General features: G+C 67.5%; 54 protein-coding genes, 1 tRNA gene and 1 pseudogene (2 of these 56 running past the window's edge). 29 read left to right on the forward strand and 27 right to left on the reverse strand.

What is annotated here, in order from left to right:
- Together FPH17_RS05705 and FPH17_RS05710 are read left to right on the forward strand one after the other, a co-directional pair.
- Positions 1-775, forward strand: the 3' portion of a protein-coding gene (locus FPH17_RS05705) for a M13 family metallopeptidase (protein WP_154879070.1). 1,073 nt of this gene lie to the left of the window's left edge; the window shows 775 of its 1,848 coding nt (coding positions 1,074-1,848); the start codon falls outside the window, past its left edge; the stop codon is at positions 773-775.
- Complete coding sequence (locus FPH17_RS05710; RefSeq protein ID WP_154879072.1) at positions 739-1,470, forward strand: alpha/beta hydrolase; 732 nt, start codon at positions 739-741, stop codon at positions 1,468-1,470. Before FPH17_RS05705 ends, FPH17_RS05710 begins: the two co-directional genes overlap by 37 nt.
- On the opposite strand, the gene FPH17_RS05715 is transcribed toward FPH17_RS05710, so the two are convergent.
- Genes FPH17_RS05715 through FPH17_RS05730 form a run of 4 tightly spaced genes read right to left on the reverse strand, consistent with a single transcriptional unit; the run spans position 1,459 to position 3,521 of the window.
- On the reverse strand, positions 1,459-2,184 hold the full coding sequence (locus tag FPH17_RS05715; RefSeq protein WP_154879074.1) for a VOC family protein: 726 nt from the start codon (positions 2,182-2,184) through the stop codon (positions 1,459-1,461). The two genes, FPH17_RS05710 and FPH17_RS05715, sit on opposite strands and share 12 nt — an antisense overlap.
- Positions 2,185-2,208: 24 nt before the next feature.
- Complete coding sequence (locus FPH17_RS05720; protein ID WP_203085445.1) at positions 2,209-2,493, reverse strand: RNA-binding S4 domain-containing protein; 285 nt, start codon at positions 2,491-2,493, stop codon at positions 2,209-2,211.
- 1 nt (position 2,494) lies between these two features.
- A complete protein-coding gene (locus tag FPH17_RS05725) occupies positions 2,495-2,788 on the reverse strand; it encodes a heavy metal-binding domain-containing protein (protein ID WP_095275276.1) in 294 nt (97 codons plus the stop codon).
- Between the two features lie 19 nt (positions 2,789-2,807).
- Positions 2,808-3,521, reverse strand: coding sequence for an SDR family oxidoreductase (locus FPH17_RS05730; RefSeq protein WP_154879077.1), 714 nt, complete (start codon positions 3,519-3,521; stop codon positions 2,808-2,810).
- Positions 3,522-3,783: 262 nt separating this feature from the next.
- On the opposite strand from FPH17_RS05730, the gene FPH17_RS05735 reads away from it, so the two are divergent.
- The 3 genes from FPH17_RS05735 to FPH17_RS05745 all read left to right on the forward strand — a co-directional run bounded on the left by FPH17_RS05735 (position 3,784) and on the right by FPH17_RS05745 (position 7,012).
- Complete coding sequence (locus FPH17_RS05735) at positions 3,784-4,179, forward strand: sugar O-acetyltransferase (RefSeq protein WP_244288068.1); 396 nt, start codon at positions 3,784-3,786, stop codon at positions 4,177-4,179.
- Between the two features lie 117 nt (positions 4,180-4,296).
- Entirely contained in the window at positions 4,297-5,643 is a 1,347-nt protein-coding gene (locus FPH17_RS05740) for an HNH endonuclease signature motif containing protein (RefSeq protein WP_167496781.1), read from the forward strand.
- Positions 5,644-5,728: 85 nt separating this feature from the next.
- Entirely contained in the window at positions 5,729-7,012 is a 1,284-nt protein-coding gene (locus FPH17_RS05745) for an esterase-like activity of phytase family protein (protein ID WP_154879083.1), read from the forward strand.
- Here the strand turns inward: FPH17_RS05745 and thpR are convergent.
- The gene (gene thpR, locus FPH17_RS05750; protein ID WP_095275281.1) at positions 7,000-7,542 is read right to left on the reverse strand and encodes an RNA 2',3'-cyclic phosphodiesterase; all 543 of its coding nucleotides are present in this window, start codon (positions 7,540-7,542) and stop codon (positions 7,000-7,002) included. The two genes, FPH17_RS05745 and thpR, sit on opposite strands and share 13 nt — an antisense overlap.
- Before the next feature lie 25 nt (positions 7,543-7,567).
- Between thpR and FPH17_RS05755 the strand changes: the two genes are divergently transcribed.
- Together FPH17_RS05755 and FPH17_RS05760 are read left to right on the forward strand one after the other, a co-directional pair.
- Positions 7,568-9,739 carry an ATP-dependent RNA helicase gene (locus FPH17_RS05755; RefSeq protein WP_154879085.1) on the forward strand — a complete coding sequence of 724 codons (2,172 nt, stop codon included), beginning with the start codon at positions 7,568-7,570 and terminating at the stop codon, positions 9,737-9,739.
- 34 nt (positions 9,740-9,773) lie between these two features.
- On the forward strand, positions 9,774-11,237 hold the full coding sequence (locus tag FPH17_RS05760; protein WP_154879087.1) for a basic amino acid/polyamine antiporter: 1,464 nt from the start codon (positions 9,774-9,776) through the stop codon (positions 11,235-11,237).
- Here the strand turns inward: FPH17_RS05760 and FPH17_RS05765 are convergent.
- The 3 genes and pseudogenes from FPH17_RS05765 to FPH17_RS12225 form a co-directional block, all read right to left on the reverse strand.
- Positions 11,230-11,832, reverse strand: coding sequence for a TetR/AcrR family transcriptional regulator (locus FPH17_RS05765; protein ID WP_095538004.1), 603 nt, complete (start codon positions 11,830-11,832; stop codon positions 11,230-11,232). The two genes, FPH17_RS05760 and FPH17_RS05765, sit on opposite strands and share 8 nt — an antisense overlap.
- A 22-nt stretch (positions 11,833-11,854) precedes the next feature.
- Positions 11,855-12,154 (reverse strand): annotated as a pseudogene (locus FPH17_RS12220) (TSUP family transporter); the annotation flags it as partial.
- Complete coding sequence (locus FPH17_RS12225; protein ID WP_425277694.1) at positions 12,079-12,456, reverse strand: hypothetical protein; 378 nt, start codon at positions 12,454-12,456, stop codon at positions 12,079-12,081. The gene FPH17_RS12225 and the pseudogene FPH17_RS12220, both read right to left, overlap by 76 nt.
- A gap of 99 nt (positions 12,457-12,555) precedes the next feature.
- Here FPH17_RS12225 and FPH17_RS05775 point away from each other — a divergent pair, with 99 nt between their 5' ends.
- A complete protein-coding gene (locus tag FPH17_RS05775; RefSeq protein WP_154879088.1) occupies positions 12,556-13,569 on the forward strand; it encodes an AbrB family protein in 1,014 nt (337 codons plus the stop codon).
- Here FPH17_RS05775 and FPH17_RS05780 read toward each other — a convergent pair.
- The gene (locus FPH17_RS05780; RefSeq protein ID WP_238397039.1) at positions 13,566-15,269 is read right to left on the reverse strand and encodes a DUF885 domain-containing protein; all 1,704 of its coding nucleotides are present in this window, start codon (positions 15,267-15,269) and stop codon (positions 13,566-13,568) included. The two genes, FPH17_RS05775 and FPH17_RS05780, sit on opposite strands and share 4 nt — an antisense overlap.
- Before the next feature lie 169 nt (positions 15,270-15,438).
- Between FPH17_RS05780 and FPH17_RS05785 the strand changes: the two genes are divergently transcribed.
- On the forward strand, positions 15,439-16,509 hold the full coding sequence (locus FPH17_RS05785) for an ROK family transcriptional regulator (RefSeq protein ID WP_095546904.1): 1,071 nt from the start codon (positions 15,439-15,441) through the stop codon (positions 16,507-16,509).
- Here the strand turns inward: FPH17_RS05785 and FPH17_RS05790 are convergent.
- The gene (locus tag FPH17_RS05790) at positions 16,465-16,995 is read right to left on the reverse strand and encodes a gamma carbonic anhydrase family protein (RefSeq protein WP_154879092.1); all 531 of its coding nucleotides are present in this window, start codon (positions 16,993-16,995) and stop codon (positions 16,465-16,467) included. The genes FPH17_RS05785 and FPH17_RS05790 overlap by 45 nt on opposite strands.
- Positions 16,996-17,159: 164 nt before the next feature.
- On the opposite strand from FPH17_RS05790, the gene FPH17_RS05795 reads away from it, so the two are divergent.
- Positions 17,160-18,446, forward strand: a complete 1,287-nt coding sequence (locus tag FPH17_RS05795; protein WP_095546906.1) for a dicarboxylate/amino acid:cation symporter — start codon at positions 17,160-17,162, stop codon at positions 18,444-18,446.
- Positions 18,447-18,449: 3 nt separating this feature from the next.
- Here the strand turns inward: FPH17_RS05795 and FPH17_RS05800 are convergent, their stop codons facing one another.
- Genes FPH17_RS05800 through amn form a run of 3 tightly spaced genes read right to left on the reverse strand, consistent with a single transcriptional unit; the run spans position 18,450 to position 21,741 of the window.
- Complete coding sequence (locus FPH17_RS05800; RefSeq protein ID WP_154879094.1) at positions 18,450-19,361, reverse strand: CAP domain-containing protein; 912 nt, start codon at positions 19,359-19,361, stop codon at positions 18,450-18,452.
- A gap of 56 nt (positions 19,362-19,417) precedes the next feature.
- Complete coding sequence (locus tag FPH17_RS05805; RefSeq protein ID WP_154879156.1) at positions 19,418-20,323, reverse strand: Sir2 family NAD-dependent protein deacetylase; 906 nt, start codon at positions 20,321-20,323, stop codon at positions 19,418-19,420.
- Positions 20,324-20,349: 26 nt separating this feature from the next.
- Positions 20,350-21,741 carry an AMP nucleosidase gene (gene amn, locus FPH17_RS05810; protein ID WP_154879096.1) on the reverse strand — a complete coding sequence of 464 codons (1,392 nt, stop codon included), beginning with the start codon at positions 21,739-21,741 and terminating at the stop codon, positions 20,350-20,352.
- Between the two features lie 20 nt (positions 21,742-21,761).
- On the opposite strand from amn, the gene FPH17_RS05815 reads away from it, so the two are divergent.
- Positions 21,762-22,754 (forward strand): App1 family protein phosphatidate phosphatase, encoded by a 993-nt coding sequence (locus FPH17_RS05815; protein WP_095546909.1) that lies wholly within the window; start codon positions 21,762-21,764, stop codon positions 22,752-22,754.
- On the forward strand, positions 22,751-23,587 hold the full coding sequence (locus tag FPH17_RS05820; RefSeq protein WP_095548070.1) for a serine hydrolase: 837 nt from the start codon (positions 22,751-22,753) through the stop codon (positions 23,585-23,587). The genes FPH17_RS05815 and FPH17_RS05820 overlap by 4 nt, the downstream gene beginning before the upstream one ends.
- Here the strand turns inward: FPH17_RS05820 and FPH17_RS05825 are convergent.
- A complete protein-coding gene (locus tag FPH17_RS05825; protein WP_095546911.1) occupies positions 23,568-24,161 on the reverse strand; it encodes a TetR/AcrR family transcriptional regulator in 594 nt (197 codons plus the stop codon). The two genes, FPH17_RS05820 and FPH17_RS05825, sit on opposite strands and share 20 nt — an antisense overlap.
- 22 nt (positions 24,162-24,183) lie before the next feature.
- Positions 24,184-24,768 (reverse strand): TetR/AcrR family transcriptional regulator, encoded by a 585-nt coding sequence (locus tag FPH17_RS05830; RefSeq protein WP_154879097.1) that lies wholly within the window; start codon positions 24,766-24,768, stop codon positions 24,184-24,186.
- Positions 24,769-24,996: 228 nt separating this feature from the next.
- On the opposite strand from FPH17_RS05830, the gene FPH17_RS05835 reads away from it, so the two are divergent.
- Both FPH17_RS05835 and FPH17_RS05840 read left to right on the forward strand, forming a co-directional pair.
- Positions 24,997-26,319, forward strand: coding sequence for a M20/M25/M40 family metallo-hydrolase (locus tag FPH17_RS05835; RefSeq protein WP_154879099.1), 1,323 nt, complete (start codon positions 24,997-24,999; stop codon positions 26,317-26,319).
- Positions 26,320-26,369: 50 nt separating this feature from the next.
- Positions 26,370-26,912 (forward strand): hypothetical protein, encoded by a 543-nt coding sequence (locus tag FPH17_RS05840; RefSeq protein WP_095538042.1) that lies wholly within the window; start codon positions 26,370-26,372, stop codon positions 26,910-26,912.
- Here the strand turns inward: FPH17_RS05840 and FPH17_RS05845 are convergent.
- On the reverse strand, positions 26,909-28,084 hold the full coding sequence (locus FPH17_RS05845) for an alpha-amylase family protein (RefSeq protein WP_154879101.1): 1,176 nt from the start codon (positions 28,082-28,084) through the stop codon (positions 26,909-26,911). The genes FPH17_RS05840 and FPH17_RS05845 overlap by 4 nt on opposite strands.
- 87 nt (positions 28,085-28,171) lie before the next feature.
- Here FPH17_RS05845 and FPH17_RS05850 point away from each other — a divergent pair, with 87 nt between their 5' ends.
- The gene (locus FPH17_RS05850) at positions 28,172-28,765 is read left to right on the forward strand and encodes a TetR/AcrR family transcriptional regulator (RefSeq protein ID WP_154879103.1); all 594 of its coding nucleotides are present in this window, start codon (positions 28,172-28,174) and stop codon (positions 28,763-28,765) included.
- Between the two features lie 4 nt (positions 28,766-28,769).
- On the opposite strand, the gene FPH17_RS05855 is transcribed toward FPH17_RS05850, so the two are convergent.
- Entirely contained in the window at positions 28,770-30,437 is a 1,668-nt protein-coding gene (locus tag FPH17_RS05855) for a glutaminase (protein WP_154879105.1), read from the reverse strand.
- A gap of 128 nt (positions 30,438-30,565) precedes the next feature.
- On the opposite strand from FPH17_RS05855, the gene FPH17_RS05860 reads away from it, so the two are divergent.
- From FPH17_RS05860 to FPH17_RS05870, 3 genes are read left to right on the forward strand one after another with little or no spacing between them, the layout of a single operon-like run.
- Positions 30,566-30,778 (forward strand): helix-turn-helix transcriptional regulator, encoded by a 213-nt coding sequence (locus tag FPH17_RS05860; RefSeq protein ID WP_070762846.1) that lies wholly within the window; start codon positions 30,566-30,568, stop codon positions 30,776-30,778.
- Positions 30,779-30,782: 4 nt separating this feature from the next.
- Positions 30,783-31,265: a hypothetical protein gene (locus FPH17_RS05865; protein WP_154879107.1), complete on the forward strand. Its 483-nt coding sequence runs from the start codon at positions 30,783-30,785 to the stop codon at positions 31,263-31,265.
- A 52-nt stretch (positions 31,266-31,317) separates the two neighbouring features.
- Entirely contained in the window at positions 31,318-32,490 is a 1,173-nt protein-coding gene (locus FPH17_RS05870) for a globin domain-containing protein (protein WP_154879109.1), read from the forward strand.
- Here the strand turns inward: FPH17_RS05870 and FPH17_RS05875 are convergent, their stop codons facing one another.
- Positions 32,491-33,171 (reverse strand): helix-turn-helix transcriptional regulator, encoded by a 681-nt coding sequence (locus tag FPH17_RS05875; protein WP_095535842.1) that lies wholly within the window; start codon positions 33,169-33,171, stop codon positions 32,491-32,493.
- A gap of 96 nt (positions 33,172-33,267) precedes the next feature.
- Here FPH17_RS05875 and FPH17_RS05880 point away from each other — a divergent pair, with 96 nt between their 5' ends.
- Positions 33,268-34,323 carry a hypothetical protein gene (locus FPH17_RS05880; protein WP_154879111.1) on the forward strand — a complete coding sequence of 352 codons (1,056 nt, stop codon included), beginning with the start codon at positions 33,268-33,270 and terminating at the stop codon, positions 34,321-34,323.
- A complete protein-coding gene (locus FPH17_RS05885; protein ID WP_154879113.1) occupies positions 34,320-35,519 on the forward strand; it encodes a multicopper oxidase domain-containing protein in 1,200 nt (399 codons plus the stop codon). Before FPH17_RS05880 ends, FPH17_RS05885 begins: the two co-directional genes overlap by 4 nt.
- Here FPH17_RS05885 and FPH17_RS05890 read toward each other — a convergent pair.
- From FPH17_RS05890 to FPH17_RS05915, 6 genes are all read right to left on the reverse strand, one after another.
- Entirely contained in the window at positions 35,458-36,537 is a 1,080-nt protein-coding gene (locus FPH17_RS05890) for an HNH endonuclease signature motif containing protein (protein ID WP_154879115.1), read from the reverse strand. The genes FPH17_RS05885 and FPH17_RS05890 overlap by 62 nt on opposite strands.
- Before the next feature lie 115 nt (positions 36,538-36,652).
- Entirely contained in the window at positions 36,653-37,957 is a 1,305-nt protein-coding gene (locus FPH17_RS05895) for a copper oxidase (RefSeq protein ID WP_154879117.1), read from the reverse strand.
- Between the two features lie 37 nt (positions 37,958-37,994).
- Positions 37,995-38,525, reverse strand: coding sequence for a TetR/AcrR family transcriptional regulator (locus FPH17_RS05900; protein WP_154879118.1), 531 nt, complete (start codon positions 38,523-38,525; stop codon positions 37,995-37,997).
- Positions 38,515-39,900 (reverse strand): MFS transporter, encoded by a 1,386-nt coding sequence (locus FPH17_RS05905; RefSeq protein ID WP_154879158.1) that lies wholly within the window; start codon positions 39,898-39,900, stop codon positions 38,515-38,517. The genes FPH17_RS05900 and FPH17_RS05905 overlap by 11 nt, the downstream gene beginning before the upstream one ends.
- Before the next feature lie 89 nt (positions 39,901-39,989).
- Entirely contained in the window at positions 39,990-40,991 is a 1,002-nt protein-coding gene (locus FPH17_RS05910) for a S66 family peptidase (RefSeq protein WP_154879120.1), read from the reverse strand.
- 90 nt (positions 40,992-41,081) lie between these two features.
- Positions 41,082-41,166: transfer RNA gene (locus FPH17_RS05915), tRNA-Leu, on the reverse strand.
- 171 nt (positions 41,167-41,337) lie between these two features.
- On the opposite strand from FPH17_RS05915, the gene FPH17_RS05920 reads away from it, so the two are divergent.
- The 9 genes from FPH17_RS05920 to FPH17_RS05960 all read left to right on the forward strand — a co-directional run bounded on the left by FPH17_RS05920 (position 41,338) and on the right by FPH17_RS05960 (position 52,756).
- Positions 41,338-42,246 (forward strand): FHA domain-containing protein, encoded by a 909-nt coding sequence (locus tag FPH17_RS05920; protein WP_154879122.1) that lies wholly within the window; start codon positions 41,338-41,340, stop codon positions 42,244-42,246.
- A gap of 25 nt (positions 42,247-42,271) precedes the next feature.
- On the forward strand, positions 42,272-42,721 hold the full coding sequence (locus tag FPH17_RS05925) for an FHA domain-containing protein FhaB/FipA (RefSeq protein WP_095275311.1): 450 nt from the start codon (positions 42,272-42,274) through the stop codon (positions 42,719-42,721).
- The gene (locus FPH17_RS05930) at positions 42,718-44,088 is read left to right on the forward strand and encodes a PP2C family protein-serine/threonine phosphatase (RefSeq protein WP_154879124.1); all 1,371 of its coding nucleotides are present in this window, start codon (positions 42,718-42,720) and stop codon (positions 44,086-44,088) included. Before FPH17_RS05925 ends, FPH17_RS05930 begins: the two co-directional genes overlap by 4 nt.
- A gap of 1 nt (position 44,089) precedes the next feature.
- The gene (locus tag FPH17_RS05935; RefSeq protein ID WP_095554169.1) at positions 44,090-45,454 is read left to right on the forward strand and encodes an FtsW/RodA/SpoVE family cell cycle protein; all 1,365 of its coding nucleotides are present in this window, start codon (positions 44,090-44,092) and stop codon (positions 45,452-45,454) included.
- Positions 45,451-46,908 carry a penicillin-binding transpeptidase domain-containing protein gene (locus tag FPH17_RS05940; RefSeq protein ID WP_154879126.1) on the forward strand — a complete coding sequence of 486 codons (1,458 nt, stop codon included), beginning with the start codon at positions 45,451-45,453 and terminating at the stop codon, positions 46,906-46,908. The genes FPH17_RS05935 and FPH17_RS05940 overlap by 4 nt, the downstream gene beginning before the upstream one ends.
- A 49-nt stretch (positions 46,909-46,957) precedes the next feature.
- On the forward strand, positions 46,958-48,547 hold the full coding sequence (locus FPH17_RS05945; RefSeq protein WP_154879127.1) for a serine/threonine-protein kinase: 1,590 nt from the start codon (positions 46,958-46,960) through the stop codon (positions 48,545-48,547).
- Positions 48,547-50,709, forward strand: coding sequence for a Stk1 family PASTA domain-containing Ser/Thr kinase (pknB, locus tag FPH17_RS05950; RefSeq protein ID WP_154879160.1), 2,163 nt, complete (start codon positions 48,547-48,549; stop codon positions 50,707-50,709). The genes FPH17_RS05945 and pknB overlap by 1 nt, the downstream gene beginning before the upstream one ends.
- An 11-nt stretch (positions 50,710-50,720) precedes the next feature.
- On the forward strand, positions 50,721-50,993 hold the full coding sequence (gene crgA / locus FPH17_RS05955) for a cell division protein CrgA (protein WP_095275316.1): 273 nt from the start codon (positions 50,721-50,723) through the stop codon (positions 50,991-50,993).
- A gap of 317 nt (positions 50,994-51,310) precedes the next feature.
- Positions 51,311-52,756 (forward strand): hypothetical protein, encoded by a 1,446-nt coding sequence (locus tag FPH17_RS05960; protein ID WP_095275317.1) that lies wholly within the window; start codon positions 51,311-51,313, stop codon positions 52,754-52,756.
- Between the two features lie 352 nt (positions 52,757-53,108).
- Here the strand turns inward: FPH17_RS05960 and FPH17_RS05965 are convergent, their stop codons facing one another.
- The 3 genes from FPH17_RS05965 to metE form a co-directional block, all read right to left on the reverse strand.
- Positions 53,109-53,762, reverse strand: coding sequence for a rhomboid family intramembrane serine protease (locus tag FPH17_RS05965; RefSeq protein ID WP_154879129.1), 654 nt, complete (start codon positions 53,760-53,762; stop codon positions 53,109-53,111).
- A 63-nt stretch (positions 53,763-53,825) separates the two neighbouring features.
- On the reverse strand, positions 53,826-54,350 hold the full coding sequence (locus tag FPH17_RS05970) for a peptidylprolyl isomerase (protein WP_095537976.1): 525 nt from the start codon (positions 54,348-54,350) through the stop codon (positions 53,826-53,828).
- 104 nt (positions 54,351-54,454) lie between these two features.
- A protein-coding gene (gene metE / locus FPH17_RS05975; protein WP_154879131.1) for a 5-methyltetrahydropteroyltriglutamate--homocysteine S-methyltransferase crosses the window boundary here: on the reverse strand, positions 54,455-55,345 show its end. 1,380 nt of this gene lie beyond the right edge of the window; 891 of the gene's 2,271 nt are visible here — the last part of the coding sequence; the start codon falls outside the window, past its right edge — the gene reads right to left on this strand; the stop codon is at positions 54,455-54,457.

The raw sequence follows: 55,345 nt of genomic DNA on the forward strand, positions 1-55,345 counted from the left end.
GATCGGCTACCCCGACAACTGGCGCAGCTTCGACGGGCTCGAGTTCTCCACCAGCGGCGCCGACCTGGTGACCAACGTGCGCCGCGGCTCCGCCTTCGAGCACGACTACCAGCTGGGCAAGATTGGCAAGCCGGCGGACCGCGACGAGTGGGTCACCACCCCGCAGACCGTCAACGCGTTCTACAACCCGGTGGTCAATGACATCACCTTCCCGGCCGCGATCCTGCAGCCGCCCTTCTTCGACCCGGACGCCAGCGCGGCCGAGAACTTCGGCGCGATCGGCGCGGTGATCGGCCACGAGATCGGCCACGGCTTTGATGACCAGGGCTCGCGTTACGACGGCGCGGGCAACCTCAACTCCTGGTGGACCGACGAGGACCGTGAGGCCTTCGAGGCCCTGACCGCCAAGCTAGTCGAGCAGTTCAACGGCCTCGTACCGTCCGTGCTCGACGAGGGGTCCCAGGGCGTCAACGGCGAGTTCACCCTCGGCGAGAACATTGGTGACCTCGGCGGGCTCGGCATCGCCGTCGTGGCGTACCGCAACTACGAGCAGAACCCCGACTTCGAGGCGCTGTTCAAGGCGTGGGCGCGCGTGTGGCGCTCCAAGACCCGCCCGGAGATGGCCGCGCAGCTGCTGGCCATCGACCCGCACGCCCCGAACGAGTTCCGCTGCAACGTGATCGCCGCAAATATCGACGAGCTATACCAGGCCTTCGACGTCGAGGAGGGCTCCGCCATGTGGATCGCCCCCGAGGACAGGGTGAAGATTTGGTAGACGAGTACCCGGAAAACGTCCAGGGCGACCCGGACTTCAACGTCGGCGGCGTGGACCGCCCGCTGCCGGACGCGCTGCAGTTGGAGCAGCTCGTCTCCTACATCGAGGCGACGTACGACCCGGACTCGCCCCAGTACCTGGCGCTGCTGCCGGACAGGATCACGCACGCAGCCATGCTCATGCTGGGGTCGGCGGTGGACCATACGATGCCGGGCGTTGCGTATACGGGCGAGGTGGCGTCGAGAAGCTGCCCGCTCGGCGAGCTGTACGGCGACGACGCCGCGACCTGGGTGATCGCGCTGTGGGACGGGCCGGACAGCGCGATGGAGCACTGGTTCCGGCCGGAGGCGGCGGCGGTGGCGCAGCTGTCGGGCGCTACCGTGCTGGTGTCGGACCGGCCTGACGACGCGGTGGCATTCGCCCGCGAGCAGGGAGCGGAAACGGTCGCGGTGTGGGCGTTTTCCACGGGCAGCGAGCGGCTGCCGCGCGACGTCGACGCCGTAGCCCTCACTTTTCCCACAAAAGTTGCGAACCTGGGCGTGCCCACGTTTATCCAGGTGGGGACGAAGGACGAGCTCGGGGCAAAGATTTCCGACGCCCACGAGTACCACTCCACGCACTACATCCAGACACCGGCTGAGGCCCGGCGTCGCGTCCGGGACCTCGCGGAGTTCTTGAGAGCTCTAGAGCTCTAGGACCGAGTCGGCCTCGCTGAAGTCCTCCGGGGCAGGCGCGGGGGCCTCGACGAGGAAGAAAGCGGCGCCGGCGGAGTCGCGCATGGCCAGCATCGGCCCGAAGGGGCTATCGCCAGGTCCGGCGAGCACCTCCCCGCCCAGCATGCCGACCTCCTGGCGCGCCTGCGAAATGTTCGCCACGCCGAAGAAGCTCTGCCAGCCCGCGTGCTGCTCCTGCACGCGCATGCCCAGAAACGGCGCGCCCTCCGCGAGCGCCAGGTAGTAGCCGTCCGACTCCTTGATCTCCCAGTCAAACAAGTCGCCGTAGAAGTCGATCGCCGCGAGATTCGGGGCGCTGTACTCGTACCAGACCGGCACGCCCGGCTCGCCGGCCGCGACGAACTGCTCCTCACCGGCCGGGTCGATCAGACCGAACAGGCCGCCCGCCGGGTCCTGGCACACCTGCATCCGGCCCAGGGAGACCTCGGAGGACGCCACAACTTTTCCGCCAAACTTTTCCACCGGGGCCCCGTCCAGGAAATAGGTCACCCACGCGGGCTTCTCGCCCGGCACAATGCCCGCGACCGGTAGCCCCTCCTTCTTGGCCACCAGGTAGTCCTCGCCGGAGGTCTCCCAGCCGAGGAGTTTGGAGTAAAAATAGGTGGATTTCTGCACGTCAGGCGTGAGCAGGTCCTGCCAGTACGGCATACCGGGTTCCGCGCTGAAAGCGGGCATGCAAGGCTCCTTTGCAGGTTTGGGTTAGGGGAGGTTGCGCCATTTCTCCGGGTCGAAGTCGTCGTTGGCGGTGCGTTCATCGAAGTAGTCGTCGTCCTCCCCGCCGCAGACGACGGTGGCGGTGGTGGAGTCGAGGGAGACCACGTCGGCGTCGTAAAGCAAATGGCTTCTCGACGTCACCACCTCCCCGTTGACGGCGACGCCACCCGCAGCGATGGCCTCCTTGGCGTGGCCGCCGGACTCGACGAGGTTGGCCAGCTTGAGGAACTGGCCGAGGCGGATGGAGTCGCCGGAGATGGAAACGTCCATACTAGGCAAGCTTCACCGCGGTGCCGGTCGCGGAGACGAGCATGGCGCCGCCGTCCGGGCCGAGCGGCTCGTAGTCGATGGCCACGGAGATGACGCCGTCGGCGCCGAGCTCCTCGCCGCGCTTCCACAGCTCGTTGAGCGCGGCGTCGCGGGCCTGCGCGATCTCCACGGGGCGGTTGTAGCCGGCGCTCATGCTGCGGTAGAGGTTGATGCCAATGACGGTCTCGCCGCCAATAACGCGCATGTATTCACTGATGGTGCGACCTTCAACGGTCGGAGTCGTAGTCAAGATCATGCAGTCATTCTAGCCGAGGTCAGCGCTCGGCCTGATCCACCGGCATGATGTTGAGACTGTCGATGTTCACGTGCGGCGGCAAGCTGGCCACCCAGCGGATCGCCTCCGCGACATCCTCGGCGGACAGATTGAGTTTGCCCTCGTACACCGCGTCGGCTTTCTCCTGGTCACCGGCGAATCGGTTGAGCGAAAAGTCCGTCTTCACCCGGCCGGGGTCGATCTCGGTCACGCGGATGCGCTGGTCGGCCTCCTCGCGCCGGAACGCGCGAGTGGCGCCGCGCAGGCCGTACTTCGCCGCGTTATAGCCGGCGCCGCCCTTGTAGGCGTCCGTGCCCGCGACCGACCCGATGTTGATCACCAGCCCCTGCGACTCCTTGAGCTGCGGATACAGCGCGCGGATGACGCGCATCGTGCCCATCACGTTGGTGGCAAACATCCATTCCCAGTCAGCATCGCTCGCGTCCCGGAGATAGTCCAGCTGCTTCGCGCCGCCCGCGTTGTTGACTACCAGGTCAACGCGTTCCAGCTGGGCCGCAAGCCTATCGACGCTCCCTTGATCCGTCACATCCAACTCCGCCGCCACCCCGCCGATCTCCTCGGCGACCGCTCGGCACCGGTCCAGCCGGCGCGCCGCGACGACCACGTGCCACCCGTCCTTCGCCAGCGCGCGGGCCGCCGCCGCGCCAATACCCGCGGAACCGCCAGTAACTACTGCCACCCGTTGCTCTCCCATGTGATCAGCCTAACAGGACCGATTGCGCCCCACTGAAAATCATCCACGCGAGGTACGCGCCGTGTTGCCCGCCATGACTCCCAGCGCACCGATTCTTCGTCCCCACCCGGATGCGCTGGAACAGGGCTGGCAATCGCCGCGATCCAGACTGGCACCACCCCCCAAAGATATGCCCGACCACGGGCCAGGTTGGGCGCTGGTCCGCGACTTTAATGCGCCGAGCAATACCGACCCAAAGCGCGCCCGCGAACTTTTGGCCGAAATGTTCCCTAACGGCGAAACCACCAGCGTGTGGGCCCCGATCCACCTGGAGTACGGCACGAACACGCACTTCGGACCGGACTGCTACATGAACTTCAACTGCACCATCCTGGACATCGCGGACGTCACCATCGGGGCGCGCACCCTGTTCGGTCCCGGCTGCCAGCTCATCACCGTGGGTCACCCGCTGGACGCCAAGGACCGCGCTGAGGGCTGGGAGCGCACGCAGCCGATCACCATCGGCGACGACTGCTGGTTCGGTGCAGGAGCGATGGTCATGCCGGGCGTGACCATCGGCGACCGTTGCGTGATCGCCGCTGGTGCGGTGGTGACCAAGGACATCCCCGCGGACTCCCTCGTCGCGGGCGTGCCCGCAACGGTTAACCGCAACATCTAATCCACACTCTTTCGAACACTATATTGCCTGGTCGCCAGAGTCGCCACACTAGAACCCTTGCACATAGTATGTGTGTTCGGTAGCATGAAGAAAACTTCACTTCGATGGGGGTACACCATGACCACCGCAACCGCATCGCCACCGACCTACTTCCGCACCCAACGACCAGACGACCCACTCAGTTCCGCCGCCCAGGCCACTCGCGAGGCCCACTTTGCCGTCTTCGCCCCGTACATCGACGGCGACATCGAGGACTTCGACCTGCGCGTCACCCAGATCCAGCAGGCCACCGGGTGGTCCAAGGGCTTCGTCGAACACGGCATCTTCGCCTACGCCACGCTGCGGCACCTCCCCCAGCTCCAGGAGCTCCACTGCCGCACGAAGCTGCTCGACATGTCGCACCTCACCGCCATCGAGCGAGTGCTCGCCGAGCTCGGGGAGGAGGTCGACCCTGAGGCTTTCGCGCTTATCGACGACACCTTGGCCGCCCTCTTCACGCCGTCCAAAACCGATCAGCACATGCCCCGGAGACACACCGTCACCAGACGCATTCGCGAGCTCATCCGCCAGATCGACCCGGAGCGCGCCTACGACCCGAAGCGCCGCCGGGAGCGAGCCGCTGCGGGGCCATCGGTCACGTTCGCAGACTTCGTCTTGGCCGGGGTGTCGCAGTCCGTGGTCCAGCTCAACACGGACGAGGTGACCGCGGCCCGGTGCAAGAAGAGCATTCTCCGTGTGGCGCGCGAGCAGAAGCTGACGTTGGCCGAGACGGTAGTGCGGCTGTTGACGGGGGAGGTGGTGGCGTCGGTAAGCCCGGTGCTCCACGTCTACGCGCCGAAGGGGCGCTCAGCGGGCGACCCGGTGCAGCTGCCCGGGAGCGGGTGGACGGGGCCGGAGGCGACGGCGGCGCTGGACGAGTGGATCGCACGGGCCGGTGCGCGCGAGGTGGACCTGGACGAGACTTCGCGGAAAAGTACCGAGAGCTACACGCCGACCGCGGAGATGCGCAGCTACGTCGTGGCGCGCGACGGCACATGTATTTTCCCGGGGTGCCACCGGTCGGCGGCGGACTGCCAACTGGACCACCGCATCCCCTTCGACCGGGGTGGCACGACGACACCGGACAACCTCTTCGCGCTCTGCCAGCACCATCACAATCTGAAAACCGATAAGCGGGCCACGTACCTGGTCGACCGGGCGACCGGTGAGGTGGTCTGGCTGTTCGCCGACGGGACGTACGAGTTCGCCGAGTCCGAGGGGCTTCTCAACCAGGAAGCCGTGCCGACGCACCCGCGATGGAAGTCCAGCTTGGACAGCGTGCGAAGGAATCGGGCACGCGCCGCCGAGTTCGCCGCCAAGGGCCACGCGATCCTGGACGAGCTCGACCGCGACCACGACGAGGAGAAGGCCAACGCGCGGATCGCGGCGCTCGAGCGGGAGTACGGAATGACATTCCCGAGCTAGTCCTTTCACCGAGCGCGAAGTGGATACGCGCCCTAAACTTCGCTGGGCACGACCCACCATGCAACGAAAAACGAGGTAGCACCACATGCAACTCCCCGCACCCCTAAACCAGATGGTCAAGGACGCCACGCTCGAACAGGTCATCGCCGCCATCGCCGGCGTGTTCGTCGCCGGCGGCCTCGTCGGCGGCGCGATCAGCGCGATCGCCACCCAGACCACCGAGACCACCGAAACCACCACCGGCCCGACCCTGGAAGCCCGCGCGAAGCTCGACGCCCTCTACCAGGCGCCGGGTCCGGACTCCGGTAAGGACGCGTTCGACGGCAACGGCCAGACCCACCCGTTCAAGGGCCAGGTCATCCCCGGCTTCTCCGGCATGATCGAGATCGGCGACGGCTCTTTCTACGCCCTGCCCGATAACGGCTTCGGCGCGAAGGACAACTCCTCCGACTTCCTGCTGCGCATCTACCACGTCAAGCCAAACTGGGAGACCGCGGAAACCGCCAAGGACCCGCAGGGCGTTGGCGGCGTCGAGGTGCTTGACTTCGCCGGGATGAAGGACCCGAACCACAAGATCCCGTGGGAGATCGTCAACAATGACACGGAGGACCGCCTCCTCACCGGCGCGGATTTCGACCCCGAATCCTTCGTCCAGGCCGAGGACGGCACCTTCTGGGTCGGCGAGGAGTTCGGCCCGTACATCCTGCACCTTGACAAGGACGGCACGCTTCTCGACGCCCCGTTCCCCTACCCCGGCGTCACCAGCCCGTCCAACCCGACCCTGAAGGACGGGGAAACCCCCAACCTGCGTAACTCCAAGGGTTTCGAGTCCATGGCCACCGACGGGCGCTACCTCTACCCCATCTTCGAGGGCTATCTTGACGACGCCACCGACAAGCACGTCCGCGTCATCTCCCAGTTCGACACCGAGGAAGGCAAGTACACCGGCAAGACCTGGAACTACGTCGCCGACACCGAGGACGCGAACCTGGGCGACGCCTTCCTCACAGAGGACGGCCGCCTCCTCGTTCTCGAGCGCGACGACAACCTGGGCTCCGACGCCGCACTGAAAAAGGTCTTCGAGGTCAAGAGCTTCAAGGATGCGGAGCCGGGCAGCACCCTGGAGAAGGACCTGATGGTGGACCTGCTCAACATTGCAAACCCGGGCAAGATCGGCATGGTGTCCGACGCCCGAGCGTACGGCGTCGGCGACCCCTTCTCCTTCCCGCTGGTCAGCGTGGAAACCATCGTCCAGCTCAAGGACGGCCGCTACCTCACTGCCCTGGACAACAACTTCCCGGGCAACGACGGCCGCTACCGCGGCAAGCCGGACGACACAGAGATGCTCATCTTCTCCTACCGCAGGTAGAACCGGTCCACGACCTCGTACTTCGGGCCGCCGCTTCGACCTTGCCCACGGTGCGACTCCATGAGGAGCACCTCGTCGACGGTGAAGTCGGGGCCGGAGTAGATGGAGAGGGCGTGGGCGTGGTCGTCGAGAAGCAGCATGTCCCGCGTCCTCGTCCCCCTGCGGGCGACGGACAGGTGGGCGCGCTGACGCCGCCACTGTTCCGGGTCGAGCTGGCAGTCCGCCATGAGATCCTTGAGCGGCGCCTTGTCCCCGCCGACGCCGATCCACAGCGTGCGGCGGTCGAAGCAGCCGGCGCCGCGCAGGTGAAGGCGCAGTGGGCGGGTAAACGCCGTCGCCTGCGAAAGGTGGTCGCTCACCGCGGCGGCGTCGTTCGGCTGGCTGCCGTAGAACGCGCACGTGATGTGCCAGTTGTCTGGGTCCGTCCAGCGCACCTCCGTGCCGGAGAACTCCCGGATCGGGCGCAGGGCAGTGATGAGGTGCTCCGTGACCTCGGCCGGTGGGACGATCGCTGCGAAGAGACGTCTCATGCCCCTCACGCTACCCTGGAAACTCATGTTTGACCTTGCGAAAATCGGAAAGGGTCTGCCAGTAGCGGATTCCCTGGACCAGCTGCCCGATTCCGGCCCGCTCGTCGTACAAGCCCCGCCCGGAACGGGTAAGACGACGCTGCTGCCGCCGGCGATTGCAAACAAGGTTGGCAAGACCATCGTCACCGCGCCGAGGCGAGTCGCGGTGCGTTCGGCGGCGAGAAGGCTGGCGCACCTGGACGGTTCAGCTTTGGGCCAAAAAGTTGGCTACTCCATCCGCGGCGAGCACGCCGACGGCAGTCTCGTCGAGTTCGTCACCCCGGGCGTACTCCTCAACCGCCTGCTCAAGGATCCGGGGCTTGAGGGAGTCAATGCAGTCATCCTCGACGAGGTCCACGAGCGCCAGCTGGACACCGACCTGGTGCTCGCCATGTGCATGGAGGTCGCAGTGCTTCGCGACGATCTCTACCTCGCCGCCATGTCCGCCACCCTCGACGCGGGCACGTTTGCCCAGCACATGGGCGCGCGCGTCATGGCCACTGAGGCGGTGACCCACCCGCTGGACATCGAGTACGCACCGCACCCGGAGCGCGTCCAGGGCACACGCGACTTCTACCGCCACGTCGCGCAGTTGGCGCAGGCCAGCACGACGCGCACCCTCGTGTTCGTCCCCGGCGCGCGCGAAGTAGACCTGGTGTGCGGCGCATGTGCTGACGCAAAACCCCTGCACGGAAGGTTGTCGTCCGCCGAGCAGGACGACGCGCTGAACGGAAGCTCCCAAGTCGTCGTCGCGACGAGTATTGCGGAGTCCTCGATCACGGTGCCGGGCGTGCGCCGCGTGGTCGACGCGGGGCTCTCCCGCGTGCCCAAGCGCGACAACCGCGGCATGACGGGGCTGGTCACGGTCTCAGAGGCCGTCACGAGTGCGGAGCAACGGGCGGGCCGCGCGGGAAGGCTCGGTCCGGGGCACGTCATTCGAGCATTTTCCCGCGAAGACTTCCAAAAATTCGCGGCGGACATTTCGCCCGAAATTGCCACCAGCGACCTCACCGGCGCCGCGCTCGCCATCGCCGCGTGGGGCTCCCCCGACCTGCCGCTGCTCGACCCGCCGCCGGAGCAGTCGCTTGCCGACGCCCACACCACCCTCCGCCAACTCGGAGCCCTCGACGCCGACAACGCCATCACCACTTTTGGCCGAAAACTTGTGGGCCTGCCGCTGGACCCCCGGCTCGGGGCGGCACTGCTGGAGTACGGCTCGGGGGCGGCCGAGTGCGTCGCCAGGCTCGGCGACATGGACGCGAAGCGACTCGCCCGCCTCGTGCCGAAAACCCCAAAGGTCCCCGACGGCGACGTGATTGCGACCGCGTTCCCGCAGTGGGTGGCAAAGCGGGTCGGCGACGAATACTTGCTGGCCAGCGGCACCCGTGCAACTTTTGCGGGAAAAGAAGAGTGGATCGCCGCCGCCGAGGTGCAGAGGACGTCCCGCGGCGCCATCATCCGCGAGGCCGCGCCGTACCACCTGCCGGAAGCGCGGATCGAGGAGACCGTCCGCGCAACCTTGCACAACGGGAAGGTTCGCGGCAGGAAAGTTCGGGCGGTCGGCGCGATCGAGCTGTCGTCGACGCCCGTGAAACTATCGCCGGAAGAGGCGCAGGGGGCGCTCGAAGGGATCTCCCTGGAGGATCTCCAACTCGACGACGCGGCGCAGAAGCTCAAGCAACGGCTGGACTTCCTGCACGAGGCGCTTGGCAGTCCGTGGCCCGATGTGTCGCGTGGCGACTATTCGGTGGAGGTTGGCGAGCTGGCGGGTGGGGCGTCGATAAGCGAGCTCAACATGCGCAACGCACTCATGCGGCAGCTGCCGTGGCCCGAGGCCGCGAAGCTGGACGAGCTCGCGCCGGAGCGGCTGCCGATCGGCAGGGTAGATTACTCCACGGGGCGACCGCTCGTGCGGGTGAAGCTGCAGCTGGCGTTCGGGCTGGCGGACTCGCCGGTGATCGCGGGGCGGAAGCTCCTGTTCCATCTGCTGTCGCCGGCCGGGCGCGAGCTTGCCGTCACCGACGACCTCCGCAGCTTCTGGGACGGGCCGTACCAGGACGTGCGCAAGGAGATGCGCGGCCGCTACCCCAAGCATCCGTGGCCGGAGGACCCTTGGAGCGCGACGCCGACTGCGCGCACAAAAAAGCACCAAAACTAACAGTTTCCTGTTCCGGCCGGGTAACTTATTCGCCATGACTACCCGCGCCCACACTGTAACTATGTGGACTTTGGTCTCCCTGATCATCGGCTCCACCATCGGCTCCGGCATCTTCGCCCTGCCGCAAAACATCGGCTCGGTGGCCAGCCCCGGGGCGATGCTGATCGGCTGGGTGATCGCCGGTGTGGGCATGCTCTCTGTCGCGTTTGTGTTCCAGATCCTGGCGCGTCGCAAGCCGCACCTGGACTCCGGCGTGTACTCCTACGTGCGCGCGGGGCTGGGCGACTTCATCGGCTTTACCAGCGGGTTAGGGTACTGGCTGGGCTCCGTGATGGCGCAGGTGGGGTACGCCACCCTGTTCTTCTCCACCATCGGCTACTACGTGCCCGCGTTTCAGAACGACTGGGTGCTGGCCGGCGCGGTGACCGTCCTGACCTGGACGATCTTTGCCATGCTCACGCGCGGGGTGAAGCAGGCCGCGGTGATGAACGTGATCACCACGGTGGCCAAGCTGGTGCCGATTTTGTGCTTCGTGGTCCTCGTCGCCTTCTTGGGCTTCTCGTGGGACAAGTTCACGTTGGACTTTTGGGGCGAAAGTTCTTCGATCCCGTTTTCCCAGCAGCTGCAGGGCATCATGCTGTACACGGTGTGGGTGTTCATCGGTATCGAGGGCGCCTCGGTGTACTCCAAGCAGGCACGCACGCGCACGGACGTCGGCCGCGCCACCATCATCGGCTTCCTCTCCGTCCTCCTGCTGCTGGTCGCGGTGTCGACGCTGTCCTACGGCGTGCTCACCCAGCCGGAGCTGGCGGCGCTGCCGGAAAACTCGATGGGCGCGGTCCTCGAGGCGGTCGTCGGCCCGTGGGGCGGCGTGTTCATCTCCATCGGCCTGTGCCTGTCGGTGCTCGGCGCCTACGTGTCGTGGCAGATGCTGTGCGCGGAGCCGATCGTGCTCATGGCCAACGACGGCCTGCTGCCCAAGGCCCTGGGCAAGACGAACAACGAGGGATCCCCGTTCCGCGCGCAGCTCATCTCCACGGTGGTGATCCAGCTCTTTGTCATCATCTTCTTTTCCAACGAGGCCTCCTACAACGCGATGGTGCAGCTGGCCACCATCATGTACCTGCTGCCCTACATCTTCTCCTCGCTGTACCTGATCCTGCTGGCCTCGCGCGGCAAGGGCCTGAGCCACCCGCACGCGGGCGAGCGTTTCGACGACTCCGGGCCGGCCACCACCCGCGCGGACGACCGCCGCAGCCTCATCATCGGCGTGGTCGGGTTCGTCTACTCGCTGTGGCTCGTCTACGCCGCGGACCCGGTCTACGTGCTGCTGGGCGCGCTCGCGGTCCTGCCGTGCATCGTGCCGTACGTGTGGACGCGCGTGCACAACAAGGAGCGCCTGTTCAATGCGTTCGAGTGGGTTGTCGTCGCCATCGTTGTCGTCGGCGCCGCGTTCGCGGTGCTCAGGCTTATCGACGGCACACTCACCCTCAGCTAACGCCAATCACCGGCCACAACACCTCGGTGATGCGCTTGGCCTGCAGCTTCGCGCTGCCCACGTTAAAAGTGGAGCGCAGAATCACAGCACCGACGACCATTGCGCCGACGACGCCCGGGTCGGCCTCGGGGCGCAGGGTGCCCTTCGTCTGGGCGTCCTCGATGTCCTCGATGAACCTGTCGTAGAACGCCTCTTCGAAGCGCTCGCGCCACGCGACCACGAGCGGGTCGGCAGAGGCGATGAGCGAGCCGAAGACGCGGGTGCCCACATTGTCCTCGATGAAGGAACCGAGCTCCGTGATGTACTCGCGGAACGCCTCCTTGGTCAGCGCGTCATCCTCGGAGTAGTAGTCCACGATGTTGGGGATGGAGATGGCAATGTTGTCCAGCGCGTCGACCAGCATCTCTTTGCGGTCCGCGTAGCGACGGTAGATGGTCGTTTTGGCCACACCGGAATCGGCGACGACCGCGTCGATGGAGGTTGCGCTAAACCCCTCGCGCTGCGCGATGCGGAGCACGGATGCGTAGATCCGCTCCTCGGTGGTGAGCTTCTTGGCGGAACCGTTTCCTTTTGCGTCACGATCAATGTGTGCCATACGTCATTATTCTGGCATATCCCTAGGAGCGTGTCAGCAGTTCCTGCCACCCGAGGCGCAGGCAGAGCACCACAACGAGCACCAAAAGCGCGATACGCACGAGTTTTGAACCGCCGCTCAATACGGTCCTTGCCCCCAATTGGGCGCCCACCACGTTCGCCGCAGCAAGCACGACTGCTAACTTCCACTCAACAAAGCCGCCCGCGATGAACACGGCGAGCGCCCCGGTGTTCGTCGCGGTGTTGATCACCTTCGCCATCGCGGCGGACTGCAGGAACGACTGGGTGAACACGGCCGTGAACCCCATGATGAGGAACATGCCGGTGCCGGGGCCGCGATGGCCAGCCCGATGAGCGCGCGCCGCCGGGTGATCAGCCGGTTCCCCTCCGCCCCGAACTCGGGCTTCAGCGTGATGAAGACGCCCACGGCCAGCAGCAGGGCGATGATCGCGGGGCGGATGACGGAATCGCTGATCAGGGCAACCGCCAGGGCCCCGCCTGCCGACGCACACCCCGCCGCCACCGCGTACCCCCAGGTCACCCGCGGGACGCCAACCTTGCGCACCAGCGTCGCCGCGGCGGAGGCGGTGCCGGTCACCGCCGCGACCTTGTTGGTGGCCAGCACGCTCGCCGCCGGCGACGGCGTCGATCCACCCGGCCGCCGCCGACGCCACCGCGAGCAGGAGAAGTGTGCCCATGGCAGTAAACGCTACTATGAGGTCCTATGCAGCGTTGGATGTTTGTGGCCCCGGCTTCGGTGTTGCTGGGCTGGGTGCTCTCCGCGCTTCACGTGCCCGCCGCCTGGATCCTCGGCGCCATCATCGCCTCCGGTGCCGCGGCGCTGATCACCGGCAGCGACCTGCCGCTGGACGACCGCGTGTTCCGGCTCGCCCGCGGTGCAGTCGGCGTGATGGCGGCGTTGCCGCTGGTGGGCATCCCGCCGAGGGAGCTGCTGCCGTTTCTCCTTCCCGGCGTCGCCGCCGCCGCGTTCGTGATCGTGCTGGCGTTCGCCGGCGGCTTCGTGCTGGCCAACCACGGTGTGTCGCGGGAGACCGGGGTGCTGTCATTGCTGGCGGGTGGGGCGTCGTTAATGCCCGCGATTGCAAAGGACGTCGGGGCCGACGTGCGCTACGTGACGCTCACGCAATACCTCCGCCTGCTCGTCGTCTCCATGACCCTGCCGCTGGTGGCGGGGCTGCTCAGCGCACCGCAGACGCACGCCCCGGAGGAAACGGACCCGTACTGGTGGATGTGGCTGCTCGTGCCGACGCTCGTGCTGGTGGGCCAGCCGCTGGGCAAGCTGTTGCACCTGCCCAACTCCAGCGTGTTCGGCCCGATGCTGCTCACCGCGCTCCTCGGTTCGCTCACCCCGTTCCAGATCATCCCGCCGCAGCCGCTCATGGTCGGGGCGTTCCTCTGCCTCGGCTGGATGTGCGGCGGCGGGCTCTCCGTGCCGGCGCTGCGGCAGTTCAGCCGGCTGCTGCCGGCCACGCTCGCCTACATCGTGCTGCTCATGGCGGCGTGCGCGGCGTCCGGCTGGGTGATGTCTAAGTGGCTCGGGCTCTCGCTCTACGAGGGCTACCTGGCCACCACGCCCGGCGCGCTGGAGACTGCGCTCGCGCTGTCCGCGGAGGGCGGCGCGGGGCCGGCCGTGGTGTCGCTGCAGATCATCCGGCTGGTGTGCATCCTCATCGTCGCCGGCTACCTGCCCAACCTGCTGCGGAAGCTTTCGCGCTAGTGGTTGAGCACCTCGTGGGCGAGCATGTCCATGGGCATTGACCCGAGGCCGAGCGCCTTGGTGTGGAACTGGGCCGCCGTCATCCCCTGGGCCAGCGCGCGTTCGCGCAGCGTGCACCAATCGCGGTAGCCGATGGCGTACGACGGCGCCTGCCCCGGCCACCCCATGTAGCGGTCCAGCTCGAACGAGATGCGCGTCTCCGGCATGGCGCAGTTGTCGCGCAGGAACGCCTTCGCGTACTGGGCGTCCCAGGTGCCGCTGCCGTCCGGCGAGAGCTTCTTCAGGTGGACGCCGATGTCCACCATCACGCGGGCCAGGCGCAGGCGCCGCGAGTCCAGCAGCCCCATCAGGTAGCCGGGGTCCTCGAACCAGCCGAAGTTCTCCATGAGGTGCTCGGCGTAGAGCGCCCACCCCTCGCCGTGCGCGGAGTTGAAGCACACGGAGCGCCGCCACAGGTTGAGCTCGTTGCGGTTGAGCAGCGCAGCGCCGTGCTGCAGGTGGTGGCCGGGGATGCCCTCGTGGAACACGGTGGACAGCTCCTGCCAGGTGTGGAAGGTCTCCTGCCCCTCCGGCACGGACCACCACATGGTGCCGGGGCGCAGCATGTCGTCGCTCGGCGGGGTGTAGAAGACGCCACCGGACCCGGCCCGGTCGATCGCGGTGTTCACCCCGGGCATGTCCTCCGGGATGTCGAGCTCGCTGCCGGCGAAGCACTCGACGACCTCCGCGTTCACCTTGTCCAGCCACTCCAGCAGCGCGTCGGTGCCGTGCAGCGTGTACCGGTCATCCTCGTTGAGGCGCCGGTACGCCGCCGGCACGCTCGTCTCCGCGCCGTACAGCTGTCGCGCCAGGGCTTGTTGCTTATCGACGGTCACCCGCAACTCGTCTTCCGCCCACGCGTACGCCTCATCGAGGTCCACTTCGCGGCCCAAGAAGTACTCGGAGAACAGCTCGTAGCGGTCGCGGCCCACCCCGTCCTCGTGGTTGGCCTGCGGCGACAGCTCGGTGGAGAGCCAGTCCGCGAACTTGGCAAACGCCTCCTTGGCTTCCTCTACCACCTTCGACTCCGGCGGCAGGCCCAGGTAGTCCAGGGTTGAGCCGGACTCACCGAGCGTCTCGCACTGGTTGATCACCGCGTCGATCTGGCGGTGCGACGCCACGTTGCCGTTGTTCGCCGCCTCGGAGAGGGATTCGGTGTAGCCGCACAGCGCGTCGGGCACCTTGCTCAGGCGGGCCGCGACGTTGTCAAAGTCCTCTTCCGTCACCTTGGGCATGAGCAGGAAGGAGTCGCGGATCGTCTGGACGGGCGACTCGATGTTGTTCAGCCGGCGCAGGAACTCGCCCTGGTGGTGCAGCTCCAGGTGGTAGGCCAGCCGGTCGCGCAGGATCGTGGCGGTGAGGCTGTCCACCTCGTCGAAGTCGTCCTCGTCGTCGGAGGCGTCGGTGGAGTCATTGAGCGCGTCGACGTCCGCGATGAGGTCACGGATGCGGTCCGCCGTCGCGTCCCAGTACTCGGGACTGAAGTCCTGGAGGTCGGCGTCGAAGCCTTCGAGCCCGATCTGCGTGCCCAGGGTGGGCGTGAGCTGGGCGTAGTCGTAGACGAAGTCCTCACACGTGGCGTCGAGAAGCGATGGCTCTCGGCCAGGCATCGCACCTGGCGCGTGCTCGGGTGTGGGCTCGGTCGGGAGAACTGACGTCATGATTGGGGATTCTAACCCACCTGCGAATTTTCCTGCCATCGGAAATTTTTTGAACCAAGCTGTCTGTCCTGCTCAGGGCACAGGTTTTCATATGGTGAGACGGCATTTTTCGGCCATTTTCAGGGCCCTGACTGGACAAAGCAGTCTGCCAGTGAGTAAATATATTCACATGACTTGCACAACATTGCCGTTCACTCGCCCGACGACCCCCGCGGCGAAGTGTCTCCACCTCATTCGCCTGCAGGACCTCACGTCCCGCAGTGAACTCGTGCAAGCCACCGGGCTCTCCCAGCCGACCGTCACACGCGCCATCGCCGCGCTCACGGAGGCCGGGCTGGTCAACGAGCGCACCGACCTCACCCGCTCCACCGGGCGCGGCCGGCCGACGATCCCCCTGGAGCTCGCCGAGCCCGACCCCGTCTACGGCGGCATCGCCGTGGGCACCGACTTCACCTACGTCGCCGTCTTTGACCTGCGCGGTCGCACCCTGCGCTGCGTCGACCTCGAGCTGCCCGTCGCCAGCATGACGCCCGACGACGTCATCCAGCACCTCATGGCGGCACTCAACCGTCTCACCGCGGGCATGCAGCGGCGCCTCGCCGCCCTCGGCGTGACCACGTCGGGCACCGTGACGGAGGACGGCACCGTCATCGCCGTGAACCTGGGCTGGGACGGCGTGGACCTCGCCGGGCAGTTGCGGGAGCAGTTTTCTGTGCCGGTTGAGGTGACGTCGATTAGCGCTGCGATCATCGGCTCCGAGATGCAGTCGAACCTGGACCTTGGCGACGGGCCGATCATGGCGCTATTCGCGGACGACTCGATCGGCTGCGCGGTGTCCACCGGCGACGGCGTGCAGCCGATCCGCGTGAAGCGGCACGAGCTGACCACGCGCGGCCTGCTCGAGCGCATTCACAAGCCGGGGCTGGCCACGCTGCTCGACGCCGTCCAGGATTCCAGCCCCGACACCCGCACCGCGCTGGACGAGCGCGCCCGCGACCTGGGCAGCCTGGTGGCCAAGCTCAGCACCGAGCACGCGCCGTCCACGGTGGTCATCGCGGGGAGCGCGTTTATCGACGACCCCCACGCCCCCGCCCCCTTCGCCCGCACCGTGCGCGCCGAAATGGAGCAGGCGCCCGAGCTGCGCATGATCCCCACCCACGCCGAGGTGGTGCGCGACATCGCCCGCGCCGCCGCGCTAGACCTCGTGCTCCGCGAGCCCCTCACGGTAGCGGCGAGCTAGCTCCACGTAGCCCGCGGCGTGGCGCACCCGCTGCTCGCGGGTTTCCGGGTCAAGCTGCTTGCGCACCTTCGCCGGCACCCCGGCCGCCACGGAGAATGGCGGGACGACCTGCCCCTCCAGGACCACTGCCCCGCCGCCGACGATGCTGCCCGCGCCCACGCGCGCACCGGAGAGCACCGTCGCGCTCATCCCGATCAGGCAGGCCGACTCCACGGTGCAGCCGTGGACCATTGCCATGTGCCCGACCGTGACGTCCTCCCCGAGGACGGTCGTGCTTCCCGTCTCCACGTGGATGACCGAGCCGTCCTGGACGTTGGAGCGCGCCCCGATCTCGATAGCGCCGACGTCGCCACGCAGCACCGCGCCCGGCCAGATATTGACGTCCTCGGCGATAGTGACGTCGCCGATGATGGTGGCCCCGGGGGCGATGTAGGCGCTGGGGTGGATGCGCGGGGTCTTCCCCTCGAACGAGTAGATACCGGACATTGGTGCTCCTCACTGTGTTGGGTGTGCCCTCCGAGCGTAGCCAAAACGCCCAGGTAGACCGTCCTGTCTGTCTGTTGAGCGAATTAGTTTTTAGGTGACACGCTGCTACTCTGCCTTGAGTAAGTACAGATCTGTATAGATTCTTTCAACGCATTGGAGTGCGCATGTCTCTTCCAAAGTGGGCGACCGGATTTGGCGCCCAAGTGATTTACGGCCTGATTATCGGCCTCATCCTCGGCTTCATCGCCGCAGGTAGCGACGTCGAGTGGCTCTCCGGGCTGCTCGACTGGGTCGGCGGCACCTACGTCCAGCTGCTCAAGCTGCTCATCCCGCCGCTGGTGTTCACCGCTGTGGTGACCTCGATTGCCAACCTTCGCCAGGTCTCCAACGCGGCCCGCCTGGCCGTGCAAACGCTGGTGTGGTTCGCCATCACCGCGTTCTTCTCCGTCATCATCGGCATCGTCGTCGGCGCCGTGCTCAAGCCCGGCGCGAACTCCACCGTGGACGCGGCCGAGGCCGCCGAGCCGTCGACCACCGGTTCCTGGATGGGCTTCCTGGATTCCGTCGTCCCGTCGAACTTTCTTGGTCTGACCGCCAAGGTCACCGAGTCGGGCGCGTCGGTGAACTTCAACGTGCTGCAGATCCTCGTGGTCTCCCTGCTCATCGGCGTCGCCGCCGTGAAGGCGGGCAAGTCCGCCGAGCCGTTTATCAAGTTCTCCGAGTCGCTGCTGAAGGTGGTTCAGGTCGTGCTGTGGTGGGTCATCCGCCTCGCTCCGATCGGCACTGCGGCCCTGATCGGCAACGCAGTCGCCACCTACGGCTGGGAGGCCCTGAGCAACCTGGGCCAGTTCGTCCTGGCCATCTACATCGGCCTCGCCCTGGTCATCTTCGTGCTCTACCCGATCGTGCTGGCCGCGAACAAGATCAACGTGGTCGAGTTCTTCCAGCGCGTCTGGCCCGTCACCGCACTGGGCTTTGTCACCCGCTCCTCCATGGGCGTGATGCCGGTGAACCAGCGCACCGTCGAGCAGTCCATGGGCGTGCCCTCTGAGTACGCGTCCTTTGCCATGCCGCTGGGCGCGGCGACCAAGATGGACGGCTGCGCCTCCATCTACCCCGCCATCGCCGCCCTGTTCGTCGCGCAGTTCTACGGCGTTGACCTGGGCATGATGGACTACCTGCTCATCGTCATCGTCTCCGTGCTGGGTTCCGCGGCCACCGCGGGCACCACCGGTGCGACCGTCATGCTGACGCTCACCCTGTCCACCCTCGGCCTGCCGCTGGCGGGCGTCGGCCTGCTGCTGGCCATCGAGCCGATCATCGACATGGGCCGCACCGCCGTCAACGTCACCGGCCAGGCCGTCGTGGCCGCCGTGGTGTCCACGCGCGAGAAGATCCTGGACAAGGACGTCTGGGACGCGGGCAAGGAGGCCGCGCCCGCAGCGGCGTAGCCCCTACTTCGGCAGCGCGTCCGGCAGGTACTGCTTCACAAAGGAGTAGATGCCGGCCAGGACGCCGATGATGGCGAAAATGATGCCGATGATCTTCTCGGTTTCGGTACCACCGCCGAGCGACACAGTGCCCTGCCCCCTGCTCGGAGTGCTCTTCTTCGGCAGCGGAACCGCCTTCGTCGACGGCGTCTCGCCGTTGTTCGCCGGGCGCGCCAGCGCCTCGGTGCGCGCGCCCTCGGGGAACGCGGTCACGCCGGAGGCCTTGCCCGCGGCCTCCCACGCGCTAGCGGTGCCCTCGGCCGTACGCACCGACGCCACGCCGAACCACGTGCGGTCCGGGTTAATCAGGTTGTAGAGGTGGCCGTTCGCATTGTTGAACTGGCCATTCGAGTCGTAGAGGGCGTCCAGCTCGTCGTAGCCCCAGCCGCGCATGGCTTTCGCCATGTCTTCTTCGCCGGAAAGGTTCTCGCCGAACGGCTGCTTGCCCTGAATCGTCGCGGTCCACAGCGAACCGCACTCATTGCTGCACGTCTCGTTGTACGGGCGATCATGGTCGATCCCGCCGGCCTCCTCCACCGCGCGCTGCAGGGCGATGAGCGCGTAGCCGGGGTCGATCTTCACGTCGTTGACGTACGCCTCCTTCGTCCTGAGACCGTTCACCTTTGCCGCGTACTGCAGCGTTTCGCCCTTGAAGGGAACGTTGCGGTCCCACATGTCGGCGCGCAGCTCGCGCACCTTCTGCAAGGCGATCTCGTTGTCGCGGGTGAGGTCAAACTTTGCCTCAAAAGTGACGACCTGGTCGGCGGGCTGGTTCAGCTCCACGCCGGTAACCGGAGCGGGGTCGGCGGAAGCAGCAGGCGCGACGGCAAGGGCGGTCGCGGCGCATGCTGCGATTGCGAGGGAACGAAAACGCATGTCAGGGGCCTTTCAGCAAGTTTTCGGGCAAAAGTTACCCCTTCACCCTACAACTCCTAGAGATCCAGCTCGTCCAGAATTGCGTCCATCGCGTCGGCGACCCCGGTGCGCCACAGTGTCGTGGCCTTCGGGTCGGCGCGCCCCGGCCCGCCGTTGACCACCGCGACGGGCTTTCCCTGTTTGCGGGCGTCCAGGACGAATCGGTACCCGCTCATCACAGCCAGCGACGTGCCCAGCGCCAGGACCGAAGCGGACTCGTCCAGCCACGCCCGGGCTGCTTGTCTGCGCCCCGTCGGCACATTCTCACCGAAGTACACCACGTCCGGCTTCAGCCGTTGGCCGCCGCACACGGGGCAGGCGATCATGTGGAACCGCTCCACGTCGCTGGCGCGCAGCTCCACGTCGCCGTCCGGGTTGATCATGTTGCCGGTGACTTCCACGGAATTGAAAAAGTTGGGGTTGGCGTGGGTGAGCATGGCGTCGATAAGCGAACGAGCGTGGCGCGCCCCGCAGTCCAGGCACACGACGTGCTCCATATCCCCGTGCAGGGCGATGACGTCGTGGGAGCCGGCGGCGAGGTGGAGGCCGTCGACATTCTGGGTGACAATACCGGTGAGCAACCCGGCGCGCTCGAGCTCGACCAAGGCGAAGTGGGTGCGGTTGGGTGCGGCGGCGCGCATGAATTGCATGCCCACGAAGGCGCGCGCCCAGTAGCGGTGGACCTGGGCGGGCGAGTGCGCGAACTCCTGGTACGTCATCGGGCGGCCCTTGGTCAGGCGGCCGCCGGCGCTGCGGTAGTCGGGGATGCCGGAGTCGGTAGACACGCCCGCGCCGGTGATGACCAGGACGTTGCCGCGGCGCAGCTGCGCCACGACGCGCTCGAGGGCGACGTCCGGGTCGGTGGGCGCGGTGGTTTCGTGGACGACTCGCTCGATGGAGCGCACGGCGCTGCGGTGCGCCATCTGCACGGCCGGATCGTCGAAGGAGCTCAACGGAATGGGAGCTCTCCGATCGTGCGGCGCAGCTTGCGGGTGCGCAGGCGCTGCGGGTTCTTGGCCAGCTTCTCCATCGCGCGCACCGCGCACATCACGTGCGCCTCCTTGGAATTGGAGTAAAAGGTCTGGGCGGCGGCGGGTAGTTTCGGCACGGCGTGCAGCGGCAGGTCGGAGACCGCGAGCAGCGCGCCGTAGGGCACGCGGTAGCGGTAGCCGTTGGCCGCGATGGTGCACGACTCCATGTCCACGGCCGCCGCGGTGGAGCCGCGCAGCCACTCCCACAGGTCGCGCGGCGCCTTCCATTCCCAGTTGCGGTCGCTGGTGGAAAGGACGGTGCCGGTGCGCATGAGCGAGGTGTCGTCGCCGTAGATCTTCGCCACCGCCTTCTCCAGGGTGCGCTGGATCTCCGGAACGGCGGGGATGGGCGAGTCGGGGCGGATGTGCTCGTCAAGCACGTTGTCCTTGCGCTCGTAGGCGTTGCCCAGGATGAGGTCGCCGATGCGCATGCGCGCGTCCATGCCGGCGCAGTGGCCGATCATGATCCACGCCTCGGGGCGCAACACCGCCAGCGAGTCCGTGATGGTTTTTGCGTTCGACGGGCCGACGCCGATGTTGATCATGGTGATGCCGTCGCCGTCCTCGGTGACCAGGTCGTAGCGCGGCATCTGGAACTTCGAGCCCAGCTCCAGGTTCTCCACCGCCACCGTGTCGGAGATGGTCTCGCCGCTGGGCAGCACGAGGCGCGTGTAGCGCGAGCCCTCGCGCGCCAGCTCCGCGACGCCGAAGCGCACAAACTCGGTGACGTGCATGGCGTAGTTGGTAAACAGGATGAATTTCTGCAGCGACTCCACCTGGATGCCCGTGTAGTGCTCCAGCCGGGCCAGCGCGAGGTCGAAGCGCTGCGGACCGAAGTGGAAGAGGGGCTTCTCGGCGCCGTGGAAGGCGTCCCAGTGGCCGTCGATAATTGCGTCGTGCACCTCGTCGAGGGTGGGGCGAGGCACGAACACTGTGTTCTCCGTGTTCGCGGGGCGGGGTCCAGTGCCGCGGATGTACTCGGGCGGGATGCGGGTCTCCGAGTAGCCGACGCGGATCTCGCACTCGTAGTTGGCGGTCAGCGCCTCGAGCTGCGAGCGCAGGTACTGCGCCATGAGGTCGGGCCGCGACAGCACCGCCGAGTAGGTGCCGGCCTCGTCGACGTAGCCGAAGGGCTCGGAGCGGTCCACTGGCACCCATTGCCCGATCTCCACGGAGAGCTTGGGGTAGTACACGTCCTTGTAGCGCGCGTAGTCGCCGCTGGTGAGCGCGTCTCGCGCGAGCTCACACGATGCGGTGTAGAGCTCAATGAGCTTCTCGACGGCCACGTGCGCACTCTCGACTCTGTCCATAGCGCCTAGACTACTGGCTTATGGGATTTTCAGACGTGGTCCGCTGGGCGGAGCACCGCATCAACAACGCGGACGTGAAAGCGAAGGCCCGCCGGGGCTGGGCGCCACAGGTCACGGGTTTTACCGGCTACGGCAACTCCGAGCGCGCCCGCGTGCTTGGGCGCGTGCTCATGGCGGACCCCGAGCGGGAACCGAAAACGGAGGTGGAGCGCGGCTACCGCCAGTTCTTCACCACCCAGGTTCCCGACATTGAGGTCACGGTCACGCTGGGCGCGCAGACAGTGACTGCGCAGACGAACGGCAACGGCTACCTCGAGGTACTCATCCTGGACCACGGGCTTGAGCCCGGCTGGCACACCGCCACGGTGCGCACACCGCTGAGCGCGGAGCCGAGCGAAGCGCAGGTGCAGATCATTTCGGACGACGTCACCCACGGCCTGATCTCCGATGTGGATGACACGATCATGGTGACCATGCTGCCGCGCGCCATGCTCGCCGCCTGGAACTCGTGGGTGAAAAAGACGAACACCCGCCAGCCGATCGCGGGCATGGACGACTTCTACAGCGCCGTCCTCGGCCCCGACGAGCCCACCTTCTACGTCTCTACGGGCGCCTGGAACACCTACGACACGCTCACCGACTTCATCGCGCGCGAGAAGCTGCCGCGCGGCCCGCTGCTGCTCACGGACTGGGGCCCCACCCCGACTGGTCTGTTCCGCAGCGGCAAGGAGCACAAGCGGGTGGCGCTGCGTAACCTCATCGTGGACTTCCCCAACATCCGCTGGACGCTGGTGGGCGACGACGGCCAGCACGACCCGATGCTCTACTCCGACCTGGTGCAGGAGCACCCCGACCGCGTGCGGCTCGTGGCCATCCGCGAGCTCAGCCGCTCCGAGCACATGCTGGCCCACGGCACCACCACCACGATCTCGCAGCCGGGCAACTACCGCACCATTAAGTCGATCCACGGCCACACCGGCTTTGACTTGCTCGAGGAATACCGGCACCTGTGAGCCGCAAACCGTTCGCCCTCGCCTTCGCCGGCGTCGTGATCCTGCTGGTCGCGGCGTCGTTCGTGCGCATCGCGCACACCCCCGCCGAGCCCGACTCGGACGCGCTCTCGCGCCGACTCACCGAGGTGGACGACACCGTCGGCGTCGACCCCGACTGGCTCGAGGCGGAGGTGGAAAGGATCGAGGCGGACACGGACACGAGCATTGGCATCGTGCTTATCGACGACGATGACGCCGCCGTCACCGCAGGCGACGTCACCAGCCTCGCGGCGTGGTCCACGATCAAGGTGCCGGTCGCAATGGCCGCCACGGAACACTGCGACGCGAGCGAGGAAGTGCTGGACACCCTCATCACCTCCACGATCGAGGTCTCCGACAACGGGTCGGCGGACCAGCTCTGGATGTGCCTGGCGGCCGCGGGCGGCGCGAAGAAGCTGGTCGCCGACGAGCTGGCCAAGGCGGGCGCGACGGCCACGCTCGAGGAGGCCTGGGGCACGAGCGAGTGGTCGCTGAACTCCCAGGCCCGCTACGCCCACTACCTCGCGGAACTTTCCGACCGGAAGCCCGACAACGCGGTCCTGGACAAGATGGTGCACGTGGATAAGTCGCAGTCCTGGGGCCTCGGCGCCCTGGGCATCCCGTTCAAGGGCGGTTGGAGCGACGACACCGACGGCTCCTGGCAGTCTCGGCAGCTGGGCTTCGGGCAGTTCGCCGACAAGCGCTACGGCATCTCCATGGCCGCGATCAGCGAGGACGGCTCCTTCGAGGACACCACCGACGCGCTGGACGAGCTCGCCGAGGCACTCGCCAGCGTTAGCCCCGCTTCCGAGTAAGCAGCTGCCCCATCAGGTCGTGCACCCGGTCGACGCGTTCGGCGGTCACGCCGACGGCGATCTCATCGCGGTACGCGGTGACGAAGAGGTGCTGGGTGCCCGCCACGATGAACATCGCTGCATCATCGATGACCTCGTCGGTGGCCTGGATGCCGCCGCGCTCCAGCGACTTCCACAGGTTCGCACGGATCGGCGGGAACATGAGCTCGCAGATCGTCTGGTTGAGCTTGCCGTGCACGGGCGAGTCGATGAGGTGACGGATCATGCACTCGTGCGGCTCGAGCATCTCGGCGAGCTTGTGCACCTGCGTGGCGTAGTCCGTGTCGCCGTCGAAGTTGTAGGCAAAGTCGCGGTACGCCGGCCCGAGGACCGCCTCGCCCGCGGCGATGACCACGCTGTCGCGGTCCTGGAAGTGCTCGTAGAACACCTGGCGGCTCACCTGCGCCGCCTTCACGATGCCGGAGACAGACAGGTCTTCCACCTTGTGGTCAACCAGCAACGCGATGGTGGCGGAGATCAACGCCTCGCGGGTGCGTACCGCGCGGGGGTCGGAGCTCGATTCACGACGTGCCATAACAATTCATCTTCCTTCGGAGCTAGCTGCCCACGATCGACGCGCGCAAGAGTCCAAGCACGCTATTGGCGTGCTTCGCCGCGTCTTCTGCCGAATCCGCCTCGCGCACCGAGGCAACCAGGAGGCGGAAGGCGCCGGCGCGGAGGAAGTCCTCCACGCCTTCCAGCAGGCTCGGCTCGAGCTCGCCCTGGCGCTCCAGGATCGCGTCCACCACTCCGCGCAGCATCGGCTGCTCCGGGGTAGTAAAGAGCTTGAGGGTATAGGTGAGCGCCGGGCCGCCGACGACGTTGAGCAGCAGGTCGCGCTCCTTGTACATGCCGGCCACGAGACCCTCGATGGCCTGTTCCGGGTCGCCGGTGCGCTCGTAGGTCTTCACGTATTCCTGAAGCAGCGGCCGAATCGTGCGCTCCATGAGCGCGCCGACGACGGCGTCGCGGCCGTCGAAGTGCTCGTAGAACACCTGCCGGCTCATGCCCGCCAGGCCCACGATCGCGGACACCGTGATGTCCTCGGTCTTCTTTTCGCGCTGAAGCGTCTCCGCCGCGTCCAGGAAGGCGTTGCGCGTACGAATCGCCCTCGGGTCCATGCTGCCTTCTCTACGGGCCACCGCTTCCACCTCTTCCCGGGTTTCTGCTCGCCTCGCCCTCAGGATCACTCAGGTTCTGATTTAAATTCTCAGCTTTCCTGATTTCTTCAGTGAGGCCAGGTCTCGCGTTATCCTCAAATATTGCGCCGTACCGTGCGGTTCAGCGCTGCTCAATATCGTTCAGTCTTCACATTAGACCGCAACAGATGTAAATTACCGCATCCGCCAAATTTAAGAAAGTTGATTTGTATGACTTTAGCGGACACTACCGTTACGCTGCTCAAAGAACTCGTCCAAATTTCTTGCGTGAACGATCTCACCCCCGATTCCGGGCAGGAATCCAAGGCCGCAGACGTCCTCGAGCGCTTCTTCGCGGACGCGCCGAACGTGCGCGTCGAGCGCTTCGAGCCCCACCCAGGCCGCACCTCCATCGCGTTTACCATCGAGGGCTCGGACCCCTCCGCCGAGCCGCTCACCCTCCTCGGCCACACCGACGTGGCCCCGGTCGACGAGGCGAAGTGGACCAAGGACCCGTTCGGGGCGCAGATTATCGACGGCCACCTGTACGGCCGCGGCGCCACCGACATGCTCTACATCACCGCCGCGATGGCGGCCACCGTGCGCGACGTGGCCCTGTCCGGCACCCAGCCCACCGGCACCCTCACCTTCGTGGGCTGCGCCGACGAGGAGGCCCGCGGCGGCCTGGGCGTGGGCTGGCTGGCGGAGCACGCACCGGACGCGTTCTCCTGGAAGAACTGCCTGTCCGAGGAAGGCGGCTCCCACCTGCCGGTGCAGGACGGGTCGGATGCGGTGGTCGTCGTTATTGGCGAAAAGGGCGCGGCGCAGCGACGCCTCACCGTGCACGGCGACGCCGGGCACGGCTCCACGCCGCACGGGCGCGAACTGACCATTGCCAAGATTGGCAAGGTGGCCGAGCGCATCGCCGCCCTGACGCCCGAGGTCAGCTCCGCGGAGCCGTGGCCCGGCTACGTGCGCGCCTGGAAGTTCGACCCCGAGACCGAGCAGGCGCTGCTGCGCGGCGAGGGCTACGAGGCGTTCGGCGAGCTGCAGCGCTACTCGCACGCGATGAGCCACCTCACCGTGGCGCCGACGGTCCTGCGCGCGGGCGGCGCGATCAACGTCCTGCCGTCCGAGGCCTCGATCGAGCTGGACATCCGCCAGCTGCCGGGCCAGAGCCAAGAAGACATCGACGACCTGCTGCGCGAGGCGCTCGGCGACCTGGCCGCTGAAGTGGAGATCACCCACCTCATCACCGAGGACGCCACCGTCTCCCCCACCGAGGGCCCGCTTTACGACGCCATCGTGGACACCTTCGCCGAGTTCTTCCCCGAAGCGGCCGTGGTCCCCACGCTCGCCGCGGGCGGCTCCGACCTGCGCTTTGCCCGCCGCAAGGGCGGCGTGGGCTACGGCTTTGCCATGCACAAGCGCGAGAACACGCTGGGTAAGGTGCTCGACCTCCTGCACAGCCACGACGAGTACGTCGACCTGACCGACGTGGAGCTCACGACGCAGGCCTACCGCAGCCTGATCCGCCGCATGGTGAACGCGTAATTTGCGCGCTCCCCTTTCACATGCGTCACATCCGTGACATACTGGCGGTCATGAAACTCCGCTCCCTTGCCATGACCGCCGCCGTCGCGGGCACGCTCGCCGCGGCCCCGGCCGCCGCCCACGCCGACGCGATTGACGACGCCCTTGCCAAGCTCCCCGCCGGCGAAATCTCTTGCGCCCAGGCCGAGAAGTACTGGACCAACGACGCCGACTACAACGCCAAGGTCCGCCAGGCCCAGACCATCGCCCGCTTTGACAGCCGCGGCCCGCAGATCCTCGACGCCCTCGCCCGCGTAGAGAACGCGGCGAACCGCTGCGGCCTCAAGGGCACCAACGGCGGCACCAGCAACGCTGCGCCGGCGCAACCGGCCCAGCCGGCCCAGCCGGCACAGCCCGCGCCGGCCACGCAGCCCGCCCAGCCCGCACCGGCCGCGCAGCAGAACCCCCAGAACGTGATCGTGCTCGCCCCGCAGGGCGCGCCGACCATCGACGTGCCGGTGGCCAACGTCGCGACCGTGCGACTGCCGGACCTGGGCGCGATCGTCCAGCAGCTGCTCGCGCAGTACGCGCAGGGTTCCTCCCTGCCGCGCTAACTCCCCCACTCGTAGAGGACCTCGGCGCCTGCGCGGATGCGCACGCCCGGCGCGGGCTCGAGCCACGCGTCGGTCTGGATCTCCTCGCCGTTTTCGCCACGACTCCGCACGGAGATCGTGGCGTTTTCCTTGTCCAGCACCTCCACGTCGGCGTGGGTGAGCCACTGGTTGCGGCGGCGCACTCCGATCAGCTTCTTGTGTTCCTCGAAGACCCACTGGCCCAGCTCGGAGAGTTCTACTGGGGAGGCTGGGAGGGGAGGGCGGATGGCGTCGTCAGCCGCGAAGCCCTCGCCGCGCACCCCCTCGAAGCCCTGCTCGTCGCCGTAGTAGATGCTGGGCATGCCGGGCAGGCTCATGAGCAGGGCGAGCGCGACGATCTCCCCGTCCTGGCCCACCTTGGAGGCGATGCGGTCGACGTCGTGGTTGCCAATGAAGATGTTGGGCAGCGTCCGCTTAGCAATGTCGCGGTGGCGGCCCAGCGCGTGGTCGAGCTCCCAGAAGTTGGTGTCTGAGATGGAGGACCAGAGCGCCTTCCACAGCTCGTACTGCGTGACGGAGTCGAGCGTGCCCGCCTCGGCGATCTCGGCGTAGTCGCCGTGGATGACCTCGCCGAGGATGCACACGTCGGGGAACTCCTCGCGTACCCGCCCAAGCACTGTGCGCCAGAACTCGGCGGGCACGGAGTAGGCGACGTCGAGGCGCCAGCCTTGGATGCCGCGGCGCAGCCAGTGCAGCATGATGTCGGTTACCGCGTCCTGGACCCTGGGGTCGTCGTGGTGCAGGGTGGCCAGCTCCTCGTGGCCCTCCCAGTCGGTGCCGCCGGCGAGGCCCTCGGCCACCCACGGGTGGGTGCGCGCGACGTGGTTGAACACGCCGTCGAGCATGACCTGGATGCCGCGCTCGTGGCACGCGGCGACGAAGTGGTCGAAGTCGGCGTCGTCGCCAAGCCTGGCGTCGATGCGGAAGTGGTCGAGCGTGTCGTAGCCGTGCGCGACGGACTCGAAAATGGGGCCGAGGAGGATGCCGTTGCAGCCGAGCTCGATGAGGTAGTCCAGCCACGCCTCGAGGCGGGGGAGGCGGTGCGCGGCATCCTTTGCGTCGCGAATGGGGGCACCCGTCGCGCCAAGGGGGTAGACGTGCCACCAGATGGCGTCTACGAGCTGCTGTTTCACGGTATTTCCCTTTCGTCAGCGGACAACGTTCAGAATTATATTGATATTCAATGCATATAAAACTTGTGCGTGTGTACGATGTAGCGCATGACAGAACGCCACACGACGTACGCGCCACAGCGGCGCCTGAGCGTGGAGGAGCGGCGCCAGGAAATTCTCGACGCTGCCACGGAGATCTTCTCCACCACGCCCTACAGCGAGGTCCCCACCCAGCGTATCGCCGATCACTGCGGCGTGTCGCAAGGCTTGGTGTTCCACTACTTCGACTCCAAGGCCGGCCTGTACACCGCCTTCCTCGAGCGCACGGCTATCAACCTGCACAACGCCCAGATCGCCGCGGCCGAGGGGCTCGAGGCCTCCGACACTGAGGAGATCGTGCGCCGCGGGCTGGACATCTACCTCAACTACATCGAGACGCACCCGTTCGTGTGGTCCACCGGCAAGCGCGGCGGCGAGGAGCCGATCGAGGCGATCCACCTGCGCATCGAGCGCCACGACACCTCTGTGCAGACGCTGTGCGACTTCCTCGGCCGCAGTGACGACCGCGCGCGCATCGCCGTCTCGGGGCTCATCGGCTTTATCGACGCCATCGCGCTGGACTGGGTCGACGACGGCTGCCCCGCCGAGCAGCGCGAACTGCTCATCAACGTCGCCTCCGCTGCCTTCCTCGCGGCGCTCTAGCGCGCTACCGCTCGCCGCGGCGCCGGATCAGCGGCTCGAGCCGCTCCTGGATGCGCTCCCGCCACGCCTCCACGGCCTCCTTGTAGCCCTCGCCGTGCGGGTGCATGCCTCGGTGGGTAAACGTGACCTGGGTTTCGCCGTCCTCCTGCTCGCTGTCGCTGAGCTCGAAGATGAGCGAGGTGTCGTCCCAGTCGCGGTCCTCCTTGTCCTTGCCCGTGGTCTCGGTGTGCCAGACCAGGCGGTCGCCCACCTCGGACTCCTCGACGCGGAATTCCGCGTACTGGTCGTCGGTGTCGAAGTGGAACTCGCCGCCCTGCTCGGAGGCCGAGCCCTCGATGTGGTCGACGTGCTCGTCCCACCACTCCTGCGGGGCGGAGATCGCCCGGAAGACCTCGGTGCGCGACCCCGGCACGGTAAAGGTGGTGGAGAAGTCCTTGATGGCGGGGACCTTCGTGCCGTCGGAAAACTCGTAGTCCGGCATCGCGCCGTCGGGGTCGTAGATGCGCACGTCCAGGCCGGTGTCGCGCAGATGGCGCATCCCCTCCTTGATCAGCAGGCGCCCGGCCTTGTTAAAGCTGGTCACGTTGGACACGTCGAGCACCAGCGTGCCGCCCACGATGCGCTCGCTGGCCAGGTCGTGCAGGATGTTCTCCGCGGCGGTGAAGTTGATCATGCCCTGCAGCTCCACCACGGTGCAGTCCTCGCGCCGCTCCACCGACCGAATGCCCGGCGCGGCGTAGAAGTCCGCGCCCATCAGGTTCAGCCCGAGCGAGTCGGACATCTCGCGGAAGATCCGCACCCCGCGCACCGAGTTGCCCTGCTCGTTGAGCCGCGGGCTTAACGACGCCAACCCCAACTGCCCCGGCATCGTCCCAATCAACCCGCCGGCGACGCCGGATTTCGCCGGGATCCCCACGTTGACCATCCACTGCCCCGACCCGTCGTACATGCCGGCCGACGTCATCACCGCCTGCGTGATCCGGCACGAGCCGGCGGACAGGACGCGCTCGCCAGTAATCGGCTGCACGCCGCCGTTGGCCAGCGTCGCCGCCATGGTGGCCAGGTCGCGCACCGTGACCAGCACCGAGCACTGCTGCGTGTACGAGTCGATCGCGTCGTGCGCCTGGTCCTGCACCATGCCGAACTCCCGCAGCAGGTGCGCAATGGCCAGGTTGCGGTGGGCGGTGCCGAGTTCGGACTGGACCAGCGACTCGTCGATACGCAGCTCCCTGCCCGCGAGCTTGGATAAAAACGCCCGGATCTTCTCCACCCGCTCCTCCACCGAGGAGTCGGCGCCGTTGATCATCTGGTTCACCGCGATCGCCCCCGCGTTGATCATGGGGTTGGCGGGGCGGTGCGTGCCCTCCTCCAGCGAGATCGCGTTGAACGCCTCGCCCGACGGCTCCACGCCCACGTACTTGTGCACCTCCGCGGCGCCGAGCTCCTCCAGCGCGAGCGCGTACACGAACGGCTTGGAGATCGACTGGATGGTGAACTCGTAGTCGTCATCGCCCACCGAGTACAGGTTTCCCGAGGTCGTGCACAGCGCCACGCCCAGCTTGTCGGGGTCCGCGGCGGCCAGCTCCTCGATGTAATTGGCGACCTCACCGCTGTCGTCGTCGCGGACGAGCTCAAGGATGCGGTCAAGGTAGGCAGGCACTGGCGTCGGCATGCGCGCCAGTCTAGAGCCTTTCGCTTATCGACGCTCCCCCATTTCCTTTTTGTCTAGTTTCCTTTACATCGTGGCGTGTTTGGTTTATAGTTTGTCGTAGGCGCTTACGAGACACGAAAGGAGCGCTGATGCCAGACACACACGAAAACATGGTCCGCAAATGGCGGCGGTGGCAGGAACTCTCCCAAGCCGACCTCGCCGCGCAGGTGGGAGTGTCCCGCCAGACCATCGCCAACATCGAAAAAGGCAACTACTCCCCCTCCGTCCACCTCGCACTCGACATCGCACACGCCCTCGGCAAGACCGTCGAAGCCCTCTTCGGCGACGAACAGGAAGGATAACCCCATGCTGAAGCAGTACGGCGACAAGAAAGTCGCACTCGCCAACCAAGGCACCGACGACGAATACCAGCAGCAGATCCTCCACCAGTCCAGCACTGTGACCTCGGAGACGCTCATGTACACGACCACGTTCATCATGGCGATCCTCGCCTGGACCTTGCCCAGCGGCGCCGCAATCTACTCGCTGCTGGCCCTGCTGCCCGGCACGCTCGCGCAGACTGCCGGCGCGCTGTGGATGCAGAACTACGCCCCGCGGCCCCGCCCGCCCAAGATGTTCACCCTGTCCACCCTGCCCGTCTTGCTCTTCTTCGCGATCGCCCTCGCCGGCATCGCCTTCACCGACTTCGACGGCGACCGCAGCGGCACCATCGGCATGGTCATCGGCGCACTCATCGGTGGCAGCGCGGCGGCCATCTTCGCCCCGCGCTTCCAGCGCCGCAAGCGCCGCGACGACGAGGAGCGCCTCGCCACGGACCTCGAGGACTAGTTTTGACGGGTACAGTCGGTGTTAATTGTTCAGCGACACGAAAGGACACCGCATGTACCTGCAGGAAAAACCGGACCCGAAGCTCAACTACCTCAGCGAGGAGCACGCCGAGATCATCAAGGCCACGCTCCCGCCGGTGGGTGAGAACATCGAGACCATCACGAAGACGTTCTACAACAAGATGTTCACCGCGCACCCGGAGCTCATCGCCAACACCTTCAACCGCGGCAACCAGAAGCAGGGCGCGCAGCAGAAGGCGCTCGCGGCCTCGGTGGCGACCTTCGCCACCCAGCTCGTGGACCCGAACGCGCCGGACCCGGTCATGATGCTGGACCGCATCGCCCACAAGCACGTCTCGCTGGGCATCCGAAAGGACCAGTACCAGATCGTGCACGACAACCTCATGGCCGCGATCGCGGAGGTGCTCGGCGACGCCGTCACCCCCGAAGTCGCCGAAGCCTGGGACGCCGTCTACTGGCTCATGGCCGACGTGCTGATTAAGCACGAGGCGAAGCTCTACGCCTCCGACGGCGTGACCGACGGCGACGTGTTCCGCCGCGCGGAGGTCACCGCGAAGGAGCAGCTCACTGAGTCCGTCTTCGCGTACACGCTCACCGGCGACTTCACCGCGCCGCGCCCCGGCCAGTACACGTCCGTGGGCGTCACGCTTGACGACGGCGCCCGCCAGCTCCGCCAGTACTCCATCATCGAGGGCGACGAGCACTCCTACCGCATCGCCGTGGAGACCGACGGCGAGGTCTCGACCTTCCTGCGCGACCACGTGGCCATCGGCGACACGGTCGACGCCACCCTCGCCGCCGGCGACCTGGTCCTCCAGGACAGCGACAACCCGGTCGTGCTCATCTCCAGCGGCATCGGCTCCACCCCGATGGTTGGCATCCTGGGCCACCTCTCACGCACCCACTCGGACCGCAAGGTGACCTACCTCCACGCCGACAACTCCGAAGATTCCTGGGCACAGCAGGCCGAGACCCGCGCCCTCGCGGAAGCGCTTGCCGACGCCAACGTCACCGCCACCTTCCGCAGCCAGGACCAGCGCGTCAACATCGCCGAGGCCGACCTCGCTGGCGCGGACGTCTACCTCTGCGGCGGCGCGAACTTCCTCCAGGGCATCCGCGACGACATCGCGGCGCTGCCCGCCGACAAGGCGCCCGCCAACGTCTACTTCGAGCTGTTCAGCCCGAACGACTGGCTGATCAACTAGCTACTCCACCTCGGTGATGCGGGCCCCGCACTCGTGGGGCCGGTCGAACGGCAGAAGTTCCACCTGCATGCGGCCCGCCTTGCCGTCCACGTAGCCGGCGTGCAGCGCGCACACCGCCGGGCTCGGCGCCCTGCCGGGGTCGGTGACAAACGGGCACGCCTTGAGGGAGAGTTCGCGTGAGGTGTCGGTGGCGGCATCGTCGCGAAGCGCTGGGTCGAACCCCATATCTCGCAGGATCCGGGCGACCTTCTCGGTCGCCTCGTCCAGATCCCGCGGCGTGCCGCCGTGCCTCGACGACGCCTCCTTCGCCCACTGCCGCCCCACCTCGCGCGCCCGCTCCAGGTCGTCGCCGGCGATCGCGGTGGCCAGCATGTCAACCAGCTCGACGTACTCGCTGGTCACGTCCGCGTTCCGCGCCACGCGCGCGGTAAAGATGTGCGACGGCCGCCCCCGCCCGGTCGTGCGCGCCTGCCTGCGCACCACGAGCCCGTGGGCGATGAGCTCGTCAAGGTGCCCGCGGACCGTGTTGATGTGCATGCCCAGTTCCTTCGCCAGCTCCGTCACCTGCGCGCCCTGCGGGAACTGCTGCAGCGCGCCGAAGACCTCGCGCTGCTTCGCGCTCAGCTCCGCGGCCGCGGTGGTGAGATCGGAAGTGGGGCGCGGCGTCCGGTGTCGGTCCATGCTTCGCACCTTTCTTGGACAGTTGCGTGCGTTCATTATATGAACCACGCCCTGACCGCCTTGTTTGACCCCTCCCAGCTTAGTACGATTATTACTGTGCAAAAAGTAGTGGGCGTGCTCGTGGCATGCTGGGCCGCCGTCTCGCTCGCGGCTGCGCTCGCCGGCGCGTCGCGCTGGACGGTGATCCACCCGCTCACGCTCGGCGTGGTCACGACCGCCATCCAGGCCTACTCCACCCACTTCGCCGACGCGCTCACGCGCACCGCCTCCCGCCCCGCCGGGCTGGCCGTGCGCATCGCGGCGGTCAACCTGGCGCTCGTCGCGCTGCTGCTGGGCGCGCCGCGGGCCATTCCGGCCGCCGTCGCTGCGGCCGCGCTGTGCTGGCACGGGGTGTCCATCGCCCGCAAGCTGCGCCGCGGCCTCACCAGCCCGTTCGCCAGCACCGCCCGCTGCTACGTCGTCGCCGCCGCGTTCTTCACCCTCGCCGCCGCCGTCGCCGTGGGGTCGCGGCACGTGGGGCCCTCGCTTATCGACGCCACCATCGCCGCCCACTCCCGCCTCGCCGTCTGGGGCTTCGCGTGGACCACCATCGCCGGCACCGCCATCACCCTGCTCCCCACCATGACGGGCAACCGGGCCTCCGCCACCGCCCGCGCCCGCCTCCCCCGAGCGCTGCTCGCCCACTGCATCGCGCTGCCGGCCGCAGCCGCCGCGGCTCTGGCCAGCCCGCAGCTCGCCGCGGTGGCGCTCGCGGTGTGCGCGCTCGCGTGGTCCTACGCGCTGCAGCCCGTCCTCGCCGGCGCGCTGTTCACGCCCGGGCTGTCGGCCCCCGCGGTGAGCGTCGCCGCCGGGCTGCTGTGGCTGCTCGGCGCCATGTTTGCCGACGCCGCAACACTCGCCACCGGCGCCGTCCGCTTCCCCGCAAACCTGCTCACGTTCCTCCTCGCCGCCGGGCTCGCCCAGGTCATCGCGGGCGCGATCGGCCACCTGCTGCCGGTCCTTGCCCGCGGCACGCGCGAGCCCGACAACGGCTTCATCAAAGTCGGCGTGGTCAACGGCGGCGCGCTCGTCGCCCTGGTCAGCCCGCGGATCGGGCTTGCCATACTGGGAGTAGGGCTCGCGCTCCACGCAAGAAAGGTAGCTGTCCCATGAAACGAACCGAATCCCTGGCCTGGGGGCTCATCGCCCTCGTGGTCGCCGTCGTCGTCGGGCTCACGCTCGCGTTCAGCGGCTCAGACACGCCCAGCACGCAGGCGGTGAGCAGCGAGGACGCCACCACCGTCGACGTGGACATCCAGGGCATGTCGTTCGTCCCCGCGAGCGTCGCGGTGGAGCCTGGCACCCGGCTGGTCCTCAACATCACCAACTCGGACACACAGCAGCACGACCTGAAGCTCGGCGGCGAGCACAGCGGCCGCATCGACCCCGGCGAGACCGTCACCCACGACTTCGGCGTCTTCACCGAGGACACCCAGGGCTGGTGCACGATCGCGGGCCACAAAGCCATGGGCATGACCTTTGATGTGGTGACGAGCGGGAAGGGGGAAGAGGAGGCGTCGATAGGCACTGCCCGCGACGCCACGCTGCAGCCCGCGAGCGGCGAACTCCACGAGGAGACCTGGGTGGTACACGACGACGGCGACTCCTGGACCTTCGCCGACCAAGCGCCCGGTCCGACGCTGCGCGGCAAGGTGGGCGACCGGTTCCGCATCACCGTGGAAAACCACGGGCAGATGAGCCACTCGATCGACTTCCACGCCGGCGAAGTCAGCCCCGACGAGGTGATGCGCGAGATCCCGCCGGGCGACAAGGTGGTCTACGAGTTCACCGCGCGGCGCTCCGGCATCTGGATGTACCACTGCGGCACGATGCCGATGAGCCTGCACATTGCGAAGGGGATGGCCGGCGCCCTCATCATCGACCCGCCGGACCTCAGCCCCGTCGACGCGGAGTACGCGCTGGTCGCGCACGAGATCTACCACGACGACGACAGCATCCCCGCCGGAAACTACGACGCCCCCGCGTTCAACGGCACGCCGAACCAGTACGTCGAGCACCCGATTGAGGCGCACGTCGGCGACACGGTCCGCGTCTGGGTCCTCGACGTCGGGCCCGACAACCCGGTCAGCTTCCACGTCGTCGGAGAAATCTTCGACACCGTGTACAAGGAAGGCGCCTATTCGCTTCGCGACGCCCACGACACCGGCTCCCAGGCCCTCGACCTCCTCGCCGCACAGGGCGGGTTCGTGGAGTTCACCTTCGACGAGCCGGGCACCTACAGCTTTGTCAACCACCAGATGACGGATGCGGAGAAGGGCCAGCGCGGCCAGTTTGTGGTCCGTCCGTGACCGTGCGGTGCGGCGCGCGGGCCACGTGGTCCGCGCCGGTGGGTGTGACGCTTCCCGACGGCGAGACGTACACAATCCGCCCGCCCCGCCGCTCCGTTCGCCCGCGGGAGGCGCGGCCCGCCTGGTAGTTGTGGTACCGGCACAGCCAGCCCAGGTTGTGGACCGCGGTCTCGCCGCCGTGCTGGTGCTCGGTCATGTGGTGGGCGTCGCAGCGCGAGGCCGGCACGTCGCAGTCCTTCCACGTGCACGTCGCTGAGTCCGCAAGCATCATCTCGCGGTGCTTCGGCGTGGCCAGGCGCATGTCGTAGGCGTTGACGGGCCCGTCCATCGCGCCGACGAGGATGATGTGCCCGAACTGCGAGAGCCGCTGCCGCACGAACTCCTCGCCGGACATGACCACCCCGTTGGCGAAGCGGACCTGCACGTCGTCGCCGGCGCCGGAGACGATCCGGACGTAGTCGCCAAGGTCCAGGTTCACGCTGAGCTTGAGCAGGTAGTCGGCCCGCGGGCAGTCCTGGTCGAGCCAGGCGGCGACGTCGTTCTTCGCGGCGTCGTAGGCCGCCTGCACGTCCAGCGCGGGGCCGGTCACGCGCAGGGTGGCCTGGCCGTCGCCGTGGTGGGTGACGCGCGCGCACGCGGTGCGCGGCGCGCGCGGCTGCAGCTCCTCCTTCAGCTCCGTCGCGCGCTTCCGGATCAGCGACAGGTCCCCCGGCGTGTTGCACAGCGTGTCGATGTAGCGCCACCGCTTCGTCGCGTCCTTGATCCCGTTCGCCGTGCGCGCGATGTACGCGAGCGTCTCGATCCGGTGCCCGTGCTCCCGCGCCCCGTCGTGCGCGCGCTGCTGGTAGCGCGAGTGGGACGTCCGGCCGCACAGCGTGCGCGCCGCCGCGACCAGCTGCTTCGCGCGGTCGTACTGGACCCCCTCGTCGCGCACCTCGCGGGCAGACTTGCCCGCCGCAGCGGCGACGAAGTCGAAACTGCTGCGGTCAAACCGGGCGAGCTGTGCGAGTGCGTTCATGGCAGCAACAATATCCGAAACGGCAGCGAAAATGGGGAAATGTGAGAAGTCCCCCAGTTCCCGCAAAAATGGAACCGGGGGCCGGGTTGCTGCGTCTAATACGGTTTGGGGTTTTTCAGCTCAGCACGGCGATGAGCACGCCCAACACGACGAGCGCGGCGGCGGATTGGGTGGTGGGGTGTTGGGTGGGTGTGGCGTCGATAAGCGAATCCTTGCCCTTGAGCACCCCAACCTGCGCGCGGATCGCGCGGCCCATGAGCGGCAAAAACGCGACGAGCACGCCGAAGCAGAGGACGCTCATCGCCACGCGCAGCCACGAATTGTCCGTGGCCAGCCAGCACGCGAGCGAGCCGTTAAACAAGACGACGCGGAAGAACGCGGAGCGCGACAGCTCCGCGAGCCCGGCGCGGACTGCGCGCGGCCCGCCGCCCATCGTCGTGGGCAGCAGGTAGCTCATCGTGCCGATCAGGAGCTGGGCGGCGAAGCCGAGCATGAGCGCGAGCGTCGGCAGGTCCGGCGTGGTGAGGCGGACGGCGAACCAGATGAGCGTGACGATCAGCCAGATCAGCGACGCGAAGACGCTCAGGCCGGCGTAGGTGACGCGGCCGCGGGGGTCGCGAAGCACGTCGAGGACGTTGACCAGGAAGCCGTGGAACGTCCACAGCCACGCGGCGACGTACAGGCCCGTGCCCGCGCTGGCCAGGAGGTCCAGCCCCGCGAGCGCGCCGCAGCTGGCCACGATCACGCCCGCGACCGCCAGCGGCACCGAGACCCCCGCCCGGTCGTGCATCCCATTGACGCGCCACATGCTGGGGAATAGCACGGTCAGCGACGCCAGCGCCGCCAGCCCTACGAACCCGCCGACGTTGGTGACCAGGTGCGCGAGCCGGACGCGCTCCTGCCAGTCGCCGGGCAGCCCGAACGACAGCGCGGAGCCGAACGCCACGCCGACGGGCAAAAACACCGCGCTGGCCACGTAGCCGAGCACCACCGGCCGGAGCCGCTTGTCGCGCCCGGCGCGCCGTACCTGCGCGTACAGCTGCCACGAGTGCCAGCCCAGCACTCCCGCGACGAGCGCGGCGCCGACCCAGGTCAGCGCGTAGTGCCCGCGCCACCACCTGGCGAGGAACTGCCCCACCAGCACGCACACGACGCCCGCATTGAGCGCCCAGGTGCGGCGCAGCTGCGCGGGCCGGGCGCTGTCGGGGAGCCGCTGCTGCAGGAACCGTTCGGTGAGGTTTTGCGACCACAGCACCACCGAGTTGGTCAGAATGCCCAGCGTGAACACGTGGATGAGCAGCCACCGCGGCTCGGGCACGAGCGGGTGCGCAAGCCCGATCACGATGAACACGACCATCCAGACCATCACCGGCCTGGACGCGCGCCGGTGCCAGGCGTGCGGGCTCCATTTCTTCGGCATGGCACTAACCTAACATTTACTCCAACTAAAGTTGTATTTAATTGAGGAGCTGGAGCAGCTTCTCGACGATCACCGCCCGGTTCCCCTCCGCCAGCGGCCTCGCGTAGATGTGGTCGTGCGCCCAGAGCCCCGACGCCAGCACCGACGCCGCCAGGAGGTCCGGGTCCGTGGCCGTGTCGTCGGGGCGCGGCAGCCACCGGTCCTCCACCTCCAGCCACGGGCGCGTGTAGTCGGGGTGGGTGTGGGCGTGGAGGGTGACCAGTAGCTCGGCGAGCGGCTCGTGCTCGCTCATAGTCACCAGCATCGCCCGGTAGCGCTCGCGCGGCACGAGGTCGGCGGCATCCCCGCCGGCGCGGGCGCGCACCTTGTCCTCCCACAGGCCCGCGGTGTACTCGTGCAGCCCGACGAGGAGCTCGTGGCGCGACGGGAAGTGGTAGAGCAGGCCGGACTTGGACAGGTCCGTCTCGGCGGCGAGCCGGTCGTAGGTGACCGCCTCGATGCCGCCCGGTCCAGCGACGATGGCGTAGGCGGCGCGCAGGATCTCGGCGCGCTTGCTTTTACGCGGCATGGAGTTCTCCAGACTTCGGGTTGTCGCGGAAGCACCACCAAGTCGCTGCGGCGAACGCCAGGGCCGCGGCGGCGAGGAGGAGCAGGACCGCGTGGTAGGCGTCCGCGTAGGCGGTGGCGGCTGTGGGGCTGGGTGGGCCGCTATACAGCGCCTCCATGCCCTGCGGGAAGCGGCGCTCGAGCCACAGCGGGAGGAGCGAGCCGGTGACGGCGACGGTGAGCAGGGTGCCGAACTCGTACGAGACCTCCTCGACGCCCGCGGCCATGCCCGAGCGGTGCGGCGGCGCGGCGCCGAGGATGGCGATCGAGCTCACCGACATCACCGAGCCGGCGGAGAACCCGAGGAGGATGAGCGCGGCGAGCTCGAGGGCGAGGCCGTCGGCGGAGTCGCCGGCGATGAGCAGCGCGGTGCCCGCCGCCGCGCCAAGGAAGCCGCCGCCGATGAGCGGGAGGAAGCCGATGCGGTGCAGGTTCGCGCCGCCGACCACGGAGGCGGGGATCGCCGCGACGGCCATCGCCGTGATCACCGCGCCCGCGTGCAGCGGGGAAAAACCGCTGACCAGCTGCAGTTTCTGCGAGGTCATCAGCTCCACGCCCGCGAGGACGAACATCGCGCCGGCCGCCGCGACGACGCCGCCGGAGAACAGGCGGGACCGGAAGATGTCGAAGGTGAGCAGCGGGTCCGCCAGCCGGCGCTGCCGGCGCGCGAACAGCCAGCCCGCGAGCAGGCACACGACGACCGCGCCCCCGACCAGCGTCGCCGAGCGGTCCGGGTTGGCCACTCCCTTGATGGTCATGGTCAGGCCGGAGAGCGCGAACAGGGCGTAGATGGAGGAGATGATGTCCCAGTGCTTCGCCGGGTTGGGCACGTTCTCCGGCGCGAGGGCGAACGTGGCGATGAGCGCGACGACCACGATCGGCACGTTGATGAGGAAGACGGAGCCCCACCAGAAGTGTTCGAGCAGCGCGCCGCCGACCAGGGGGCCGAGCGCGGCACCGACGACCGCGACGGAGGCCCAGATGCCGATGGCGGTGTTGCGCTCCCGCTCGTTGGGGAAGGTGAGGCGGATCAGCGCGAGCGTGGCGGGCATCATCACTGCGGCGCCGAAGCCGAGGAGGCCGCGCGCCGCGACGAGCCACCACGCGCCCGGCGCGAACGCCGCGGCCAGCGACGCCACCCCGAAGATGCCCAGGCCGATGAGCCACATGAGACGGTGGCCGATTTTGTCGCCAAGCGTGCCGGTGCCCAGCAGCAGCCCGGAGAGCACCAGCGGGTACGCGTTAATGATCCACAGGGACTGCGCGGGCGTGGCGTGCAGCTGAGCGCTCAAGGCCGGCAGCGCGGTGTACAGGATCGAATTGTCCAGGCCGATCATGAGCAGGCCCGTGGAGACGACGGCGAAGAAGGTCCAGCGTTGGGCGGAGGCGGAATGTGTCACGCGCCGAAACTGTAATGACCGTCCGTTTAGGTTTCAAGGCGGGGGAAGCGTATGGAGGCGTCGTCAAGCACCTGCACCTGCGCCTCCCCGCCCACGGGGAACGTGAGCAGCGGGTTCGTGTGGCCGAAGCTCGCGTTGGCCACCACGGGCTTGCCTTCCAGCTCGGGGATCGACGCGATCGTTTCCTCGAGCATCGCACGCGTGACGCGGCTGGCGGTTTGGAAGCGGCCAATCACCACGCCCTCGATGCCCTCGCCGTCCGGCATCTGCAGCAGCGCGACCAGCTCGCGACGGAAATCCATCACGCTGTACTTGCCCGTCACCTCGGCGAAGAGGATGGCGCGTTCGAGCGAAGGCATGAACTCGGTGCCGGCGAGCAGGCCGAGCGTGCCCAGGTTCGCGCCGAGGGCCACACCGTGCGCCGTGCCGGCCTGGATGGGCCACCAGCCGTCGTCGGGTTCGCGGGCGCGGCCGTCCTGGTTGATAAACCAGTCGTCATCGGTGAACCAGTCGCCGGTCTCCCACTCGATGGGGTCCAGGCTGAACGCAGCGTGCTGGAACGCGGCGCGCGTGACCTCGGAGTGGTCGCGCATGCCCAGCGTGGACCAGTGCGGGCCGATGTAGGTGGCCACGCCGGTGCGCGCGTAGACCGCGTTGGCGATGGCGGAGATGTCCGAGTTGCCGCACATGAACTTCGGGTTCGCCGCGATGAGGTCGAAATCCAGGTGTGGCAGGACCTCATTACTGGTAAACCCGCCGATCACGCTCATGATGCCCGCAACCTCGGGGTCCGCAAACGCGTCGTGCAGGTCCGCGGCGCGCGATTCCGCCGAGGACGACCAGAACATGTCCGATTCGCGCACGTTGTCGCCGAAGGTCACGCTGATGCCCAGTGTTGCCAGGCGCTCGTTCGCAAGCTTTTCGACGAAGCGCCCCGCCTCCCCCTGCTCCACGTAGGTCAACGAACGCGACGGGGCGACAACGCGGATGGTGTCGCCTGCCTGCAGGGGGCGCGGGTAGGTAGTCATTGTTCTGACATTACGGGCTCGGGGCCGAAAAGTGTGTCCGGAATCGCCACACATGCAAGAAGGCCCCGCTTTCGCGGGGCCTTCCGGTTGTGCCCGGGGCGGGACTTGAACCCGCACGTCCTTATCGAACACTGGCACCTGAAGCCAGCGCGTCTGCCAATTCCGCCACCCGGGCGGGCGACTTGATTAATATAACACCACGCCCCAACATACCTCCAAATCGCCAGTTCACACCGCATTTTCGCGTTTTGAACTAGGTCTGCGGGCGCTGCGCACTTATACTTGCTTGGTTATAGGACATCAGTGAGAACAAAATGAGAGCCGCTGGGAAGGAGGTGCGGGCAGTATGGGTGTCATGGATCGTTTGGCCAAGCTGGACTCATCAATGCAGCGTGGCCTGGACAATTCCATGGCCGCGCTGTTTGGCGGCAAGGTCGTGCCGGCCGAGATTGAAGAGCTGGTGAAGCAGGAGGCGCAGGACTCCGTCGTGGTCACGGACCGCGACGAGTACGTCTCCCCCAACGTGTTTGCGGTGGGCGTGTCGTCGAAGGACCTGGAGAACCTGTCGCAGCAGCGCGACCTGCCCGCGGACCTCGCAGAGCAACTCATGCGGTACGTGCGCAACCTGGGCTGGTTTTTGGACGGGCCCGCCGTCGTGCGTATCGCCGAGGAGTCTGGGCTGCGGACTGGCCAGCTGCGCGTGTCGTCCTACATCGACCAGGAGCCCGACGTGGTCAGCGGCTTCGACGCGATCGTGGCGGAACCGAAAAAGAAGCGGCGCCGCCACGCAGCCAGCCAGGTTCCCACGGATCACAACCATCAGGAGGATCACATGAATGAGCCGACGACAGATGCCGCCGCCACCGGCGGCACCCCGACGGTGAGTCTGCTGCTGCAGGACGGGTCTTCGCGCACCTACCTCGTGCACGAGGGCTCCAACATCCTGGGCCGCTCCAACGACGCGGACTTCCGCCTGCCGGACACCGGGGTGTCCCGCCAGCACGCGGAGATCACGTGGGACGGCGAGGTCGCCGTCCTGGTGGACCTGCAGTCCACCAACGGCACCACCGTCAACGAGGAGCCGGTGGAAAACTGGATGCTCGCGGACGGCGACGTGATTACGCTGGGCCACTCGCACATCGAGGTGCGCATCGTGGAGCCGCTCGCGCAGGCTGCGGCCGTCGCGGACGCACACCAGGACGTCCCGGAGGCCCAGGTGGACGCCCACCCGAGCACCGAGTTCTTCCGCCCCTAAGACCGCAACCCCGTAAAGGAGCCCCATGGATTCCGCTGTGATTCTCAGCGCCCGCTTCGGCCTGCTCGCACTGCTGTGGGTGTTCATCCTGCTCGTCCTGTGGGTGCAGCGGAAGGATGTAGTGCGGGCTGCGGGGGCGGTGCGTCGACAAGCGAAGAGTTCCGCCCCCATCCGCCGCGAGAAGGCACGAGAGCTTGCGGTAGTTGAGGGGCCCCTCAAAGGCTCCCACATGGAAATTGCCAGCCTGGAGGACTTAACTATCGGGCGGGCCGGTGACAACGACTTCCAGCTCGGCGACGATTTCGCGTCCTCCACGCACGCGCGCCTGTTCCGCCGCGGCAGCGAGTGGTTCATCGAGGACATGGATTCGCGCAACGGCACGTTTGTCAACGGCACGCGCATTGACCAGCCGGAAAGGGTGTCTGTGGGCACGGATATAAAGATGGGACGCACGATTGTGAGGCTGATGCCATGAGTTTGCGCTTAAACTACGTCGCCGCGTCCGACCGCGGCCTGGTCAGGGGCAATAACGAGGATTCGGCATACGCGGGCCCGCAGCTGCTCGTGCTTGCCGACGGCATGGGTGGCCACGCAGCCGGCGAGGTCGCCTCCCAGCTCATGGTCGAGCACATGGAGCACCTGGACCGCGACCCCGGCGACGCGGACATGCTCGCCCTGCTCGGGGCGGCGGCGGAGGACGCGAACGCGTCGATCGCCGAGTCCGTGAAGCACCACCCGGAGCAGGCGGGCATGGGCACGACGCTCACCGCGCTCATGTTCAACGGCCTCGGCTTCGGCATGATCCACGTGGGCGACTCCCGAGGCTATTTGCTTCGCGACGGCACGCTGACCCAAATCACCGAAGACGATACATTCGTCCAGTCGTTGGTCAACGAGGGCAAGCTCAACCCGGCCGACGTGTCGAGCCACCCGCAGAAGTCGCTGATCTTGAAGGCGTACACCGGGCGCCCGGTAGAGCCGCACCTGGAGATGATCAACACCCAGCCGGGCGACCGCGTCCTGCTGTGCTCCGACGGCCTGTCCGACCCGGTCACCCCGGAGACCATCGCGGTGGCCCTCGGGCAGGGCACCCCGGAGGTCGCGTCGCAGCGGCTCATCGAGCTAGCGCTGCGCTCCGGCGGCCCGGACAACATCACCGTGGTTGTCGCGGACGTCGTCGCGGCCGACGACAAGGACGCGCCCGAGCTGCCGACCGCGCCCGTGCAGGCCGGCGCGCTGGCGCCGGACTTCGAGCAGTCGCACCCGGACTCGTCCGCGAGCCGCGCCGCGGCGATCATGCGCAAGTCCGAGACCATCCCGCCGAACCAGCACCGCGAGGCCACCAAGATGGCCGGCAGCGCGGGCGACCGCGGCGGCGCTGGCGGCTCCGACGGTGCCGAAGATGCCGACGAGGAGGATCATCCTCGAGGCAAACGAACCGTCTGGCCGTGGGTAGTCGGCGCGCTCGTGCTGGCGATCGCGCTCGTGGCTGCCGGGCTGATGTTCGTGCAGCACCGCGCGTCTGACCAGTACTTCGTCTCCGCGGCGAGCGACGGCCACTACGTCATCGAGCACGGCTCCCGCGACGACCGGACGCCGATCCAGCAGGCCTGCCTGGACAACCGGAACCGGCTGCGCATCGTCTCGGCCGACTCGACGCCGGAGGACTGCCACGTGTTCAACCAATCCGACCTGCCCGAGAGCCAGCGCTCCGTGCCGGAGAACTTTGGCGGCGGCACCTACGACGACGTCCTCGGCCTGCTCTACCGCATGGCGGGTGAGGCGTTGCCGGTGTGCGTCGATAAGCATGAAGACCCCGAGACCTGCAGGACGGTGAGCTGACGTGAAGCGGCTATTCTCGCGAAACCTCGAGCTCCTCCTGCTGCTGTGCTCGGCGGGGCTTTTGCTGCTCATGGTGTTCGGGCTGGAGATGAGCCAGGGGCGGACGCTGTCGAAGGACATGCTGTACCTGGTCGGCGGCTTCGTCGGCGTGTACGCGATCGCGCACGTCGCGCTCACGCTGCTCGCGCCGCGCGCCGACCAAGTGATGCTGCCGGTGGTCTCGCTGCTCAACGCGCTCGGCCTGGTCATCATCTACCGCCTCGACCTGGCGGAACGACCCGGCTACGGGCCACTGGCGGAGCGGCAGGTGCTGTGGTCACTGGTCGGCGTCGTGCTCATGGTGCTGACGCTGGCGATCGTGCGCGACCACAAGTCGCTGTCGCGCTACTCCTACCTGCTCGGCCTGGCCGGGCTGATCCTGCTCGCGCTGCCGCTCGTGTGGCCGCAGCCGGAGGGCTACGCGGACGCGCGCATCTGGCTGTGGCTGGGCCCCTTCTCCATCCAGCCGGGCGAGTTTTCCAAGATCCTGCTGCTCATCTTCTTCGCGCAGCTGCTCGCTCAGAAGCGCGCCCTGTTCACCGTGGCGGGCAAGCGCTTCCTGGGCATGACGTTCCCGCGCCTGCGCGACCTCGCGCCGATTCTGGCGGTGTGGGCCATCGCCATCCTCATCATGGGCGTGTCCAACGACTTCGGCCCGGCGCTGCTGCTGTTCGCTACCGTGCTGGGCATGGTGTACTTTGCCACCGGACGCACGTCCTGGCTGGTCATCGGCCTGGGGCTGGTGGCCGTGGGCGGCTACGCCGTCTACCAGGTCAGCGAGAAGATCCAGACGCGCTTTACCAACTTCATCAACCCGTTCGAGGACTTCGACGGCGCCGGCAACCAGCCGGCCAACGCGCTCATCGGCCTGAGCTGGGGCGGCATGACCGGCACCGGCCTGGGCTACGGCCACCCCGAGCTCGTCCCCGTCGCGCACTCGGACTACATCCTCGCCGCGCTGGGCGAGGAGCTCGGCTTCGTGGGCATCGCCGCCGTGCTGTGCCTGTTCGCCGTGCTGGTCACCCGCGGGTTCCGCGCCGCGATGCAGCTGCGCGACTCCTACGGCAAGCTGCTCGCCTCCGGGCTCGCGCTCACCCTGGCTATCCAGATCTTCGTGGTGGCGGGCGGCATCTCCGCGATGCTGCCCATGACCGGTCTGACCACGCCGTTCATGTCGGCGGGCGGGTCGTCCATTATGGCCAACTACATCCTGGTCGGGCTGCTGCTGCGCATCTCCAACAGCGCGAACACGCCCACCGAGTACGACGCCTCCGCGGTGGCCTCCCACCCGGGCACCGGCGTGGCCGAGGCGGTGAGCGCGCGATGAACAAGTCGCTGAAATACGGGGCGATCCTCTCGCTCCTGCTCACCGTGGCGCTGCTGGTCAACTTCACGGTGGTCCAGAACTTCCGCGAGGACGAGTACGCGCAGAGCCCGCACAACTCCCGCACGTTCCTGGAGCTGAAGCAGATCAACCGCGGCCAGATCAGCGCGGGCGGGCAGGTGCTCGCCGAGTCCCACCGCGACGACAACGGCTTCTACCAGCGCACCTACCCCAACATGCCGTACTCGTTCGGCCCGATCGTGGGCTACGTGTCCGACACCTACGGCACCTCGCAGGTCGAGTCCGCCTACAACGGCGCGCTGACCGGCGACGGCCAGGGCAACTCCCGCTTCATGCGCACCGGCCACGAGGAGGACGCCGTGGGCAACTCCGTCGAGCTGTCCATGGACCCCAATCTGCAGGCCTTCGCCTACGAGCAGCTGTCTAACAACGGCTACAACGGCGCGATCGTGGCGCTGCGGCCCTCGACCGGCCAGGTGCTGGCCATGGCATCGACGCCGTCTTTCGACCCGAACAGCATCTCCGCGCCCGCCACCGCAGCCGAGGCCTGGGGGCAGCTGAACAACGACCCGCGGCAGCCGCTGCTCAACCACGCGGCGCAGGACCAGCTGCCGCCCGGCTCGATCTTCAAGATCATCACCACCGTGGCGGGCTTGCGCAGCGGCTACACGCCGGACTCCCCGCTGACCGGGGACGCGCAGATCATACTGCCCGGCACGAACGTACCGCTGACCAACTTCGGCGGCCAGGCCTGCGCGGGCGGCGGGCAGGTCACGCTCACTACGGCGTTCGCCCTGTCTTGCAACACCGCGTTCGTGCAGATGGCGCTGAACATGGGTGCTGACCCGCTGCGCAAGGCGGCCGCGGACTTCGGCGTCGGCGAGCGCTACGACCTCATGGAGCTCGGCGTGCCCAACGCCGCCGGCTCACTTGGCGATATCCCGGGCGCGGCCGAGCTGGGCCAGTCCGCGATCGGCCAGCGCGACGTCACCATGACCGCGCTGCAGGCCGCCGTCATGGCGGGCGTGGTGGCCAACGAGGGCAAGCGCATGCGCCCATACGTGGTCAACCGCGTGGTCACCTCGGACCTGCGCACGGTCAAAGAGACCAAGCCGAAGCAGCTCGCGGAAGCGCTCACCCCGGAGGAGGCCGACACGCTGACCAACCTCATGTTCGCCTCCGAGCGCGCTACCTGGGGCTACGACGGCAACGGCTTTGCCTCCAAGACGGGCACCGCCGAGCACGCCGAGGGCGCGGACCCGCACGTGTGGTACGTCGCTTTCGACCCGGCCAAGGACGTGGCCGTGGGCGTGGTGGTGAAAAATGGCGGGCACTCTGGTTACTGGGCCACCGGCGGGCAGGTCTCCGGCAGTCTGGGTCGCGCGGTCTTGCGCGCGGCGCCGGCTGCGCCGGCGGATGGGGAGTCGGCACAATGATGGGAACACGGGGCGTCGACAAGCATGAAGCAGACGAAGGACACGAACGATGAACACTGAGAACCGCGAAGAACTACAGAAGCTCATCGGCGACGATTACCAGCTGCAATGGGTGATCGGGCACGGCGGCATGTCCACCGTGTGGCTCGCGGACGACCCGGAAAACGACCGGGAAGTCGCGCTCAAGGTGCTGCGCCCCGAGTTCAGCTCCAACGACGAATTCCTCGCCCGCTTCCGCAACGAGGCGCTCGCCGCCGAGGGCATCAACTCGCCCAACGTGGTGGCCACCTATGACTACCGCGAGCTGGAGTCGCCTTCCGGGGCGGCGATGTGCTTCATCGTCATGGAGTACATCCGCGGCGAGTCGCTCGCCGACCTGATCAAGCGCGAGGGCGCGCTCAGCGAGGAGCTGGCGCTCGACGTGCTCGAGCAGGCCGCGCACGGCCTGGCCGTGATCCACCGCATGGGGCTGGTCCACCGCGACATCAAGCCGGGCAACCTCATGATCACCCAGAACGGGCAGATCAAGATCACGGATTTCGGGATCGCCAAGGCCGCGGCCGCCGTGCCGCTGACCCGCACCGGCATGGTGGTCGGCACCGCGCAGTACGTCTCGCCCGAGCAGGCCCAGGGTATGAAGGTCACCGCGGCTTCCGACGTGTATTCGCTGGGCGTGGTGGGCTACGAGATGCTCTCGGGCAACCGCCCGTTCACCGGCGATTCCTCCGTGTCCGTCGCGCTCGCGCACGTGTCCGCGGAGCCGCCCGCGCTGCCGATTGCCGTCTCCGCCCCGGCGCGCGAGCTCATCGAGATCGCGCTGCGCAAGGACCCGCGCCAGCGTTTCCGCGACGGCAACGAGATGCAGCTGGCCGTCGAGCAGGTCCGCCAGGGCCTGCGCCCCGCACAGCCGGGCGGCCAGACCGCGGTGATCGCCACGGAGCCCTCCCCCACCGCCTCGACCCAGATGCTCGCCGACGTGGCGGAGGAGCGCACCACCCGTCCCGCGGGCGCGTACCCGCCTTCCGCCGCTCGAGCAGTCGCTTCTCGACGCCCCCCTGCCCCCGCCTCCTCCCGCGCCGGCACCTACCGGGAGGCGCCCGCCCCGGCGCGCGAGCCGGAGAAGTCCTCCAAGGCCGGCCCGATCGTGGCCGGCATCCTCGGCCTGATGCTCGTCGGCGGCGCGGCGGCGTGGGCGATGACCAGCGGCGTCCTCGACGGCATCGGCGGTGGCGCGTCGTCGAGCTCTTCCACGGCCCCGACCGTGGTCACGCAGACGGAGACGGTGGAATCCACGCCGTCGCCCAGCGAGGACGAGGACACGGAGACTGACACGACGACGCGCGAGCGCGAGACCGTGACGCGCCACGAGCGGAGCCCCGAGACGCTGACCATTAGCGACGAGCCCACGCAGCCGAAGCACTCTCGGGAGGCCCCGACCTCGGCGGCGCGCCCGTCGGTGCCGCAGGGCTCGAAGACGGCCGGCGCGCCGACGAGCGCCCAGGAGGTGCCGAGCGTGGCGACGCCGGCGCCGTCGGCACCCGCCGCCCCGTCCGCAGGCGCCGACACTGGAACGGACAGCGGCGCAGGTGAGATAGAATTGCCTGACCTTGATTCCATCCTCGGAGGTAATGCGCAATGATGATCGCGGATCGCTACGAGCTCGGTGACGTAATTGGCACCGGCGGCATGAGCGATGTCTACGCGGCGACCGACACGGTGCTGGGCCGCGGCGTAGCGGTCAAAATGCTGAAGATGGACATGGCGCGGGACGAGAGCTTCCGCGAGCGCTTCCGCCTGGAGGCGCAGAACTCCGCGCGCCTGAACCACCCGAATATCGTGGCGGTGTACGACACGGGCGCGGAAAACGTCGACGGCGTGGCCGTCCCCTTCATCGTGATGGAGCGGGTCAACGGCCGGAACCTGCGCGACATCGTGCGCGAGGACGGGCCGCTGCCGCCGAATCGGGCGGCGTCGCTGCTGATCCCGGTGGCGCGCGCCCTGCAGGCCAGCCACGACGCGGGCATTATCCACCGCGACATCAAGCCGGCCAACATCATGGTCACCAACACCGGCGAGGTGAAGGTGATGGACTTTGGCATCGCGCGCGCGGTGGACGATTCCTCCTCCGTCCACACGCAGACTTCCGCGGTGATCGGCACCGCCCAGTACCTCTCCCCCGAGCAGGCGCGCGGGAAACCGGTGGACGCCCGCTCCGACATCTACGCGCTCGGCTGCGTGATGTACGAGGCCGTGACCGGCACCCCGCCGTTTGAGAACGAGTCCCCGTTCGGCGTGGCGTACATGCACGTCCAGGAGGACCCGGAGCCGCCGAGCGAGCGCCTCGCCGCGCTGGGCCGCACCAACGGCGCGCACGGCACCGTGGCCAATGCTGCCGACGCCGCGAACGCGCTGACTGACGACGAAGCCGTGAACCTCGACTCCGTCATCCTCACCGCGATGGCGAAGCACCCGGCCGACCGCTACCAGTCCGCCACCCAGATGTGCGAGGACCTCACGCTCCTCGAGCGCGGCAGTGTCACGCACGCCGCGCGCACCCACCTGGCGGCGGCCGAGCACGACCTGGGCCAGCAGCAGCCTGGCGCGCACGCCGCCGACGCGACCGTCGTCGGCGCGACTGCCGTGCCCGGCCCGCACGCTCCCCAGGCGCCGCAGGGCCCTCAGGGCGCAGTGCCACGCCCGCAGGGCACGACCCGCTACGAGGACCACCGCCGCTCCCACGAGAAGCGCCGCATCTCCTGGATGAAGTGGATCGCCGCCCTGCTGGGCCTCATCCTGCTCGGCGCCGCGTCCTGGCTGGCGTACGAGTACTTCTCCACGCCCGACACCTCGTCCGACACTCCGGTGGAGGAGTCGATGGTGCAGGTCCCGGACGTGACCGGCAAGCACCGCGACGAGGCCGTCTCCGAGCTCGAGGGCCTGGGCTTCCAGGTTGCTGTGAGCGACGAGCCGAGCCCGGACTTCGCGCGCGGCGACGTGATTGGCACCAACCCGACCGCCGGCTCCGAGCTGCAGCGCGGCACCCTGATCACGGTGAGCGTGTCCACGGGCAAGGAGGTCACGGACGTGCCGGACCTCACCGACATGGCGCCGCAGGAGGCGCAGGCGCTGCTGGAGGAGAGCGGCCTGGAGCTGAACGAGGAGATCCGCCACGAGGCGTCCGAGGACGTCCCGGAGGGTGCGATCATCTCCCAGCACCCGGCCGCGGGCACGCAGCTGTCCAAGGGCAGCAAGGTCACCATCACCGTGTCCTCGGGCCCGAAGCAGGTGGAGATCCCGTCGCTGGTGGGCTTGGACGTGAACCAGGCGACGGCGACGCTGTCGTCGTTAGACTTGCGCGCAACGGTAACCAAGATCGACTCGGAGCGCCCCGACGGCGAGGTCCTCGCCGTGGCCGGCGAGAACACTGAGGTCAACGCGGGCACGACCGTGGAGCTGCGCGTGTCCAACGGGATGCTGATGACCATGCCGGAGATCACGCGCCTGGACGTCAACGCTGCGGATGAGAAGCTGCGCGAGGCCGGCTGGAACGGCCGTCTCGTCGCCGGCCCGCCGGTGCCCACGGGCGCGATGGTGGACGCCGGCATGATCGGCCACCAGGGCGTGGGCGCGGGCGAGACGATCCGCAAGGACCAGGCCATCGGCTACAACCTGTGGGAGTTCGACGCGGCCCAGCTCAACCCGCTGAACAATAGTGCCGCCTCGCGGACGCCTGGTAAGGTATCGCCCCAGAACGCCAACGGGAACCAGCTGGGCGACGCAATCCGCGGGCTCGGCCTGTAAGGAGCAAGAATATGCCGAAAGCAAAAGTCACCAAGGATGCGAAGCCGGTCACTACCGCTTCCTCCGGCGCCACCCGCACCCCGGTCAAGATCAACACCGGCGGTACCCCGATGTGGTACAAGGTCATCATGTTTGGCCTGATGATCCTGGGCCTGGCCTGGCTGATCGTCTTCTACCTTGCCGCGGACCAGATCCCGTTCCTCGCGGAGCTGGGCCCGTGGAATTACGCCATCGGCTTCGCCGGGATGATCGTCGGTTTGCTCATGACAATGGGCTGGCGCTAATCGACGCCACGCTGCAGGCGGATACCCCTCGCGGGTATCCGCTTCTTTTTTGCTCGCCGTCAGCACGAACCTGAGAATTTGAGTAGTTGATAGGTAGGCAAACGCGGTAATCATTAATATTCGCGGATTCTTCCGAAAATCCCTTGACCTGCACAGTTAGTATTCCTATGGATGTTTCTACAAGTCCTCGCCACCCCCGGTTGGGGGTATATTCGTACTATATTAAGCGCAATCTCAGTTTAGTCGCTATAAATACTTACCAGGACGTCAACCGCGTCGAAATCGCACTTACTTCGAATCTCAGAAAGGAAAACCACATGCGCGCCTTCCGTACCGCCTTCGCCGCAGTGGCTACCGTCGCCATCGCTGGTGGCGCACTGACCGCCCCCGCTCACGCAATGACCAACGAGGAGTCCCGCCCGGAGACCCCGGCAACCAACGACTCCCTCCCGATCATCCACACCTACCGTGGCTCCGATCACATCAAGGCCAACGTGCTCAACCCGCGCCCGGTCTGCAACTCCACCGAGGACTACCGCACGGTCGTCTACAAGGTCACCGACAACTTCCTGCCGGTCGGCACCGTCTCCACCACCAACCTGTCGGACACGCCGGTTGACCTGACCCAGGACCTGTCCCGCACCCAGCAGATCTCCGCTTCCGTCAACGGCTCCAAGACCGAGACCCTGAACATCGGCGGCACCGGCTCCAAGGACGGCCTGCAGGGCACCATCGGCTACACCCTGGCCAAGTCCCTCGGCTGGGACGTCTCCGGCTCCCTGTCCTGGTCCGTCGGCCAGAAGATCGGCCCGTACAAGGTTCCGGCCGGCAACACCGGCGAGGCTACCTACGGCTTCCGCACCGTCACCATGACCGGTACCCAGCAGCGCTGCCGCCCGAACGGCACCTGGGCGACCCCGACCGCGTGGATCGCAAACATGCCGGTCAAGAACGAGGTCCGCGTCAAGAACTACGACACCCCGGCTGCTTCCTGGGCTCCGAACAAGGGCGCACAGGTCACCAAGCCTGTCGACGACGCAAACCCGAACTTCGAGGACGAGCTCAACAAGCTCCGCGAGGGCGAGGACCTCGAGGACGTGACCAAGGTCAACGACGACGAGGCCGCTGACGTCACCAACAAGGACATCACCGACGAGGGCACCGAGGTCGTCGAGGACGACGAGGCTACCGAGGCTGCTGACAAGGAGAACACCGAGGTCGAGGAGACCATCGAGGAGACCGAGACCGAGGGCGAGACCGCCGAGGACGCTGCTAACCGCGAGCAGCAGGACCTGGACCTCGAGCCGTACTTCACCTCCTCCTCCTGGAAGTCCTCCGGCTTCGCTGGCACCGCTGCGCTGCGCATCAAGAACGTTGGCAAGGACCGCTACTACGGCGAGTTCCCGGCTGTCACCTTCCGCGTTGACGTCAAGACCGCTGAGGGCCCGGAGGGCGTCGACCGCCTGATCACCGCCAACAGCCACAAGGGCGCTCACGTCCGCGACCTGGGCTTCGACCGTAAGAAGGGCGTCCGCACCTTCGAGGTCACCCTGGCTAACCCGATCAAGTCCGGCGAGGAGGTTGCGGTTGCTTCCTTCAACTTCGGCGACGGCAACACCTCCGAGGGCCGCATCCACAACTACATCACCGCGACCCAGACCGGCCGTCTCGATGGCGACGAGTCCGACGACAACGACCAGGACGTCGACTCCCGCGAGGCAACCGTCACCGACTTCGGCCGCAAGCTGGACGGCACCTTCTAAGCTGACCGCCTAAGCGGTTCCGCTTCGAAATTCTTTCTCCCGCCCGGGCTCTCCACCACGGAGGCCCGGGCTTCTTACTGCGCCCACAACGGCGAAGTTATCCACAGGCTGTGGATCCCTCTGTGCATACCCCACATTCCACAGCCTGTGGATAAACCTGTGCACTACTTCCACAACCCGAACAAAGTGGCTGTTCGAACGCTCTTTGCCCTCGCTAATCGACGCCACCCCGCCCCCAGTTCGAGGAATTACACGCCCGTAACTATCCACAATGTGAATAGATCTGTGGAAAACTCCCCATGGGGATAACCGGTGGACAACACGCCGCACTTCTCCACAATCCCCAAGTCAGCTACCCCGCGTACCCCGCGCTCACTGTGCACACTGTGCACACCGCCAGCGCGACCCACGCCGCCACCCACCGCGTACGCACGCTTGGCGACGTCACCGGCCACGCCATTAGCGCCCCCGCAACCAGCCCGCCGGCGTGCCCCCACACGCTCACGTCCGAGGCGACGAGCGTGTACACCACGTTGCCCGCGAGGAGGATGAGGGCGGGGCGGGGGTCGACGTGGCGTCGATAGGCGATGGCAACGAACACCGCCATGAGGGCGTAGAGCGCGCCCGACGCCCCCGCGGTCGGGGTGAGGAACGCGAACTGGAGCACCGCGGCGGAGGACCCCAGGATCCCCGCCGCGTACGCCACCGCGTACGGGCCGCTGCCCACGGCGCGCTCGACCTCGGTGCCGATCACGGCGAGCATGAGCATGTTGAGCACGAGGTGCGTGGCGCTTAAGTGCACGAACCCGGCTGTGAGCGCGCGCACGAGCCCCGCGCCCCGCGTCTCCGGCCCCCACAGCACGAGCTCGGCGCCCACCGAATCCCACACCACGCTGTCCAGCGAGCGCGACTGCACCGCCATCACCGCGTACACGAGGGTGCACAGCGCAGTAATGGCCACGCTCACGGGCGCGCCGCGGAAGAACTGCTGGGCAATCTTCTGCATGTCAGGCCTCCAAATACAAAAGTGCCCCCGCTGCACTGAGCGGGGGCAAGGGTCGAAGCGGTCTTACTCGGAGACCTCGACGGACTTGATAACGACGTCCTCGACCGGGCGGTCCATGCGGCCGGTCTGCACGTTCGCCAGCTCGTCGACGACCTTGCGCGAAGCCTCGTCGGTGACCTCGCCGAAGATGGTGTGGCGGTTGTTCAGCCACGGGGTCTCGGCGACGGTGATGAAGAACTGGGAGCCGTTGGTGCCCGGGCCCGCATTCGCCATGGCGAGCAGGTACGGGCGGTCGAAGGTGAGCTCCGGGTGGAACTCGTCGGCGAAGTTGAAGCCCGGGCCACCGGTGCCGGTGCCGGTCGGGTCGCCGCCCTGGATCATGAAGCCGGGGATGATGCGGTGGAAGATCGCGCCGTCGTAGAACGGGCCCTCGTTGGAGCCGGAGGCGTTGGCCGCCGAGTACTCCTGGGTGCCCTTGGCCAGGCCGGTGATGATCTCCACGGTCTTCGGCGCGTGGTTGCCAAACAGGTCAATCACGATGTCGCCGTGGTTGGTGTGCAGGGTCATCGTCTGCGTCTTATCAGTCATGGGTCCCAGGATACGCATTTTCGCGCGCGGGTGGCGGAGGGTGGCACACGAACGCGACCCGGGGTGCGTTCCCACACCACCGGGTCGCGTGTTCGGCGCGGCGCCTACTTCAGGCCAGCGACGACCTCATCGCGCGCGGCGACCAGGTTGCGCAGCGACGGCTCGACCTCGGCGTAGCCGCGGGTCTTCAGGCCGCAGTCGGGGTTGACCCAGAGGCGCTCGGTCGGCACGTTCTCGAGCGCGGCGCGCAGCAGCCCGGCGATCTCTTCCTGCGACGGGACGCGCGGCGAGTGGATGTCCCACACGCCCGGGCCGATCTCGGAGTGGAAGGACTCGTCGAGGTCCTCGAGCAGCTCCATCTTGGAGCGCGCAGCCTCGATGGAGGTGACGTCGGCGTCGAGGGCGGCGACAGCGTCGATGATCTGCCCGAACTCGGAGTAGCAGAGGTGGGTGTGGATCTGGGTTGCGGGCTGCGCCTCCAGGGCGACCAGGCGGAACGCGCGGACGGCCCAGTCGAGGTAGGCGGCGCGCTCGTCGGCGCGCAGCGGCAGAAGCTCGCGCAGCGCGGGCTCGTCGATCTGGATGACCTTGATGCCGGCGTTCTCGAGGTCGCGGACTTCGTCGGCAAGCGCGAGCGCGATCTGGTCGGCGGAGACGGCGAGCGGGACGTCGTCGCGCTTGAAGCTCCAGGCCAGGATGGTCACCGGGCCGGTGAGCATGCCCTTGACCGGCTTGTCGGACAGCGACTGCGCGTACTTCGCCCACTCGACCGTCATCGCGGCGGCGCGGGAGACGTCGCCGACGACGATCGGCGGACGGGTGCAGCGGGAGCCGTAGGACTGGACCCAGCCGTTCTCGGTGACAACGAAGCCGTCGAGCAGCTCGGCGAAGTACTGCACCATGTCGTTGCGCTCGGCCTCGCCGTGGACGAGCACGTCGACGCCGATCTCTTCCTGCAGCTCGATGACGTTTTTGATCTCGGTGCGCAGCGCCTC

This window comes from Corynebacterium gottingense, assembly GCF_007559235.1.
In the GTDB taxonomy this organism is placed as follows: domain Bacteria; phylum Actinomycetota; class Actinomycetes; order Mycobacteriales; family Mycobacteriaceae; genus Corynebacterium; species Corynebacterium gottingense.

Excerpts from the sequence above, each read along its gene's own strand:
- FPH17_RS05715 (WP_154879074.1), bottom strand. The coding sequence starts at position 2,184 with ATGCCCGCTTTCAGCGCGGAACCCGGTATGCCGTACTGGCAGGACCTG.
- FPH17_RS05720 (WP_203085445.1), bottom strand. The coding sequence starts at position 2,493 with ATGGACGTTTCCATCTCCGGCGACTCCATCCGCCTCGGCCAGTTCCTC.
- FPH17_RS05725 (WP_095275276.1), bottom strand. The coding sequence starts at position 2,788 with ATGATCTTGACTACGACTCCGACCGTTGAAGGTCGCACCATCAGTGAA.
- FPH17_RS05730 (WP_154879077.1), bottom strand. The coding sequence starts at position 3,521 with ATGGGAGAGCAACGGGTGGCAGTAGTTACTGGCGGTTCCGCGGGTATT.
- FPH17_RS05735 (WP_244288068.1), top strand. The coding sequence starts at position 3,784 with ATGTTCCCTAACGGCGAAACCACCAGCGTGTGGGCCCCGATCCACCTG.
- FPH17_RS05740 (WP_167496781.1), top strand. The coding sequence starts at position 4,297 with ATGACCACCGCAACCGCATCGCCACCGACCTACTTCCGCACCCAACGA.
- FPH17_RS05745 (WP_154879083.1), top strand. The coding sequence starts at position 5,729 with ATGCAACTCCCCGCACCCCTAAACCAGATGGTCAAGGACGCCACGCTC.
- thpR (WP_095275281.1), bottom strand. The coding sequence starts at position 7,542 with ATGAGACGTCTCTTCGCAGCGATCGTCCCACCGGCCGAGGTCACGGAG.
- FPH17_RS05755 (WP_154879085.1), top strand. The coding sequence starts at position 7,568 with ATGTTTGACCTTGCGAAAATCGGAAAGGGTCTGCCAGTAGCGGATTCC.
- FPH17_RS05760 (WP_154879087.1), top strand. The coding sequence starts at position 9,774 with ATGACTACCCGCGCCCACACTGTAACTATGTGGACTTTGGTCTCCCTG.
- FPH17_RS05765 (WP_095538004.1), bottom strand. The coding sequence starts at position 11,832 with ATGGCACACATTGATCGTGACGCAAAAGGAAACGGTTCCGCCAAGAAG.
- FPH17_RS05775 (WP_154879088.1), top strand. The coding sequence starts at position 12,556 with ATGCAGCGTTGGATGTTTGTGGCCCCGGCTTCGGTGTTGCTGGGCTGG.
- FPH17_RS05780 (WP_238397039.1), bottom strand. The coding sequence starts at position 15,269 with ATGACGTCAGTTCTCCCGACCGAGCCCACACCCGAGCACGCGCCAGGT.
- FPH17_RS05785 (WP_095546904.1), top strand. The coding sequence starts at position 15,439 with ATGACTTGCACAACATTGCCGTTCACTCGCCCGACGACCCCCGCGGCG.
- FPH17_RS05790 (WP_154879092.1), bottom strand. The coding sequence starts at position 16,995 with ATGTCCGGTATCTACTCGTTCGAGGGGAAGACCCCGCGCATCCACCCC.
- FPH17_RS05795 (WP_095546906.1), top strand. The coding sequence starts at position 17,160 with ATGTCTCTTCCAAAGTGGGCGACCGGATTTGGCGCCCAAGTGATTTAC.
- FPH17_RS05800 (WP_154879094.1), bottom strand. The coding sequence starts at position 19,361 with ATGCGTTTTCGTTCCCTCGCAATCGCAGCATGCGCCGCGACCGCCCTT.
- FPH17_RS05805 (WP_154879156.1), bottom strand. The coding sequence starts at position 20,323 with ATGGCGCACCGCAGCGCCGTGCGCTCCATCGAGCGAGTCGTCCACGAA.
- amn (WP_154879096.1), bottom strand. The coding sequence starts at position 21,741 with ATGGACAGAGTCGAGAGTGCGCACGTGGCCGTCGAGAAGCTCATTGAG.
- FPH17_RS05815 (WP_095546909.1), top strand. The coding sequence starts at position 21,762 with ATGGGATTTTCAGACGTGGTCCGCTGGGCGGAGCACCGCATCAACAAC.
- FPH17_RS05825 (WP_095546911.1), bottom strand. The coding sequence starts at position 24,161 with ATGGCACGTCGTGAATCGAGCTCCGACCCCCGCGCGGTACGCACCCGC.
- FPH17_RS05835 (WP_154879099.1), top strand. The coding sequence starts at position 24,997 with ATGACTTTAGCGGACACTACCGTTACGCTGCTCAAAGAACTCGTCCAA.
- FPH17_RS05840 (WP_095538042.1), top strand. The coding sequence starts at position 26,370 with ATGAAACTCCGCTCCCTTGCCATGACCGCCGCCGTCGCGGGCACGCTC.
- FPH17_RS05850 (WP_154879103.1), top strand. The coding sequence starts at position 28,172 with ATGACAGAACGCCACACGACGTACGCGCCACAGCGGCGCCTGAGCGTG.
- FPH17_RS05855 (WP_154879105.1), bottom strand. The coding sequence starts at position 30,437 with ATGCCGACGCCAGTGCCTGCCTACCTTGACCGCATCCTTGAGCTCGTC.
- FPH17_RS05860 (WP_070762846.1), top strand. The coding sequence starts at position 30,566 with ATGCCAGACACACACGAAAACATGGTCCGCAAATGGCGGCGGTGGCAG.
- FPH17_RS05865 (WP_154879107.1), top strand. The coding sequence starts at position 30,783 with ATGCTGAAGCAGTACGGCGACAAGAAAGTCGCACTCGCCAACCAAGGC.
- FPH17_RS05870 (WP_154879109.1), top strand. The coding sequence starts at position 31,318 with ATGTACCTGCAGGAAAAACCGGACCCGAAGCTCAACTACCTCAGCGAG.
- FPH17_RS05875 (WP_095535842.1), bottom strand. The coding sequence starts at position 33,171 with ATGGACCGACACCGGACGCCGCGCCCCACTTCCGATCTCACCACCGCG.
- FPH17_RS05885 (WP_154879113.1), top strand. The coding sequence starts at position 34,320 with ATGAAACGAACCGAATCCCTGGCCTGGGGGCTCATCGCCCTCGTGGTC.
- FPH17_RS05890 (WP_154879115.1), bottom strand. The coding sequence starts at position 36,537 with ATGAACGCACTCGCACAGCTCGCCCGGTTTGACCGCAGCAGTTTCGAC.
- FPH17_RS05895 (WP_154879117.1), bottom strand. The coding sequence starts at position 37,957 with ATGCCGAAGAAATGGAGCCCGCACGCCTGGCACCGGCGCGCGTCCAGG.
- FPH17_RS05900 (WP_154879118.1), bottom strand. The coding sequence starts at position 38,525 with ATGCCGCGTAAAAGCAAGCGCGCCGAGATCCTGCGCGCCGCCTACGCC.
- FPH17_RS05905 (WP_154879158.1), bottom strand. The coding sequence starts at position 39,900 with ATGATCGGCCTGGACAATTCGATCCTGTACACCGCGCTGCCGGCCTTG.
- FPH17_RS05910 (WP_154879120.1), bottom strand. The coding sequence starts at position 40,991 with ATGACTACCTACCCGCGCCCCCTGCAGGCAGGCGACACCATCCGCGTT.
- FPH17_RS05920 (WP_154879122.1), top strand. The coding sequence starts at position 41,338 with ATGGGTGTCATGGATCGTTTGGCCAAGCTGGACTCATCAATGCAGCGT.
- FPH17_RS05925 (WP_095275311.1), top strand. The coding sequence starts at position 42,272 with ATGGATTCCGCTGTGATTCTCAGCGCCCGCTTCGGCCTGCTCGCACTG.
- FPH17_RS05930 (WP_154879124.1), top strand. The coding sequence starts at position 42,718 with ATGAGTTTGCGCTTAAACTACGTCGCCGCGTCCGACCGCGGCCTGGTC.
- FPH17_RS05940 (WP_154879126.1), top strand. The coding sequence starts at position 45,451 with ATGAACAAGTCGCTGAAATACGGGGCGATCCTCTCGCTCCTGCTCACC.
- FPH17_RS05945 (WP_154879127.1), top strand. The coding sequence starts at position 46,958 with ATGAACACTGAGAACCGCGAAGAACTACAGAAGCTCATCGGCGACGAT.
- pknB (WP_154879160.1), top strand. The coding sequence starts at position 48,547 with ATGATCGCGGATCGCTACGAGCTCGGTGACGTAATTGGCACCGGCGGC.
- crgA (WP_095275316.1), top strand. The coding sequence starts at position 50,721 with ATGCCGAAAGCAAAAGTCACCAAGGATGCGAAGCCGGTCACTACCGCT.
- FPH17_RS05960 (WP_095275317.1), top strand. The coding sequence starts at position 51,311 with ATGCGCGCCTTCCGTACCGCCTTCGCCGCAGTGGCTACCGTCGCCATC.
- FPH17_RS05965 (WP_154879129.1), bottom strand. The coding sequence starts at position 53,762 with ATGCAGAAGATTGCCCAGCAGTTCTTCCGCGGCGCGCCCGTGAGCGTG.
- FPH17_RS05970 (WP_095537976.1), bottom strand. The coding sequence starts at position 54,350 with ATGACTGATAAGACGCAGACGATGACCCTGCACACCAACCACGGCGAC.